General features: G+C 62.0%; 48 protein-coding genes and 1 pseudogene (2 of these 49 only partly in view). 23 read left to right on the top strand and 26 right to left on the bottom strand.

The features are described from left to right. From hemF to rng, 6 genes are all read left to right on the top strand, one after another. Positions 1-103 carry the 3' end of an oxygen-dependent coproporphyrinogen oxidase gene (hemF, locus tag P3T17_RS21525; RefSeq protein WP_429408813.1) on the top strand. It extends 821 nt beyond the left edge of the window, so 103 of the gene's 924 nt are visible here — the last part of the coding sequence; the start codon falls outside the window, past its left edge; it ends in the stop codon at positions 101-103. A gap of 100 nt (positions 104-203) precedes the next feature. After that, entirely contained in the window at positions 204-911 is a 708-nt protein-coding gene (locus tag P3T17_RS21520; RefSeq protein ID WP_254368910.1) for a nicotinate-nucleotide adenylyltransferase, read from the top strand. 4 nt (positions 912-915) lie between these two features. Further along, positions 916-1,365, top strand: a complete 450-nt coding sequence (gene rsfS, locus P3T17_RS21515) for a ribosome silencing factor (protein ID WP_429408812.1) — start codon at positions 916-918, stop codon at positions 1,363-1,365. A 93-nt stretch (positions 1,366-1,458) separates the two neighbouring features. Further along, positions 1,459-1,929: a 23S rRNA (pseudouridine(1915)-N(3))-methyltransferase RlmH gene (gene rlmH / locus P3T17_RS21510; RefSeq protein WP_429286233.1), complete on the top strand. Its 471-nt coding sequence runs from the start codon at positions 1,459-1,461 to the stop codon at positions 1,927-1,929. 213 nt (positions 1,930-2,142) lie between these two features. Next, positions 2,143-2,772 carry a Maf family protein gene (locus P3T17_RS21505; protein WP_429408811.1) on the top strand — a complete coding sequence of 210 codons (630 nt, stop codon included), beginning with the start codon at positions 2,143-2,145 and terminating at the stop codon, positions 2,770-2,772. Positions 2,773-2,781: 9 nt separating this feature from the next. Continuing rightward, complete coding sequence (gene rng / locus P3T17_RS21500; protein WP_074265353.1) at positions 2,782-4,251, top strand: ribonuclease G; 1,470 nt, start codon at positions 2,782-2,784, stop codon at positions 4,249-4,251. A gap of 32 nt (positions 4,252-4,283) precedes the next feature. On the opposite strand, the gene P3T17_RS21495 is transcribed toward rng, so the two are convergent. Together P3T17_RS21495 and P3T17_RS21490 are read right to left on the bottom strand one after the other, a co-directional pair. Further along, the gene (locus tag P3T17_RS21495; protein WP_429408810.1) at positions 4,284-6,092 is read right to left on the bottom strand and encodes a chloride channel protein; all 1,809 of its coding nucleotides are present in this window, start codon (positions 6,090-6,092) and stop codon (positions 4,284-4,286) included. A gap of 2 nt (positions 6,093-6,094) precedes the next feature. Beyond that, complete coding sequence (locus tag P3T17_RS21490; protein WP_074265355.1) at positions 6,095-6,511, bottom strand: MarR family winged helix-turn-helix transcriptional regulator; 417 nt, start codon at positions 6,509-6,511, stop codon at positions 6,095-6,097. Positions 6,512-6,832: 321 nt separating this feature from the next. Here P3T17_RS21490 and P3T17_RS21485 point away from each other — a divergent pair, with 321 nt between their 5' ends. Continuing rightward, positions 6,833-7,567: a response regulator gene (locus tag P3T17_RS21485; RefSeq protein ID WP_429408809.1), complete on the top strand. Its 735-nt coding sequence runs from the start codon at positions 6,833-6,835 to the stop codon at positions 7,565-7,567. 150 nt (positions 7,568-7,717) lie between these two features. Here the strand turns inward: P3T17_RS21485 and P3T17_RS21480 are convergent, their stop codons facing one another. Beyond that, complete coding sequence (locus P3T17_RS21480; RefSeq protein ID WP_429408808.1) at positions 7,718-7,984, bottom strand: hypothetical protein; 267 nt, start codon at positions 7,982-7,984, stop codon at positions 7,718-7,720. A 259-nt stretch (positions 7,985-8,243) separates the two neighbouring features. On the opposite strand from P3T17_RS21480, the gene P3T17_RS21475 reads away from it, so the two are divergent. The 3 genes from P3T17_RS21475 (at position 8,244) to P3T17_RS21465 (ending at position 10,940) form a co-directional block, all read left to right on the top strand. Further along, positions 8,244-8,777, top strand: a complete 534-nt coding sequence (locus tag P3T17_RS21475; protein WP_429408807.1) for an arsenate reductase ArsC — start codon at positions 8,244-8,246, stop codon at positions 8,775-8,777. Between the two features lie 175 nt (positions 8,778-8,952). Then, positions 8,953-9,819 (top strand): AraC family transcriptional regulator, encoded by an 867-nt coding sequence (locus P3T17_RS21470; RefSeq protein WP_429408806.1) that lies wholly within the window; start codon positions 8,953-8,955, stop codon positions 9,817-9,819. Between the two features lie 2 nt (positions 9,820-9,821). Further along, positions 9,822-10,940: an alpha/beta hydrolase family protein gene (locus P3T17_RS21465; RefSeq protein WP_429408805.1), complete on the top strand. Its 1,119-nt coding sequence runs from the start codon at positions 9,822-9,824 to the stop codon at positions 10,938-10,940. A gap of 142 nt (positions 10,941-11,082) precedes the next feature. Here P3T17_RS21465 and aspS read toward each other — a convergent pair whose 3' ends face one another. The 4 genes from aspS to P3T17_RS21445 form a co-directional block, all read right to left on the bottom strand. Then, positions 11,083-12,354, bottom strand: coding sequence for an aspartate--tRNA(Asn) ligase (aspS, locus tag P3T17_RS21460; RefSeq protein WP_429408804.1), 1,272 nt, complete (start codon positions 12,352-12,354; stop codon positions 11,083-11,085). 290 nt (positions 12,355-12,644) lie between these two features. After that, a complete protein-coding gene (locus tag P3T17_RS21455) occupies positions 12,645-13,415 on the bottom strand; it encodes an ATP-binding cassette domain-containing protein (RefSeq protein WP_429286242.1) in 771 nt (256 codons plus the stop codon). A gap of 12 nt (positions 13,416-13,427) precedes the next feature. Beyond that, positions 13,428-14,417, bottom strand: coding sequence for an ABC transporter permease (locus tag P3T17_RS21450; protein WP_429408803.1), 990 nt, complete (start codon positions 14,415-14,417; stop codon positions 13,428-13,430). Continuing rightward, positions 14,417-15,514: a sugar ABC transporter substrate-binding protein gene (locus P3T17_RS21445; protein ID WP_074265363.1), complete on the bottom strand. Its 1,098-nt coding sequence runs from the start codon at positions 15,512-15,514 to the stop codon at positions 14,417-14,419. The genes P3T17_RS21450 and P3T17_RS21445 overlap by 1 nt, the downstream gene beginning before the upstream one ends. Positions 15,515-15,861: 347 nt before the next feature. On the opposite strand from P3T17_RS21445, the gene P3T17_RS21440 reads away from it, so the two are divergent. Further along, positions 15,862-17,604 (top strand): IlvD/Edd family dehydratase, encoded by a 1,743-nt coding sequence (locus P3T17_RS21440; RefSeq protein ID WP_429408802.1) that lies wholly within the window; start codon positions 15,862-15,864, stop codon positions 17,602-17,604. A 101-nt stretch (positions 17,605-17,705) separates the two neighbouring features. On the opposite strand, the gene P3T17_RS21435 is transcribed toward P3T17_RS21440, so the two are convergent. Further along, a complete protein-coding gene (locus tag P3T17_RS21435; protein ID WP_074265365.1) occupies positions 17,706-18,434 on the bottom strand; it encodes a FadR/GntR family transcriptional regulator in 729 nt (242 codons plus the stop codon). A gap of 207 nt (positions 18,435-18,641) precedes the next feature. Further along, complete coding sequence (locus P3T17_RS21430; RefSeq protein WP_429408801.1) at positions 18,642-19,205, bottom strand: GNAT family N-acetyltransferase; 564 nt, start codon at positions 19,203-19,205, stop codon at positions 18,642-18,644. An 84-nt stretch (positions 19,206-19,289) separates the two neighbouring features. Here P3T17_RS21430 and P3T17_RS21425 point away from each other — a divergent pair, with 84 nt between their 5' ends. Beyond that, positions 19,290-19,799 carry a dihydrofolate reductase gene (locus P3T17_RS21425; protein WP_429408800.1) on the top strand — a complete coding sequence of 170 codons (510 nt, stop codon included), beginning with the start codon at positions 19,290-19,292 and terminating at the stop codon, positions 19,797-19,799. Between the two features lie 98 nt (positions 19,800-19,897). Here P3T17_RS21425 and P3T17_RS21420 read toward each other — a convergent pair whose 3' ends face one another. From P3T17_RS21420 to P3T17_RS21410, 3 genes are all read right to left on the bottom strand, one after another. Further along, complete coding sequence (locus tag P3T17_RS21420; RefSeq protein ID WP_074265368.1) at positions 19,898-21,253, bottom strand: MFS transporter; 1,356 nt, start codon at positions 21,251-21,253, stop codon at positions 19,898-19,900. A gap of 258 nt (positions 21,254-21,511) precedes the next feature. Then, positions 21,512-23,191 carry an ATP-binding protein gene (locus tag P3T17_RS21415; protein WP_074265369.1) on the bottom strand — a complete coding sequence of 560 codons (1,680 nt, stop codon included), beginning with the start codon at positions 23,189-23,191 and terminating at the stop codon, positions 21,512-21,514. 7 nt (positions 23,192-23,198) lie between these two features. Next, the gene (locus P3T17_RS21410; RefSeq protein ID WP_074265370.1) at positions 23,199-24,713 is read right to left on the bottom strand and encodes an ATPase domain-containing protein; all 1,515 of its coding nucleotides are present in this window, start codon (positions 24,711-24,713) and stop codon (positions 23,199-23,201) included. A 275-nt stretch (positions 24,714-24,988) separates the two neighbouring features. Here P3T17_RS21410 and P3T17_RS21405 point away from each other — a divergent pair, with 275 nt between their 5' ends. From P3T17_RS21405 to P3T17_RS21395, 3 genes are all read left to right on the top strand, one after another. Continuing rightward, positions 24,989-26,095, top strand: a complete 1,107-nt coding sequence (locus P3T17_RS21405; RefSeq protein ID WP_429408799.1) for an OpgC domain-containing protein — start codon at positions 24,989-24,991, stop codon at positions 26,093-26,095. Further along, on the top strand, positions 26,092-27,813 hold the full coding sequence (locus P3T17_RS21400; protein ID WP_429408798.1) for a tannase/feruloyl esterase family alpha/beta hydrolase: 1,722 nt from the start codon (positions 26,092-26,094) through the stop codon (positions 27,811-27,813). Before P3T17_RS21405 ends, P3T17_RS21400 begins: the two co-directional genes overlap by 4 nt. 136 nt (positions 27,814-27,949) lie before the next feature. Beyond that, positions 27,950-28,294, top strand: coding sequence for a hypothetical protein (locus P3T17_RS21395; RefSeq protein WP_083611450.1), 345 nt, complete (start codon positions 27,950-27,952; stop codon positions 28,292-28,294). 95 nt (positions 28,295-28,389) lie between these two features. On the opposite strand, the gene P3T17_RS21390 is transcribed toward P3T17_RS21395, so the two are convergent. The 3 genes from P3T17_RS21390 to P3T17_RS21380 form a co-directional block, all read right to left on the bottom strand. After that, entirely contained in the window at positions 28,390-29,814 is a 1,425-nt protein-coding gene (locus tag P3T17_RS21390; protein ID WP_429408797.1) for a short-chain fatty acid transporter, read from the bottom strand. A 305-nt stretch (positions 29,815-30,119) separates the two neighbouring features. Continuing rightward, entirely contained in the window at positions 30,120-32,435 is a 2,316-nt protein-coding gene (bamA, locus tag P3T17_RS21385; RefSeq protein WP_083611451.1) for an outer membrane protein assembly factor BamA, read from the bottom strand. A gap of 618 nt (positions 32,436-33,053) precedes the next feature. After that, complete coding sequence (locus P3T17_RS21380; protein WP_429408796.1) at positions 33,054-34,856, bottom strand: EAL domain-containing protein; 1,803 nt, start codon at positions 34,854-34,856, stop codon at positions 33,054-33,056. A 464-nt stretch (positions 34,857-35,320) separates the two neighbouring features. Here P3T17_RS21380 and P3T17_RS21375 point away from each other — a divergent pair, with 464 nt between their 5' ends. Then, positions 35,321-35,785, top strand: coding sequence for a VOC family protein (locus tag P3T17_RS21375; protein WP_074265374.1), 465 nt, complete (start codon positions 35,321-35,323; stop codon positions 35,783-35,785). A gap of 52 nt (positions 35,786-35,837) precedes the next feature. Here the strand turns inward: P3T17_RS21375 and trpS are convergent, their stop codons facing one another. The 8 genes and pseudogenes from trpS to P3T17_RS21335 form a co-directional block, all read right to left on the bottom strand. Then, positions 35,838-36,872: a tryptophan--tRNA ligase gene (trpS, locus tag P3T17_RS21370; protein ID WP_429286249.1), complete on the bottom strand. Its 1,035-nt coding sequence runs from the start codon at positions 36,870-36,872 to the stop codon at positions 35,838-35,840. A 205-nt stretch (positions 36,873-37,077) separates the two neighbouring features. Then, the gene (locus P3T17_RS21365) at positions 37,078-37,479 is read right to left on the bottom strand and encodes a type II toxin-antitoxin system MqsA family antitoxin (protein ID WP_429408795.1); all 402 of its coding nucleotides are present in this window, start codon (positions 37,477-37,479) and stop codon (positions 37,078-37,080) included. A 2-nt stretch (positions 37,480-37,481) separates the two neighbouring features. Further along, positions 37,482-37,583 (bottom strand): annotated as a pseudogene (locus P3T17_RS21360) (type II toxin-antitoxin system MqsR family toxin); the annotation flags it as partial. 256 nt (positions 37,584-37,839) lie between these two features. Next, the gene (locus tag P3T17_RS21355; RefSeq protein ID WP_074265376.1) at positions 37,840-38,670 is read right to left on the bottom strand and encodes a transglutaminase-like domain-containing protein; all 831 of its coding nucleotides are present in this window, start codon (positions 38,668-38,670) and stop codon (positions 37,840-37,842) included. A gap of 28 nt (positions 38,671-38,698) precedes the next feature. Further along, positions 38,699-39,646 (bottom strand): transglutaminase family protein, encoded by a 948-nt coding sequence (locus P3T17_RS21350; protein ID WP_429408794.1) that lies wholly within the window; start codon positions 39,644-39,646, stop codon positions 38,699-38,701. Positions 39,647-40,038: 392 nt separating this feature from the next. Next, positions 40,039-41,451, bottom strand: coding sequence for an HdeD family acid-resistance protein (locus P3T17_RS21345; protein ID WP_429408859.1), 1,413 nt, complete (start codon positions 41,449-41,451; stop codon positions 40,039-40,041). 164 nt (positions 41,452-41,615) lie between these two features. After that, positions 41,616-42,743, bottom strand: coding sequence for an OpgC domain-containing protein (locus P3T17_RS21340; protein WP_429408793.1), 1,128 nt, complete (start codon positions 42,741-42,743; stop codon positions 41,616-41,618). A 537-nt stretch (positions 42,744-43,280) separates the two neighbouring features. Continuing rightward, entirely contained in the window at positions 43,281-44,204 is a 924-nt protein-coding gene (locus P3T17_RS21335; protein ID WP_074266154.1) for a recombination-associated protein RdgC, read from the bottom strand. 384 nt (positions 44,205-44,588) lie between these two features. Between P3T17_RS21335 and P3T17_RS21330 the strand changes: the two genes are divergently transcribed. The 4 genes from P3T17_RS21330 (at position 44,589) to P3T17_RS21315 (ending at position 48,026) form a co-directional block, all read left to right on the top strand. Beyond that, on the top strand, positions 44,589-44,747 hold the full coding sequence (locus tag P3T17_RS21330) for a hypothetical protein (protein ID WP_167379393.1): 159 nt from the start codon (positions 44,589-44,591) through the stop codon (positions 44,745-44,747). Between the two features lie 136 nt (positions 44,748-44,883). Beyond that, the gene (locus P3T17_RS21325; RefSeq protein WP_074265378.1) at positions 44,884-45,177 is read left to right on the top strand and encodes a hypothetical protein; all 294 of its coding nucleotides are present in this window, start codon (positions 44,884-44,886) and stop codon (positions 45,175-45,177) included. A 424-nt stretch (positions 45,178-45,601) separates the two neighbouring features. Next, the gene (locus P3T17_RS21320; RefSeq protein WP_429408792.1) at positions 45,602-46,858 is read left to right on the top strand and encodes an O-antigen ligase family protein; all 1,257 of its coding nucleotides are present in this window, start codon (positions 45,602-45,604) and stop codon (positions 46,856-46,858) included. Between the two features lie 157 nt (positions 46,859-47,015). Beyond that, positions 47,016-48,026: a glycosyltransferase gene (locus P3T17_RS21315; RefSeq protein ID WP_429408791.1), complete on the top strand. Its 1,011-nt coding sequence runs from the start codon at positions 47,016-47,018 to the stop codon at positions 48,024-48,026. A gap of 37 nt (positions 48,027-48,063) precedes the next feature. On the opposite strand, the gene P3T17_RS21310 is transcribed toward P3T17_RS21315, so the two are convergent. Together P3T17_RS21310 and msbA are read right to left on the bottom strand one after the other, a co-directional pair. After that, positions 48,064-49,155 carry a glycosyltransferase family 4 protein gene (locus tag P3T17_RS21310; RefSeq protein WP_429408858.1) on the bottom strand — a complete coding sequence of 364 codons (1,092 nt, stop codon included), beginning with the start codon at positions 49,153-49,155 and terminating at the stop codon, positions 48,064-48,066. Positions 49,156-49,166: 11 nt separating this feature from the next. Beyond that, the gene (msbA, locus tag P3T17_RS21305; RefSeq protein WP_074266156.1) at positions 49,167-50,963 is read right to left on the bottom strand and encodes a lipid A export permease/ATP-binding protein MsbA; all 1,797 of its coding nucleotides are present in this window, start codon (positions 50,961-50,963) and stop codon (positions 49,167-49,169) included. Positions 50,964-51,206: 243 nt separating this feature from the next. On the opposite strand from msbA, the gene P3T17_RS21300 reads away from it, so the two are divergent. After that, entirely contained in the window at positions 51,207-51,965 is a 759-nt protein-coding gene (locus P3T17_RS21300; protein ID WP_429408790.1) for a glycosyltransferase family 2 protein, read from the top strand. Positions 51,966-52,085: 120 nt separating this feature from the next. On the opposite strand, the gene dnaE is transcribed toward P3T17_RS21300, so the two are convergent. Continuing rightward, positions 52,086-55,670 (bottom strand): DNA polymerase III subunit alpha, encoded by a 3,585-nt coding sequence (gene dnaE, locus P3T17_RS21295; RefSeq protein WP_429408857.1) that lies wholly within the window; start codon positions 55,668-55,670, stop codon positions 52,086-52,088. A 349-nt stretch (positions 55,671-56,019) separates the two neighbouring features. On the opposite strand from dnaE, the gene P3T17_RS21290 reads away from it, so the two are divergent. Continuing rightward, positions 56,020-56,883, top strand: coding sequence for a sulfurtransferase (locus P3T17_RS21290; protein WP_074265381.1), 864 nt, complete (start codon positions 56,020-56,022; stop codon positions 56,881-56,883). Positions 56,884-56,919: 36 nt separating this feature from the next. Further along, positions 56,920-57,671, top strand: the 5' portion of a protein-coding gene (gene gluQRS, locus P3T17_RS21285) for a tRNA glutamyl-Q(34) synthetase GluQRS (protein ID WP_429408789.1). The gene runs 190 nt beyond the window's last position; only the first 752 of its 942 coding nucleotides appear in the window; the start codon lies at positions 56,920-56,922; the stop codon falls past the right edge of the window.

Raw genomic sequence — 57,671 nt, 5'->3', positions numbered from 1 at the left:
GATGCCGCCTGTGGTGAACTGGCGCTACAACTGGCAGCCGGAGCCCGGCACGCCCGAAGCACGCCTTTACAGCGATTTCCTCGTGCCGCGCGAGTGGGTCTGAAGAGCGCTGAACGCATCGATGCGCACCAAGGGCCACTGAAGGCCTGGGCTACCCGCCGGCCTCGCCGCCCGCTGGCGCCGTCACGACAAAGGATTCTCACCTGAACGCGAACGCTCACCCTGTTGCCCTGCCCCGCCGGATCGGCCTGCTGGGCGGCACCTTCGACCCGATTCACGACGGCCATCTGGCGCTTGCGCGCCGCTTCGCCGAGGTGCTGCAGCTCACCGAGCTGGTGTTGCTGCCAGCCGGCCAGCCCTGGCAGAAGCCGGACGTCTCGCCGGCCGCCGACCGCCTGGCGATGACCCGAGCCGCAGCCGGCTCGCTGGAGCTGCCGGGCGTAAAGGTGAGCGTCGCCACCGACGAGATCGAACACGACGGCCCCACCTACACGGTGGAGACGCTGCAACGCTGGCGCGAGAAGGAAGGTTCGCAGGCATCGCTGTCGCTGCTGATCGGCGCCGACCAGCTCGTGCGGCTCGATACCTGGCGCGAGTGGCACCGTTTGTTCGAGTTCGCGCATATCTGCGCGTCGACCCGCCCCGGCTTCGAGCTCGCCTCGATCCCGCCGCCGGTCACCGCCGAAATCGCCGCACGCCAGGCTGACGCCAGCGTGCTGCAAGCAACACCCAGTGGTCATCTGCTGATCGATACCACGCTGGCCTTCGACGTTTCGGCCACCGATATCCGCGCGCATCTGCGCGAACGTCTAGCTCAGCATGCCGGCGGCCAGCAACAGAACGAGGCCGCGAGCCATGTCCCCACCGCGGTGTGGGACTATATTCTTCAACACCATCTGTACCACCGGTAACCCCATGGATATTCGCAAACTACAACGCACGATCGTCGACGCCCTTGAAGACGTGAAAGCGCAAGACATCAAGGTGTTCAACACCAGCCATCTGACCGGACTGTTCGACCGCGTGATCGTCGCCTCCGGCACCTCGAACCGTCAGACCAAGGCGCTCGCCTCCAGCGTGCGTGAAAAGGTCAAGGAAAACGGCGGTGAAATCATCAGCACGGAAGGTGAAGACGTGGGCGAATGGGTGCTGGTCGATTGCGGCGACGCGGTCGTGCACATCCTGCAACCGGCGCTGCGCCAGTACTACAACCTCGAAGAAATCTGGGGCGACAAGCCCGTGCGCATCAAGCTGACGAGCGCGAGCCCGTTCGGCGGCGCCAGCGCCAGCGAGCCGCTCGATGAAGACGAAGAGGACGAACCGGCCGCCAAGCCGGCTCGCAAGACGCCGGCGCGCCGTCGATAAGTACGTGGGTGAGCACGCGAGCGGTTTGCTGTACGTAACGTTGACCGTCCGTCAGCGATTACATCCGCGAGTGCGTCCGCAATCACATCCGTAATGAAACTACACATCCTCGCCGTCGGCCACAAGATGCCGGACTGGATCGCCACCGGCTTCGACGAGTACGCGAAGCGCATGCCGCCCGAGCTGCGTATCGAGTTGCGCGAGATCAAGCCCGAACAGCGATCGTCGGGGCGTCCCGCCGAGAGCGTGATGGCGGCGGAGCGGTTGAAGATCGAAGCCGCGTTGCCGAAGAACGCGCGCATTGTCGCGCTCGACGAACGCGGCAAGGACTGGACCACCATGCAGCTCGCCGCCGCGCTGCCCGGCTGGCAGCAGGATGGACGCGACGTGGCGTTCCTGATCGGCGGTGCCGATGGACTCGACCCCGATCTCAAGGCGCGCGCCGACATGCTGTTGCGCGTCTCCAGCCTGACGCTGCCGCACGCCATGGTGCGTGTGCTGCTTGCCGAACAGCTTTACCGCGCGTGGACCATCACGCAAAATCACCCCTATCACCGCGTGTGAGCGGCTGAGGTAAGCGCCTACGGCTGTCCGGACATTCCGGCGCACCTTTTGGTTAGTCGCTTGCGTCTTGCGTATATACCACCTGCGCGCCGCGGTCATACGCGCTTTTCCGAATGTGCCTTTGATGTGCCCGGTGAATGCGCGCCGTTCGCGTATGCCGTACGCTGTTCACGCGCGACCTCAAAACCAACCCATGCCCAACTGAGACCCTTTATGGCAACGCCCGCTGCTGCACTCCATCCGTTTGTCTATCTTGCCTCCCAAAGTCCGCGCCGCCAGGAGCTGCTGCAACAGCTAGGCGTGCGCTACGAGCTGCTGCTGCCCCGCCCCGACGAAGACGCCGAAGCGCTCGAAGCCGAGTTGCCCGGCGAGCTTGCACACGACTACGTAGTGCGCGTGTGCCAGGCGAAAGCGCAGGCGGCACGTGCGCGCCTGGTCGCGGGTGCTCATGTGTCTGCGCCGATCCTCGTTGCGGACACAACCGTCACGATCGATGACGCGATTCTCGGCAAGCCCACCAATGCCGACGACGCGCTCGCCATGCTCACGCGCCTCGCCGGACGCGAACACGAGGTGCTGACGGCGCTGGCCGTCGTCGATGCGAACGGGGCGCTGCTGCCGGCTGCGTTGTCGGTATCGCGCGTGCGTTTTGCTGCAGTGCAGGCGGGCGCCCTGCAACACTATGTGGACAGCGGCGAGCCGTTCGGCAAGGCAGGAGCGTACGGCGTACAGGGGCGCGCCGCGGAGTTTATCGAACGTATCGAAGGGTCCTATTCAGGTATCATGGGTTTGCCTCTTTTTGAAACCGCTGCACTCCTGCGTGCGGCGCGCATCGACTTCTAGAACAACACCATGAATGAAGAAATCCTGATCAATGTCACGCCGCAGGAAACGCGCGTCGCGCTGGTCCAGCAAGGCGCCGTCCAGGAACTTCACGTCGAACGCACACTGTCGCGCGGACGCGTCGGCAACGTCTATCTCGGCAAGGTCGTTCGCGTGTTGCCGGGCATGCAATCCGCTTTTATCGATATAGGCCTCGAGCGCGCAGCGTTCCTGCACGTGGCGGACATCTGGCATCCGCGCCTCGCGGGCGAACCTCAGCATCAGGCGCCGCATCAGCCGATCGAAAAGATCGTCTTCGAAGGTCAGACCTTGATGGTCCAGGTCGTCAAAGATCCGATTGGCACCAAGGGCGCGCGGCTGTCCACGCAGGTCAGTATCGCGGGGCGCACACTCGTTTATCTGCCGCAGGAACCGCATATCGGGATTTCGCAGAAGATCGAAAGCGAAGCAGAACGCGAAGCGATTCGCGCCCGGCTGACTGCCGTGTTGCCCGCTGACGAGAAAGGCGGCTACATCGTGCGCACGATCGCCGAGGACTCCACCAGCGAGGAACTGGCCAGCGACGTGGCATATCTGCGCAAGACGTGGACGACGATTCTCTCGCAGGGGCAGCGCATGCCGCCGACGAGCCTGCTGTATCAGGATCTGAATCTGGCTCAACGCGTGCTGCGCGATTTTGTAAACGACGAGACCTCGCGTATTCAGGTCGATTCGCGCGAGACGTTCCAGATGCTGTCCGATTTCGCGGCGGAATTTACGCCCGCGGTGTCATCGAAGCTGCATCATTACGCGGGCGAACGGCCGCTCTACGATCTCTACAACATCGAGACCGAAATTCAGCGGGCATTGTCGCGGCGCGTGGATCTGAAGTCGGGCGGGTATCTCGTCATCGATCAGACTGAAGCAATGACGACCATCGACGTGAACACCGGTGGCTACGTCGGCGCGCGTAACTTCGACGATACGATTTTCAAAACCAACCTCGAAGCTGCGCATACGATTGCGCGGCAATTGCGCCTGCGCAATCTGGGCGGCGTGATCATCATCGACTTCATCGACATGGAGAACGTCGAGCATCGCGACCAGGTGTTGGGTGAACTGAAGAAGGCGCTGTCGCGCGACCGCACGCGGGTGACGGTCAACGGGTTTTCGCAGCTTGGGCTCGTGGAGATGACGCGTAAGCGGACTCGCGAGTCGCTGGCGCATGTGCTTTGCGAACCGTGTCCGGTGTGTCAAGGTAAGGGGCAGGTCAAGACCGCACGGACTGTTTGCTACGACGTGCTGCGCGAGATTCTGCGTGAGTCGCGGCAGTTCAATCCGCGTGAGTTTCGCGTGGTGGCTTCGCAGCAGGTGATTGATCTATTCCTCGAGGAGGAGTCGCAACATTTGGCGATGCTGATCGATTTCATCGGCAAGCCGGTGTCGTTGCAGGTGGAGTCGAATTTAAGCCAGGAGCAGTACGACATTGTGCTGATGTAGTTCAAAGCAGGTCATATTCCAGAAGTTTCAATTCATCCCGTCCGCCGCACTGGCGGAAAACGCTTCGCACTGCGGTTAAACATCACGCGGCGGAACCGCTCTCTCTTGTGTTCGTCTTCGAAATGCGCGAGAGACGGCTTGATCAGATCGCTTCGCGAGACGATCCCGACCAGACGGAGCGTCTGCCTGTCGGCAACTACGGGCAAACGTTCGAGACCATGGACTGCGAGCCGCGTCGCGACCAGCCTGCAGGTTTCATCGGGCAACGCAACAATCGGCGCGTTTGCGCTCAACAGATCGGCAAGGCGCGCATCGGACGCCTGGGCGGCCCCTGCGGTCCCCTTGTCACGAAACCGCTCTAGCGCCGCGCGATCTACCATGCCGGTCACTACACCGTCCTTGAGCGCCGGATAGGCTCGATGCGTTTGCGTGGTGCCGAAGAATGTCATCAGCGCCTCGCTCACCGACAGGTTGGCGTCGATCGTCTCGACGGACCGGGACATCACCTCGTCGACGTAGTGGCGCTCGAGCGGATCGACACCATACTCCCGGTAGATGTGGTATCCGCGGCGAGCGATCTTCTCCGTCATGATGGAGCGCCGCATGACCACGGTCGCAAAGCCGTGTGCCACGAGCGTAGCGGCCAGGAGCGGCAACAACGCGTTGCTATCGTGCGTCAGGCCAAACGCAAACACGATTGCCGTGAGCGGCGCACCAAGCGTTGCACCGAGCGTCGCTGCCATGCAAACGAGCGGCCACAGCGCTGGTTCGCCGCCTGGCAGCACGTGGCCAAGCACGGTGCCAAGTCCTGCACCCAACATGAGCAGCGGAGCGAGCACCCCGCCCGACGTGCCGGAGCCCAGCGCAACCACCCAGATAATGGCCTTCACAACCAGAATGGCGATAGCGACCTGCAGCACGACATGCTGATGCAGCAGGTCTCCGATCACGTCGTAGCCCACGCCAAGCGCGCGAGGTTCGAGAAATCCGCCGATCCCCACCACAAGGCCGCCGAGCGCGGGCCACCACATCCAGTGAACAGGCAGCTTGCCGAACAGGTCTTCGGTCTTGTACAAAGCCGCGGACAGGCCGGAGGCTAGCGCCCCGCTCAACAGGCCGGCAATCACGCACGACACGAGCGAGAGCGCGCCAGGAGGCGCCGTTTCGAGGGGAAACAGCGGGCCTGTGCCGAAGAATGCCGCACGCGCAAAGCCCGCGACTGCGCACGCCAGTGCAACCGGCAAGAAGCTGCGCGGCCGCCATTCGAACAACAGCAGTTCAACCGCCAGCAGCACGGCGGCCACGGGCGTCCCGAAGACTGCGGTCATACCGGCTGCCGCACCGGCCACCAGCAGCGTTTTGCGTTCCGCCGACGTCACCTTCACGCACTGCGCGATCAGCGAACCGAGTGCACCACCTGTCATGATGATCGGGCCTTCGGCACCAAACGGGCCGCCGCTGCCGATCACGATGCCGGACGACAGCGGCTTGAGAATCGCGACTTTCGGTGACATGCGGCTCTTGCCGAACAGGATGGCTTCGATTGCTTCCGGAATACCGTGGCCGCGGATTTTCTCTGAACCGTAGCGCGCCATGAGACCCACAATCAGGCCACCCACCACCGGTATCACGATCACCCAGCCACCGAGCGTGTTCAGTGCCGGCGATCGATCCGCGAAAGAGAACGCACCGAAGAAAAACAGATTCGTGAACAGGTGAATCAGGCTCAGCAGCACAAACGCCGCGAGCGTACTGAGCGCGCCAATCGCTGCCGCTAGCAAGGAAATTCCAGGAAGCCGCGCGTTGGACGAGAAGTCGCGCTTATGCGTATCGTGGTTCATGGTTACTCAACGTCGATCTGGGGAACCTTGAAGGCACCCTTGAGGGATTTCAATTCGGCACGATGCATTTCCGCCAGACGGGAAAGCACCTGCTCGCCCGCTTTCAGCAGATGAACCTCGACCTGGCGGCGATCGGTGTCGCTGATCTTGCGCCGGACGAGATCAAGCGCCTCGCAACGGGACACGAGGGCGACCACGCCGTGGTGCTGCGACTGGAGCCGCTCCGCGAGTTCGCCGATGGTCGCCCAGTCGCGCTCCGGATAGCCCTTGATATGCAGCAGCAACAGGTACTGCAAAGGGGTAATGCCTTCGCCCTGCGCGGCCTGCTCGGAAAATCGCTCGAAGCGGCGCATCTGGTAGCGGAACTCGGACAGTTGCTCGAAGTTCGTCTTGGTCAAACCGCGCGCGAGTGTTTTCATCGGAGTCCCGAAGGAAAATGCAAAAACCAAATTATATCACTTTGTGATACTTAGGCCGGCAATCGGATCCGCCTCCGTAATCATCCCGGTGAGTCGCTCCTCGACAATGCCCAGCAAGGCACCGAGGCACGATCTCAGGCGCTCCGACCGGGAAGAAAGCTTCTTGTCAGAAAGTGCCGCCTCCTTCGCGATAATCCCCGCCCGTGCGCTGCGCAAAAAAAATCTCCTCGCAGCGACGGATTCCACGCTCCCAGCCGTTTAAGCATCAAAGGCACTCCTGCAAGTCGACGCGCCAGCCCACTCCGTACGAGCTCAAACGCCATGACCATTCGAATTCTTCTCGTTGATGACGATCCAGAACTGCGCACCCTGCTATGCGACTACCTGGGACGCCAGGGCATCGAAATCTCGACGCTGCACGACGCGGGTGCGCTGCAACACTGGCTCGAAAGAGACCGGCCGGACGTGATCGTCCTCGACGTGCTGATGCCGGGCGTGGATGGGCTAACCGCGCTGGGGCGCCTGCGCGCCTCAGGCGACGATATCCCCGTGATCCTGCTGACCGGACGCTCCGATGACATCGACCGGATCGTCGGACTTGAAATGGGCGCGGACGACTACATCGGCAAGCCGTTTAACCCGCGTGAACTGATCGCACGCGTAGAGGCCATCTTGCGGCGGCGTCGCGTGGCGTTGTCACCCACTGCGCTGGAACACCGCGAACCATTCCGCTTTGGGCGCTTCACGCTCGATTTCGAGTCCCGCACCCTGAAAGCCGCAGACCGCTCGCAGATCCTGTCGGCCACCGAATTCGCCATGCTCAAGGTTTTCATCAATCATGCAATGCGCACGCTCACCCGGGAGCGCCTGATCGACCTGCTGTACGGTCCCGAAGACGAACATACCGATCGCGGCGTCGACGTGCAGGTCTGGCGTCTGCGGCAGATTCTCGAAACCAATCCGTCCTCGCCACGCCTGATTCAAACTGTCCGTGGTCGCGGCTACGTGTTCGTTCCCGACGGTGAGCAACATGTGCCGCAACGGGAATACGCGTAGGGTCAAGAGCGTCGTAGCCGTAGTCGTAGGTAGCCGTAGTCCTCCGGATGCTAAACCTTAGTAACCCTTAGGATCGACGCAGTACGACCTCGCCCGTTTTGCTCTTCTCCGCCAGACAACACCCAGAAGCCAGCCAGACCCGCCAGCCGCTCAATGAAGCCGCCCGCCCGACGGATTGCGCTGCGGCACGCCGCGATAGTGATTTTCGAAAGCCTCGTGCATGCGCCTGAGCAGCACGAGATACGGTTTGCCCTGCTCCGTGCAAACGAGTCGCGCGGCAATGGAATTCGCTTCATCCCATAGCCGTTCGAATTTTTCTCGTGCTACGGTAATGGGTAACCTCGAGGCCATGAGGTCCGTGAAATCGTTTTCGATCGCCTCCGGCGGGCGAGCCGGTTTTGCCGGGATGTCAGGCATGGGATGGTTCACCGAACACGTTTTAAGTGCTTTCCGAGCGTTAGCGGGCTGCTGCCCGCGCCCGGAGAAGCGGCTCGAATGAACCACGAGAGCGGAACAGCAGAAAAAATAGCAAAAACAGCAAATCCGGGATGACAGTTGCGATGCAGCGCCAGTCGGAGCGAGCCTGCCTTAGCAGTCATTGTAGTGTCACATAAGTGCAAGACTCGATTGGCAGAATCCCGGTCACAATGAAAATACAGGCAACGGGGCAAAGAGGGTGACCAGAAAATATAAGGTGCTGTTTCTCTGTCGTGAGAACTCAGCACGCAGCATCATTGCAGAGGCTCTGCTGCGCGAGCTGGCGGGCCATCGGTTCGAGGTATTCAGCGCGGGATCCGATCCCGCTGCACGGGTTCATGCGCTGGCGATTGCGCAACTGCGCCCGGGTATCTCCGAGCTCGGCCTGCTCAATCCCAAGAGCTGGCTCGAATTCACCGGCGAATGGGCGCCGCACATGGATCTGATCGTCGCGCTGGACGAGCGGGTCGCCGAATACCATGCGCCGGTGTTTCCGGGCAAACCCCTATTTGTCAGCTGGGAGTTTGCGGATCCTCTGGCGGAAGGGATGACGCCGACGGAGCGCGCCCGGTCGTTCGAAAAGGTCTTCTGGCAGATCGTGCGGCGCGTGACGCTGTTCATGGAGTTGCCCCGGTACGCATTGTCCGACGCTCCGTCCGCGCTGCCCGAGGCGCCCACCGGCATGGTGGACGAAGGGGTCGCGCGCGAGCCGGACATCGTCTGTCCTGGCTGAAGCAACCGGACGCTCAACTGCACACTCCGGTTGCGCGCCGCACAAAGCCTATCGTTTCAGCCACTTGCGCCGCTTGCCCGCGAATTGTCCACAGCCTTATGAACGGTTTGTGTGGACAAAATTCAGCAAGCTCTGCACCGCCATCAGGCAGCGGACGGACTATGCTACGGCCATCATGAAGCCCAGCACCGAACGCGATTACCACCGGCGGATCGCCCGCGTCATCGAGGCGATCCTGGCAGACCCAGGCGCGCCCCACAACGTGGAGAGCCTCGCCGCACTCGCGCATCTGTCGCCGTACCACTTCCACCGGATCTACCGTGCCCTGACCGGCGAAAGCATCGTCGAGACCGTTCAGCGGGTGCGGCTCGCGCGGGCGGCCCACCGCCTGACCGTGGCAGACGATTCGGTGACCACCGTCGCTGGGGCCGTGGGCTACGACAGCCCGCAAGCGTTCGCGAGAGCTTTCCGCGGCTTCACAGGTGTCAGCCCCAGCGCATTCCAGACGCGCCAGCGACGCCTGACTGTATCGCCGGCAGACGACGATGCGTCTGCGACGCATGCCGACGTAACGTTCTACGAGCTCGTCGAACTCGTAGAACTCGCGCCGCTCGATCTGCTTTGTCTGCGGCACGAGGGTCCCGCCACCACCATCAGCCAGACCTTCAGGACGCTATGGCAAATGCTGGGCTGCAGCGCCGACTGGGCGTTGGCTCAAGGCACGATCGGCATGAGTACCGGTGACCCCGAGGAGGATGGCGATTTCCGCTACCTCGCCGGCGTCGTTCCGGCTGCGGCAATGGAGGCGAGCAGCCGGGTCGAAGCCGTGCGGATCGAAGGCGGTCTGTATGCGGCCCACCGGCTCGTGGGTCCTTATGCGCTGATCGCACCGACCTTTCGGGCACTGTTCGGCGGCTGGCTGCCACGCAGCGGCTACGAACCCGACGACCGGCCCGCTCTCGAGTTCTATCGCAGCCGGCCCTCGCCCGACAGGCAGCACGAATACGTCACCGACCTCATGATCCCCATCCGCAAGGAGTGACCATGCTTCGCCTGCTTCTCTGCGCCCTTAAGTTCGTTGTACTCGTCGCTGCATGCGAAAGCGCCGCCGCTCTCGCCGCGGATAGCGGCAACGCTGTGCCCTATCACGTCGGCGCCGCCGTGCGTGTCTTTCACCCTGACGTCGCGCGCAACTGGCGTGGTGCGCACACCGAAGCGCTCGTGACAAGAATCTGGTATCCGGTCGACCCTGCCATCCCTGAAACGCCTCATGCGATGGGTGATTCACCCTTCCAGGCGCACCCTTTTGCGAGCGGCGCGCCGCTGTCGCCGGCTCACGCCCGATACCCGCTTCTGGTGTTGTCGCACGGCACTGGCGGGACCGCCGAAACGCTCGACTGGCTCGCCTCCGCGCTTGCCGCAAACGGCTATATCGTGGCTGGCGTCAATCATCCGGGCAATAACGCACTTGAACCGGTGACCCTGGATGGCTTTCTGCTGTGGTGGGAGCGAGCCACCGACCTGAGCGAAGTGCTCGACGGCATGCTCGACGATCCGGTACTGGGTGCCCGTATCGACACGACCCGCATCGGCGCGGTGGGCTTTTCGCTCGGCGGCTATACCGTGCTCGAACTGGCCGGCGCACGAACGGACCTCAAACGATTCCAGGACTTCTGCGCGTCGCCCGCTGCCGACGCCATCTGCCATCCGCCCGAAATGAAGCGTCTTCCTGACGGCCCGGTGAAACCGGCGAGCTTCTCGCCCGCGACAACTGCGTCCATGGCACGCTCCGGCGACTCCTATCGCGACGCTCGCATCAAGGCGGTGTTTGCGATCGCTCCCGCCCTGGGCGAGGCTTTCGGCACGGACGCCTTCGCAGGCGTCGACATCCCCATCTCGCTGACGGCGGGCACCAATGATCCAATCGCCCCGATTGCGACCAACATTCAGCGTATCGCCAGCCTCATGCCAAATGCGAAAGTCAGCATGGTGCCGGGTGCCTTGCATAACACCTTCCTGGATACCTGCATACCGGCGCTGGCTGATCAGGCCGCTGCAATCTGCAACGACGGGCCGGGGGTAGACCGTGACGCCGTCCATGCACAGACAGTCGAACGGGCGCTTGCGTTTTTCAAGGATGCCTTGCCCGCCAACGCGCAATGACGTGGAACGACTCCGCCAAGGCGTCGTCCGCGCCGTTCGTACAGCCTCTGCGATCCGTTTTATGCGCGGCCGCGCAACATCATCAATCCATTCGCATAACGAAGCATATATCCGAACGGGGAACCTATGCTCCGCACTGCTGTTACGGCACGAGCCGTTCCGGATCTCGCGGCACAAACGCCGCTTCCTTCACGTTCGACAACCCCAGCAATCTGGCGATCACCCGGTCGACGCCCAGGCCAAAGCCACCGTGCGGCGGACAACCGTAGCGAAAGTTGTCGAGATAATGCGTGATGGAAGCCAGTTCGACACCCTTCTCAGTAGCCTGCTCACATAAGACCTCGTACCGATGCTCGCGCACCGCTCCGGTCGTAATCTCAATCCCTTTGAAAATCAGATCAAAGCTCTTCGTGGTGTTTTGCTCGCGGTCCCACGCATGATAGAAAGGGCGCCTGGCGATCGGATAGTCGCTCACGAAGATGAGGTCGCTACCCAGCAGCTTGTGCAGCATGCTCTCGCCTTCATCCGGCAGGTCTTGCGCGGGACCGAGACTCATACCGTGGGCCGAGAGGATCTCCTTGGCTTCGCTCAGCGTGAGATACCTGACGCTCGGCGCAAGCGGCAAGTCGACGCCGAACAGCGCTTTGACGTCTTCAGCAAACGGTTCGAGTTTCGCAAACGCATAACTCAGCATCTGCTCCTCGAACGCCATGACCTGAGCTGTTTCGAAAGCCCACGCGAATTCGACATCGAGGCCGGTGAACTCGGTCATATGGCGGCTGCTGCGGCTCTCCTCCGCGCGGAACACGGGGCCGATCTCGAAGACGCCTTCGAGACCCGACGCAATCCCCATCTGCTTATAGAACTGCGGCGATTGAGCGAGAAACGCCTGCGTCTCGAAGTAGCCAACACGAAACACCTGGGCACCGCTCTCGCTGGCGTTGCCCATCAGCTTCGGCGTGTGCAGCTCGGTAAAGCCGCGGCTCAGGGCGAACTCGCGGCACGCGAATTCGAACGCGCTGCGCAAGCGCAGCATCAGTTGCCACTTCGGCGCCTTCAGGTCCACCACACGATAGTTGAAGCGCAGATCGACACTGCTCGCCTCGGTAACCGGATAAGGCTGCGCCTTGGAAAAAATCTCCACGGACTGCACCTGAATTTCCACGCCGTAAGTCTTGCTCTGCGCGGCAGCCACGATCCGTCCCGTCGTGGCGAAAGTCGAACCCACCAACAACTGCCCCACTTGCGGATGCTCCGCGACAGACGACTTGTCGACGACAAGCTGAATCTTCCCGGTCACATCATGAGCAAGCAGGAACTGCAGGGTTTTCTGGTCCCTCAGCACATCCAGCGTGAGATACAGCGTGACGACTTCACCCACATGGTGCTTCAGGTCTTCAACTAAGGTCCTCATGGTCTTCTGCCTTGATGAAAAGCGCGCGGAAATAAAAAAAGGCACTCAGTTTCGTGAGTGCCTTTGGCTTGACGGTGCTTATTTTTCAACAGACAAATAATCTCCTGTCACTCAAAGGCGACAAATTATTATTCAGGCTGAGACGGCTAAAACGGCACATGGTCTGGAGAAAAATAGTCAACGTGGCGGATCGAATGTCGGCTTGCCTGCGCCAGATTCACGTGCGAAAAACAGGCCGACCGCAGCTAAGGTAACAAAGTTTTTGCAAAAGCGCAAAGCGGCCACGCGGATCACTGCTCGGCCGCACGCATGGCCCGGTACTCCCGCCGCACGATATCCATCAACTCTGCGACCGAGGTGCTGGCCGCTTCCTTCTCGTACGTGACGCGGCCACGCTGCATCAGCATGACGCGGTCTGCGATATCGAGCGTCTGCGCGTAGTTGTGCATGATCATCACGATCGAGAGGCCGCCCTTCTCCTTCAGGCGCAACACGAGATCGATGATCAGGCCGGCCTCGCGCGCGCCCATTGCGGCGAGCGGCTCGTCGAGCAGGAGGATCTTCGCATTGGAGTTCACAGCGCGCGCCACGGCAATCGCCTGCCGCTGTCCGCCGGAAAGCTGCTCGACCGGCAAGTCGACGGAAGGGATCCGCACGCCGATCTCCTCGAGACATTCCGCCGCGCGATTACGCATCGCGCGGTTGTTCAACAGGCGGAATGGACCGGGATAGATGATCTCGCGGTTCAGGAACATGTTGTGGTAGATGCTCAGCGAATTCGCCAGCGCCAGATCCTGATAGACGCATTCGATGCCGAGCGCGCGCGCATGATCCACCGAGCGCAGCAACGTTTCCTCGCCGCCAATAAACAGCTTGCCGGTGGTCTGCTGATGAAAGCCGGTGAGTATCTTGATTAGCGTCGATTTGCCCGCGCCGTTGTCGCCGAGCACGCCGAGAATTTCTCCCTGCTTGAGCGTCAGCGACACACCATCGAGCGCGGTAACCGCACCGAAGCGTTTGACGATCTCTTCGCCGCGCAGCGCATACGCCACTTCGGACATCACGACTCTCCCTTACTTACGCGCGAGACGCACGACGTGGATGTTGAAGATCATCGCGCCGAGAATCGCAGCGCCGAGAATCATGTTGAAGGTGAAGGCGTTGATGCCGATCAGCGTGAAGCCGTCGTTCAGAATGCCCAGCACCGCTGCGCCGATCAGGCCGCCGATGATCGTACCCGACCCACCCGCGAGCGGCGTTCCGCCGATCACCGCTGCAGCCACCGCGAGGAACATGATCTGGTTGCCGCCGGCCTGCGGATCGATCGAGGTGATGCGAAAGCCTTCGAGAATCCCGGTAAAGCCGGCCAGCACCGCCGCGATAATGAAGTTGCCGAGTTTCAGCCGCTTCACGTTGATACCCGCTTCGCTCGAACCTAATGGATTCGCTCCGGACGCAATCGTATGCAAGCCCCAGCGCGTGTTGCGCAAAAGTACATGCATGATCATCGCGATCCCAACAGTCCAGATGATCTCGCTGTACCCCCAGGCGCCCATGAAGGAGGCGAAACTTTCGCCTTCAGGTGTAGACACCGGCGTGCCGCGCGAGATGGTCAGCGTGAGACCGTTGATGAAGAACAGCGTGCCAAGCGTCGTCACGAACGAGGGAATGCGCAGATAGACCGTGACGGCCCCGTTGATAAGCCCTACCACCCCGGCGGCCGCCACGCCCACGATCAACGCGATCCACGTCGGCGCCCCGGCCTCGTGCACAAAGTGCATGATGAACGGCGCAAAGGCGAACACCATGCCGGCAGAGAGATCGATCTCGCCGCCAATCATCAACATGATTTCGCCGCACGCGATAATCGCCACCGGCGCGATGAACTGCGACAGGTTCTCGAGGCTCGCGCTGGTCAGCAGAAAGTCGTGATTCGCGATCTCGAAGTAGGCGGCCAGAATCAGCGCGACCGCCAGAATGCGAATCTCGCTGGAACGTCCGATCGCGCCAGGCCAGCGCCTGGCGCGACCACTGGATTTCGTCGCGTCTGTCACAGATGACATTACGACTTGATCCCACCGCTATGCGGCACGATTTGCGGCTTGGTGCTCTTGCCTTCGTAACGCGTTTCGGTGTTCAGGTACGGATCGACCGTGCCCTTGGTGACGAACTTCAGGCCGGAGTTGACATTGGCCGGTCCGACGAGGCCACCCGAGGCGAGGAACGTAAACGCTTCCACCACGGTATAAAAGCCTTGCACGTAGGGCTGCTGATCAATCGTGAAGTCGAGGAAGCCGTCGTGAATCAGCTGCACCGTGCGCGGCAAAAGATCGAAGCCACCGCCATGCACACCCTTGGCCGGCAGGTTCGATTCCTTCATCACCTCGGCCACACCTTGCGTGCTGCCCGCGTCGACCGCGAACATGCCCTTCACATCCTGGTGTCCAAGATAGAACGACTTGATCTTCGAGAGTTCTTCGTTGACCGTAGCGCCCGTTGCAATCGTCTGCACATCGATCTTCTTGCCGGACTTCTTGATCGCGTCCGACGCACCGTCCAGCCGGGGCTGGATGTTCAGCTGCCCTGGTGTGGCGATAAAGAGTGCGACAGTGCCGCTGTCGACCAGGCTGGCGATGCGCTCGCCCATCTGATAACCCGACAGGTACAGGTCCTGGCCAATGTACGCGAGGCGTGGATTGGTGCTGCCGCGTGGCGCATCCGCGTTGTAGGCGAACACCGGAATGCCGGCATCCAGCGCTTTCTGGATCGGACCATCGAACGCCTTCGGATCGACGATCGGCACCGCGATAGCATCGGCCTTGGCGGCAATCGCTGCGTTCATCGCATTGACCATCTCGCCGACGTCGGCGTTGGCGGAACCTGTCCACTGGTAATCCATTCCCAACAATCCACAGGCGTCCTCAATACCGTACTGGGTCGGCACGAAGAACGGATTGGTTGTGACGTGATTAACGAAGACAATCTTCCACTTCTTGTGCGAAGGGAACGGCGACCCTTCAGCTGCGAATGCCGGCGTCGATACACCGCCAAGCATTGCCATCGCTGCGGCCAGCCCCGCGCCTTGCAGCAAACCACGTCGCGTGGTCTGTATTACTTCGTCCCGTGCTTCACCCTTCTGGTCTTCCCGCTCCTCGGCCATATCAGTCTCCCGTCTCTCAGTTGTTCAACACGCACTGTTCATGACGACGCCGGCCGGGAAAGCGCCTTTGCCGGGCACTACCACGTACAACGAAACCCGCTTGCTCAAGCGCACAAGGTTCCGCATCAAGGTCCACGGAAAATGCTATATCACGTGCCTGCACCCCATAATCGATGTATACCCTTAACTAGTCGGACTATTCCCCGGCATGCGCTGTACTAAACAATGGCCGGCACTTCGTGCTCGCCTTAAACCCAAAGTTTGCGCATCCTGAACGCCAGGTAGACACCGATACTCCATGCGGCGGGAATAGTATTACTATCATCAAAGACTACGGAGACAGCCCCATGACGGAAGCCAAACGCACGCTACGTTCAGCCCAATGGTTCGGCACAGCCGACAAGAACGGCTTCATGTACCGCAGCTGGATGAAAAACCAGGGGATTCCCGATCACGAGTTTCAAGGCAAACCGATCATCGGCATCTGCAATACGTGGTCCGAACTGACGCCGTGCAACGCACACTTCCGCAAGCTTGCAGAACATGTGAAGCGTGGGGTGTTCGAAGCGGGCGGCTTCCCCGTCGAGTTTCCGGTCTTCTCGAACGGCGAGTCGAACCTGCGGCCCACTGCCATGTTTACGCGCAACCTCGCGAGCATGGACGTGGAAGAGTCGATTCGCGGCAATCCGATCGATGCGGTGGTTTTGCTGGTCGGCTGCGACAAGACCACCCCCGCGCTTCTGATGGGCGCCTCGAGTTGCGATGTGCCCGCCATTGCGGTAACCGGTGGGCCGATGCTCAACGGTAAACACCACGGGCGCGATATCGGCTCCGGCACCGTTGTGTGGCAACTGAGCGAGCAGGTCAAGGCGGGCAAGATCTCTCTGCATGAATTCATGTCTGCGGAAGCCGGCATGTCACGCTCGGCGGGCACCTGCAATACGATGGGCACGGCATCGACGATGGCGTGCATGGCCGAAGCGCTTGGTGTGACGTTACCGCACAACGCTGCGATTCCTGCGGTGGATGCACGCCGCTACGTGCTCGCTCATATGTCGGGCATGCGTATCGTGGAGATGGCCCTTGAAGACCTGCGTCTGTCGAAACTGCTAACGCGTGAAGCGTTTGAGAACGCGATTCGAGTGAACGCGGCGATCGGCGGCTCGACCAATGCGGCGATCCATCTGAAGGCGATTGCCGGGCGTATCGGTGTGAACCTCGAACTCGACGACTGGACCCGCATGGGCCGCGGCACGCCGACGCTCGTCGATCTGCAGCCATCGGGTCGCTTCCTGATGGAGGAGTTCTATTACGCAGGCGGTCTGCCCGCGGTCATACGGCGCCTCGGCGAGGCGAACCTGTTGCCGCATCCCACCGCGCTGACCGCCAACGGCAAGACCTTGTGGGACAACTGCAAGGACGCGCCGCTCTATAACGACGAAGTGATCCGTCCTCTGGACAGACCTCTCGTCGCCGACGGCGGACTCTGCGTGCTACGCGGCAATCTCGCGCCGAACGGCGCGGTGCTGAAGCCGTCCGCCGCTACGCCGGCCCTGCTCAAGCACCGCGGCCGCGCCGTTGTGTTCGAAAATTTCGAAGACTACAAGGCACGCATCGGCGACCCCGACCTCGACGTGACCGCAGACTCCGTGCTCGTGATGAAGAATTGCGGGCCGAAGGGTTATCCGGGCATGGCTGAAGTGGGCAACATGGGCTTGCCGCCAAAGCTGCTCGCGCAAGGCGTCACGGACATGGTGCGCCTGTCCGATGCCCGCATGAGCGGGACGGCCTACGGCACGGTGGTGTTGCACGTGGCGCCCGAGGCGCGCGCCGGCGGTCCACTCGCCGTGGTGCGAGACGGCGACTGGATCGAAATGGACTGTCACGGCGGCCGTCTACACCTGGATGTGAGCGACGCAGAACTGGCGACGCGCCTCGACGAATGGAAGCGGGCCAAACAACCGGTCTCCGCCGATGCAAGTGGCTACCGGAACCTGTACGTCGAACACGTATTGCAGGCGGACCAGGGATGCGACTTCGACTTCCTGGTGGGATGCCGGGGTGCGGAGGTGCCGCGGCATTCGCATTGAGCATGCACGCGGGTGGACGCGAAGGTGCGCTGATGCGCGCGGTGCCAGGAGCGGCCGCGTCGCAAGCCTAAAGTGTGTTAGCGGGAAAGCCGTCTGCAGATTCAGGCTGCGTGCCCACGTCCCACTTCGAGGATGCTCTCGGCATCTGCACTCGCATTCTCGAGTTGAACGAGGCTCGCCTGCCGCGCGCCGAGCGGATCACGGCTCTGGATCGCCGTGAGAATCGCCTTATGCCGCGGCAATGACAGCGCATGCGTGTCCGGATGACGGCTTGTCAGCTTGATCGACTCCGAGAGCGCGAGCGACAGCATATTGCCGATATGCGCAAGCAAGTCGTTGTGCGTGGCCGCCATGATGGCGCGATGAAACTCGAGGTCCGGTTCGAGCAACGCGTTGGCGGTTGGCGCGTGCTCCATGCTGTCGTAAGCGGAAGCGATACGGGCCAGATCTTCGCTGGTTGCTGCAGTCGCAGCGAGTGCGGCCGCGGCCGGCTCGATGACGCGGCGCACGGTCAGCAGTGAGCGGAAGAACTCGCCTTCGGGCACGCTGCTCAGTGTCCAGTACAGCACATCGGGGTCGAGCATGTGCCATTCTTCACGTGGCCTCACGACGCTGCCCACGCGCGGCTTCGACACCACCAGTCCCTTGGCCACCAGCACGCGCGTTGCCTCGCGCAGCACCGGGCGGCTCACGCCATAGCGTTCGCACAACTCGGCTTCGGCAGGCAGGCGCTGTCCCGGCTGAACCTTGCCGCTGACGATAAAGATGCCGAGCTCCTGCACGATGCGGCCATGCAGGCTCTTGCGTTGTTGCAGATGACGATAATCCATATGAAGAGAAAGTGGGCCGTGCTTGTTTTGATCGTGGCGCGGCCGATGCAGCGCGTGAGACGACTCCTGCCCCGTAGCCATGGCGCATCGCGCGGGATTGCCGGTAGCGTGTGCGGGGCGCATCCAAGCATAACACGCAGGCAGACCGCATTTACGCCGCAGATCAGGCTTCAGACGACTTCTGGCTGCCGGCCCGGATGCGTGGTCTTACGCCGGCGCGCCTGCGGGGCGCGAAGTCGTGGAGAAGACAAGGCAATCCCTCGCTTCTTCGCCGAACGCGGGGAGCAGCAGCCATTTCTTCAAAGTGCCTTCGCACTGCAAACCAAGTTTTTCGAGCACGCGCCTCGACCCCGTGTTCTCAGGATCGCAAACCGTCCAGATGCGCTGGGTGGCCGGGTTGCGCCAGAGCGCGGACAACGCAGCACGCCCCGCCTCGGCCACCAGTCCCTGCCCCCAGAAACGCTCGCCGATTCCGTAATGGATCTCGGTCTTGTGTCCATGCGGAATGACGACAAAGAGGCCAACCGCCTCTTCCTCTGCGCGTGTGCTGATGACCCATGCGAACGACGCCTCATCGTCCCGCTTCCAGGCCGCATCGCACCAGTTACTCAGCATGGACTGGGTGCGAGCAGCATCGGGGTCGGCGCGGCGTTGCAGGAAGCGCGAACAAGCCTGACTGCCGGTGTAGTTGCGAAACAGCACGGCCGCATCGCCCTTTCTGGCGCGGCGCAGATGCAGACGCTCGGTCAATAGCTCAACGCGGTATTCCATCGGCACTCCCGTATGAATAGTGCTCACAACTTAGCACGACGCGGCCGCTAGAATGAAGCCCTGTCCAGATGACGGAAAATAACCATGCTCAACGGAAAGCGAATTTCGATGGTGGCGGCAATGGCAATGAATCGGGTAATCGGCGCGGCCAACGATATTCCATGGAAGGCGCCCGGAGAACAGCGGCGCTTTCGCGAACTGACCGAAGGACATCTGGTGGTGATGGGCCGGCGCACCTATGAGTCGATTGGCCGGCCGCTTCCGAAGCGCGATGTGCTTGTGATCGGCTCGCAGGTGATCGAGGCAGAGCGCGTGTCGACGTGCCACTCGCTCGATGAAGCAGCCAGGATCATCGCGGACGATGCACGCACGGAAATTTTCATCGCGGGTGGCGAACAGATCTACAAGCTGTTCTTGCCCTATGCGGACACGTTCTACCTGACGGAAGTCGCAGTAGAGCCGGTCGGCGACGCGGTGTTTCCAGAGTTGCCGGCCGACTTCGAATGCATCGAGCGGGTGGAAGTCAGCGCCGAACCGGCGTATACGTTCCTGACCTATCAGCGCACGCGCCGTAACGCGGATCAAAGCACCTGATCAAGGCACTGGATCGAAGCATCGACCCGCCAGTTCAGGTGCCTGCGTCAGGCACCTGAGCCGAGCGAGGTGCCTGCGCAGCTGCTTGCCAAACCCTGCTAGACGTGATGCCCAGCCTCATTCCCCGCAGCCGAAGGTGTGGCTAGCGTTCCCGGCTCGTGCTCCAGCGCCGTGTCGTGATGCAGCAGCAGCACCGCTGCTACGCCCACCAGCCCGGCACCGGACAGACACAGCAGGCCAGCGCCAAAGCCACCCGTACTATCCTTGATCCAGCCCATCGCATACGGTCCGAAGAAACCCGCCAGATTGCCCAGCGAGTTCACCGTAGCAATGCCAGCTGCAGCCGCTGCGCCGGACAGAAACGCCGCCGGCAGCGTCCAGATGATCGGCAGGCAACCAAAAATGCCGAAGCCAGCAATCGACAGCGCGGCCATCTTCAACACCGGGTTATCCAGCCCCGCTGCCGCGCCGATCCCACCCGCGGCCACCAGCAGCGCAATCGCCACGTGCCACTTGCGTTCGAGTTTGCGATCCGAACGCCGCCCCCAGAAGATCATGCTGATCACGCCGACCACATAGGGCAGCGAGGTCACAAAGCCCGTCTGCAGGTTCGTGAGGCCAAACGCCTTGACGATCTGCGGCAAGAAAAAGCTCAGACCGTAATTGGTTGCGTTTGCACCAAAATAGATCAGCGCGATTGCCAGCACGCGCGGGTTGAATAACGCTTCGCGTACGCTGAAACTGCGCACGGCCTCGCGCTTGGAGCGCTCCTGAGCAAGCCGCGTGACGAGCCAGTCGCGCTCCTCGTCTTTGAGCCAGGTAGCCTTGGCGGGCTGGTCGGTCAGATAGAAGAACACCACGATCGACAGCACCAAAGCAGGCGCCGCCTCGAGCAGATACACCCACTGCCACCCTGCCATGCCGCCCATGCCATTGAGACCGAGCAACGCGCCGGAAATCGGCGATCCAATCACCGTGGACAGCGGAATTGCCGCCATGAAATAGCCGACCACGCGGGCGCGATACATGGCGGGAAACCACAGCGTCAGCAAAAAGATGATGCCTGGGAAAAACCCGGCCTCGGCGATGCCAAGCAGAACGCGCAGCGTGTAGAACACGTGAGCGGGAGACATGCCGGTGTATCTGGAAAGGTCCGGTATGAACGCCATCGCGCCGGCAAGGATGCCCCACGTGAACATGATCCGCGCAATCCAGCGCCGCGCACCGAATTTCTCCAGCAACAGGTTCGACGGCACTTCGAAGAAAAAGTAGGCAATGAAAAAGATCCCGGCGCCGAAGCCAAATGCGCTTGAGGACAGGCCCAGATCCTTGTTCATTTGAAGCGCGGCAAAACCGACGTTGACGCGATCCAGATAAGCGACGAAATAACAGACGACCAGAAACGGTACTAGCCGCGCCGTCACGCGCGCCAGAGTACGGGTCTCAATCTCCATGAATGCTCCCCTTCACGAAACTCGATGCGGATCACCGACGCTTGAGCGGCAATCCGCCCAGGTAGCCAAAGGGTAGTCGCCCGATCGGCACCGGCAAAGGGAATTCTGTTTTGCCGAACGCACGTCCCGATGCAACCGGCGTCGACCGCATCGATCGGCGCCACCCAGCACAATCGCACACCGGCACACAATTAAGCAGGCAGAGGAAACCCTAATGCGCTGACCACAAAGGCCGTAACGGTTGCCGCCGGCGCCGCGTTATCCGATCAGACTGAGCCGCACCGTTCGCGCCAGTTCGTCGAGTTGGAACGGTTTGCGCAAAATACTGCAGCGCCTTACCGCCAGACGCGAAATATCGACGTCGGCATATCCTGTCGCGAGAATGACAGGAAGGTCATCTCGCACCTTGCGCGCTGCGGAAATCACATCGATGCCATTCATCCCAGGCATCGCAAAGTCGACCATCAGCAGATCGGGCTTGTCGCTCGCGAGCCGCCCGAGACCCGCCCTGCCGTCCGGCGCCTCGGTGACCACATAGCCGAGCATCTTGAGCGAGTCGACGAGCATGCCTCGGACCTCGTTGTCGTCCTCGACGACCAGAATCCGCTTGATGCCCTCCACTTTCTGCTCGACCGCAGAGACTGCTTCGGACTCCGACACGACACGCTCGCGCAATGGCAGCCATAGCTGCACCGTCGTGCCCCGTCCTGGTTCGCTCTCGATACGCGCCGTGCCGCCGGCCTGGCGAGCAATCCCATACACCTGGCTCAAACCGAGCCCGGTACCTTTGCCGATCGGCTTGGTGGTGAAGAACGGATCGAACACGCGTGAAATGACGTCTACCGGAATGCCCATGCCGGTATCGCGGAACTCGGCGACGACATAGTGCCCGTCCGCAAGCGTGGGATCCGGCGCCGTGCGCAGACCGACCTGCACATCGAGTTTGCCACCGCCCGGCATCGCATCGCGCGCATTGATGGCGAGGTTGAGAATGGCCAGTTCGAGCTGATTGGCATCCGCTTCGGTCCAGAACTCCTCGGCGTCGAAGTGAGTGGTGAACTGGATCGTCGAGCCTAGCGAGACCGTGATGATGTCGCGCATGCCATGCAGCAAGGCCACCACATCCACCGCTTTCAGATCGAAGTTACTCGTGCGCGAGAACGTCAGCAACTGGCCCGTCAGTTTCGCGCCGCGCTCGGTGGCGCGTTTCGCGGTCGCGGCCATGGTGCGTACGCGCTCATCGGCGCTCACGCGCGCGATCAATTCCGCGTTCACCATGATGACGTTGAGCAGGTTATTGAAGTCGTGCGCGATGCCACCGGTCAGTTGACCTAACGCTTCCATCTTCTGCGACTGGACCAGCACCGCCTGCACCTTGGCACGCTCGTGAATCTCCTTCATCAGACGGTTGTTCGCAGACGCAAGCTCGTGCGTGCGTGCCGCAATCCTGCTTTCCAGCGAGTCGTTGAGCTGAACCAGGGCTTCCTGGGCTTCGATGCGTTGTGCAAGATGCTGGCGCGACTCGTCGAGATGCCGGCGCGAATCGTACTGCCGGATACGCGCACGCAACGACGAAGTCACGGCCCGGCGCAGCGTTTCGGAGTTCAGGGGCCGCTCCAGCACGACCACGTTGCCAAGCCGCTCGAGCACCTCGAGGCTTTGCGCCGAACGCCGCGACACACGGTTGCTCGCGAGCAGGATGATGGGGAAGTCGGACCATGCGGGCTGGCTTTCCAGCCAGTCGAACAGCGCGGCGGCCTGCTCACCGCCGAGCGCCTCTTCGGTGATCAGCGCCGTGGCCGCCCCATTGCCCAACTCGGCCGTCAGCGCCTGCGCGTCGGCACACTGGACGCAAGAGCGGCCGTCCCGGGTAAGCAACTCGGAAATCACGTCGGCATCGCGGCCGAACGGGGCCAGAATCAGGACGCGACGCTCCATGGATGGATTAGCCGGCACGAGCGATAACATTTTCCGTAGTGGACAACAAGGCAGTGCCGCCCTTGTAGGAAGGCAAGCCGGTCAGTACGCCGTCGAAGTCGCGCAGTGCCTCGCCTATCTCGACGCCGTCGGCGCCGAGGCGGAACTGGCGGATCGAGCGTTCGTGCGCGTTCGCACGGCTCTTGACCGCGGCGATCGCGGTCAATACCTCGCCACCGTGCTCGAAGTAGCGGAACAACACCACGACATCGCTGAGGTAACTGATGTCGATATCGTTCTGCACCTCGCCGATGATGCCGTGCTGACCCAGCACCAGCAGTGTGATGGCGCCCTTCTGGTTTAGATAACCGAGCAGCTCGTGCATCTGCAGCAGCAGATAGCGCTCGCCCGGCATGGCTTGCAGATAGGCATTGAGACTGTCGATCGCGACGTACTTCATATTGCGGTTCTCGACAGCGTCGCGCACGTCCGCGGCAAATTCGCCTGGAGAGAGTTCCGCCGGATCGATCTGGCGCACGTGCAACAGTCCTGCATCGATATGCGGTTGCAGGTCCATGCCGAGATTCGAGCAGCGTAGCAACAGCGTGCTGAGCGTCTCGTCGAACAGGTAGTAGACACAGCGCTCGCCTCGCTTGAGCGCCGCGATCAGGCACGACACCACCGTCGTGGTCTTGCCGACTCCCGACGGCCCGATCATGAGCGCGCTGGTGCCCGGAATCAGGCCACCGCCGAGCAGCGTGTTCAAGCGCTCGCTGCCGGTGCTGAGCGCATGCGAATCGAACTTCGCATGGTGCTCGGCCGCGACCAGACGCGGATAGACCTTGATGCCGCCGGTATCGAGCGAGAAGTCGTGATAGCCCTCGCGAAACTTGATGCCGCGCATCTTGGCGATCCGCAGACGGCGCCGGTTGCCGCCGTAGTCGTGCGCCATGCTGTCCAGACTGATCACGCCATGCGCGATGCTATGCAATTGCAGATCGCCAGGCTCCGCCGTGTTGTCGTCGAGCAGCAGCACCGTGCATTCGCGGGTGGCCAGATAGCGCTTCAACGCCAGAATCTGACGCCGGTAGCGCAGCGGGTTCTGCGACAGCAGCCGCAATTCCGACAAACTGTCCAGCACGATACGCACGGGCTTGAGTTCATCCACCTGCTGGATGACGTCGCGCACGGTCTCGCCCAGCTCGACTTCAGCGGGCTGCAAGACGGTCTGTTCGTAGCGCGGATCGAGCCCCTCGTCGGAGAGCAGTTCGACGATCTTGAACTGGCTGACATCCCAGCCGTGGCTGGCCGCGACCGAGATCAGTTCGGACTTCGTCTCGGACAGCGTGATGTAGAGACCTCTCTGCCCCTCAGCGGTGCCTTTCAGTAAAAATTGCAACGCCAGGGTGGTTTTGCCCGTCCCCGGCGCGCCCTCCACGAGGTACATCCTATGCGGCGTCAAGCCACCGCCAAGGATGTCGTCGATCCCTTCGATCCCTGAAGATAATCGCGCAGCGCGCTCGTTAGCCTTATTCTGCGTCATGGTTGTGACGTCATGATCTGACGTGATTATTGAACATGTGCCGCCCGGGCGAGCCTCAGCAAAGGCGCTCGTTCCGCCGGCCGGCGCGACAAACCGAGCAAATTGCGGGCCAACCGCGCCGGCCAGCCCTGTAACCCCCGCTCCGCAAAGGCAAATTCAGTGTTGTGAATCCATTAGGCACGGCGCTGCCTGTGACCGGGAACGATCCTTCCTAAGGTGTTTCTTACAAGCGAGAACCCGGCTGTTCCAGCCGGCCTCTCTCCCCAGGGAACTCCATGGAATCAGGAAGCGGACGCTCGATCGAAGTGGACTTTTTCCGCGGGATCGTGCTGATCGTCATCGTGCTGGATCACATTCCCGGCAGCGCGCTGTCGCATCTGATGCTGCACGCCTACGCGTTTTGCGACTCGGCCGAGGTGTTCGTGTTTCTCGGCGGCTATGCGTCGGCCGCAGCCTATACGGCGGTGCTGACACGTCGTGGTCCAGGGGCCGCGCAGATGCGCTTTGTCAAACGCTGCTGGGAGATTTACCGCGCATATCTGCTGACCGCTGTGTTGACGCTGCTGTCCGGCGCGCTGCTGGCGGTGTCTCACCTGAACCCGCCGATGGTCGCGCTGACCGGTTGGCCGCCGTTCGCCAGTCATCCTCTGCGCGAAGCGTTCGATATCCTCGTGTTGCGACGCCAGCCGTACCTATCGAGTGTCTTGCCGATGTACGTGATGTTCGCGTTGTGCGTGCCGCTCATCGTGCCGCTCGCGCGGCGTTCGGCTGTCACGGCATTGCTGCTGAGCGTGGCCGTGTGGGCCGCGGCGCGGCCGCTGGCGGCGTTCTTCAGTATTGACGACGTGAGCGATTGGGCTTTCAATCCGTTTGCATGGCAACTGATGTTCGTACTCGGCATCGTGTGCCGCCTGCATCCGTTGAGCAAAGCCTTCCATGCGTCGAACACGGCGCGCTGGCTGGTACGTGCCGGCCTCGCCGCGGTGCTTGCCTTCGCCGTGGTCAAACTTTTCGTGCTGACGCAGCCGCTGCCCGGCACGTATAAACAGAATCTCTCGGTGGATCGCGTGATCAACTTTCTCGCCATTCTGTGGCTAACTACCCGCCTGGTGCGCCTCGGCAGCATCGCGTGGATTGCGGAACGCTTGCCGGCCGTAGTACGTGTCGGGCGCACCGGTCTCGTCTGTTTCGTGACCGGCACGCTGGTGTCCCTGATCGTCGATACGGCTACGCCGCATGCCTTTCGCGGCCTCACCGGCGAGCTCGTAGCGCTCAGCGGCGACCTCGTTGCGATCACCGCGATGCTCGTCATCGCACGCGGCTGGAGCGGCTGGAAAGGTGATTCGTCGCGCCCCGCCGTGACCGGCGCAGGGTGCAGATGAGCGCGGCGGTGGCAAGGACCGTATGCGTCGCCAGAATCATCCGCGCCGCAATCGTCAAGGCGGCGTCCGCGATGGCCGTGCTGCTCTGTGCGATGCTTCTTCTCTTCAAGCCTCTCGACGCCGCCGCCTTGTCGTCCAGAGGCGCACTCGCCGCACAATGCACAGCGCTCGCCAGCAGCACGCTGCCTGCCCAGGTGATCGCCTTACCCACCCGCGGCGCGCGGATCGACAGCGCCGTCATGATTCCCGCCACCGCCTCGGGCAACCAGAGCGGCGAATTCTGCCGGATCACCGGCAGCATCCTGGCCCTCGACGCAAACACGCCCGATATCCATTTCGACCTGAACCTGCCGGTCAACTGGAACGGCCGCGCACTGCAGATCGGCGGCGGCGGATATGACGGCGTGGTGGTGAGCGGCACCGGCGTGATGCCGTTCTCGCCGGATCATGCGCCGCTCGCGGAAGGCTATGCGACCTTCGGCGACGACTCCGGTCACACCGGCAATTCCGCGCTCGCCAACTTCGGCCTCGTCAACGAAGCCGTGATCAATTTCGGTTACGCGCATCTGAAGAAAACCCACGATGCCGTGCTTGAACTCATCAAGCGTGCGTACGGCCGGCCGCCCGAGAAGATGTACTTTGCGGGCGGCTCGACCGGCGGCCGCGAAGGCTACACGGTCATGCAGCGTTTTGCCGACGACTACGACGGCGTGATCGCCAATTCGCCCGCGCTGAATTTTTCCGGCGTGCGCCTGCTCGGTGTGGTGCTCGGGCACGCCGAGTACGGCACGCCGGGTGGCTATCTGCCACCTGCGATGCTCGAGCGCATCTATCAACGCTCGCTGGAGATCTGCGACAAACTCGACGGCGCCGCCGACGGCATCGTCAGCGACGTGGAGGGATGCCGCCAGCACGAGCCGGAGATCATCGATTCGTTGCGCTGCCCGCCATCCACGCCGTCCATGCCCGTCGCGTCATCGGGCAACAACGACGCGTGTCTGACGGAAGCGCAGATCGCGACGCTGCGCGTGCTCACCGATGGCCTGTCCCTGCCCTACCCGCTCGCATGGAACGCGAATCGCTATGCAGGCTACAACGTGTTCGAGGGCACGCGTTTCACCAGCGCACTCGGTCTTGGACATGACCCCGTGCGCCTGCCGCTGCCCACGTTTGTTGCCAACGGCTATATGTTCACCCAAGGCGACAGTTACGTGCGCTACTTCGTCACTCAGGATGCGAAGTTCAATTCGCTGAACTTCGATCCGCTGCATCCGGGGCGCTACCGGCAGCAGTTGTTCGCGCTTTCGGAAACGATCGGCGCGATGGACACCGACCTGTCGCGCTACATCGCGCACGGCGGCAAACTGATCACGCTGCAGGGCCTCGCGGACGAAGTCATCAGCCCGAACCAGACCATTGCGTACTACGAAGCGCTCAATAGGCGTTTTGGCAACGACAAGGTCGATGCGTTCATGCGCCTCTACATGGTGCCGGGTTATCAGCACGGCAATGGTGTGTTCATTCCGTCGGTCGACCTGCTCGGCGCACTCGACAATTGGGTCACGCATGGTGTGGCGCCGGAGACGCTGACAGCGACGGATATCGCCTTGGCCACTAACGGGCGCACACGTCCGATCTGCCGGTATCCGACCTTTCCGCGCTATGTCGGCAAAGGCAATATCAATCGCGCAAGCAGCTTTGCCTGCGCCGAACCGTGAGCGGACCGGCGACAGGATTCCGTAGGTATCCTTACTCGCTTATCCTTAGCCGGTGTGCCTTGACTTCATTGAATTTGGGCGTACCGTTAACATTACCACCGCACGTTTGGCGAGCCGGGACTCGCAAGGAAAGACCATGGGCAACCGCTATGAGCGCTCACGCCTGTCGCGCTCGTTTACGTATAAAGGCATCCAGTACCATCCCGGCATGCTCATTGTTCTAGCCGCCCAGGTCGTCTGTCTCGCTGCCTTTTCCTTCGCCGCCAATCTGCTGAGTCAGGACAAGTGGCTAGGCATCACACTGGGCTTTAGCCTGCTGTTCGGACTGATTCTCTCGCTGGGTTTTTTCGGCACCTGGAGTCAGTTCCGCGACGATATCGACCTGTGGACGTTCCTCAACACCAACCCGGTCGAATCGGCTGTAGCGATCGCCACGGCCGGCGAAGTCATCGCCATTCTGATGGTGGCGCCGTCCATTTGAGTTTCGCTGGATCTCACCGGAATTTCACCGCGAGCCACGCGCACCGTTGTCGTGCATGCGCGTGGCGTCGGTGAGTCCGTCCGTCATTGCGACGCTTACGGAATCAGCCAGAGCGCAACACCGTAAATCACGAGCGACACCGCAAAGGTGACAGCCGTGTAGCCCATCACGCGCTGAATGCGAATCCCCGCAATCGCGACGACGGGGACTGCCCAGAACGGCTGCAGCATATTGGAGACGTTCTCGGCCATCGCCACGCCCATCGCGGTACGCGGTACGGATGCATGCAGGCTCAGCGCCGCCGGCAGCACGAACGGCCCCTGCACGGCCCAGTGGCCGCCCGCGCTCGGAATCAGCAGCGTAATGATCAGCGAACTCAGATAGCTCAGCACCGGCAGCGTCACCGGCGTGGCAATCGCCACGAAGGTCTTGGCAATCGTCGATGCGAGGCCCGTCCCCGTCATGATGCCCATGATGCCGCCGTACACCGGATACTGCAGCAGCATCGAACCGGTCTGCCGCGCGGCGCGGCGGATCGCATCGGCGTAGGCGATGGGAGTGCGCTGCAGCGCGAGCCCCACCAGCAGGAAGATCAGGATCGTCGTGTTGATGTCGAGCTCGAAGCCCTTCGCAGACCAGGTCATCGCCAGATAACCGATGCCCAGCACGAGCAGGATCAGCGTGCCGAGCATCGAGCGCTCGGCGCGAGCGGCGAACGAAGTCGGCGACGCGCCACGCGCGTGCGGATCGGCGTCCGCCTGGGCTTGCGCGCTGCCATTCGTCGCGGCGCCCGCTTCCGGCGCGGTTTCGCTAAAAGCGACCACGTGTTCAGGCTTCGGGTGCATCCGGATGAAGATCGCCGTCATGACCACCACCACCAGCACAGTCGGAATGAAGACGAATGGGGCGAACACCGTCTGGCTCAGCGGAATCACCTGTCCGGTGGCTTTCTCCACCAGGTTCAAAGCATTGCCATGCGAAGCCTGCGACAACGCGATCGAACTCGACAGCCCGCTGTTACAGACCGACCAGGCCGAATAGCTGCCCGCAACGAGCCACGCAAAGTCCACTTTCACGCGCTTCGCGATTTCGCGCGACAGCAACGCGCCGACGATCAGACCAAGCCCCCAGTTCAACCATGCGGCCACCGCGACGATCGGAAAGACCAGCAGCGCGGCGCGTGCTGGTGTGCTCACGCCGGCTGCAATCGCCCGCAGACCGCGTTGTACGAGCGGCGCCTCGGCGATGGCGTAACCCGTCGCCAGAATCAGGATCATCTGCAGCGCGAAGCCCAGGATGTTGAAGGTACCGCCATACCAGGACGTCAGGATCACGGGGACAGTGGCGTGCGGCGCAAAGGCGAACGCCAGCAGAATGACGACCACGGTCAGACCGATTGATAGGACGAACGGGTCCGGCATAACCTGCTCGAACACGTAGACGAGCCCGGCTACGATACCGCGCCGGCGTTCGCTGGGATGGGAGTGTGGGTGGGTTGGTCCAGTTCCGTTGTTATCCATGATGTCTCTTCCTCTCGCCACGTCTCGCCGGAGCGGCATCTCTCAAGAACCGAGCCTCGAACGAAGAACGCCGAGGGCCGGCAAATGCAGCATACGCGCACGACTGTGCGCTGTAATCGCGGCAAGAACCCTACCTGATTTTCATATTTGCTGCTCTGAGGACGGCAGCACGCGCCGCGGCGCTCGCGGCGGCGGCGTGTCGTGCAGGCAGAAGGCCCGCAAGGTGCGCAGAGAGGTGCAGCGAGGGACAGTAAACGACTGAGGGCAGCCACCGGCTGCCCTCGTTTTGCGACTTGATGCGAGACTTAGAACGCTGTCCCGATCTGGAACTGGAATTTCTGGTACTGGTCGCCGGAGTGCTTGACGAGCGGGAAGCCAAGGCTGAGCTTGAGCGGCCCGATCGGCGAGATCCACGCGAGACCCGCACCATACGCATAGCGCAGGCCATTCGCGCCGATACTGCTGCCTTCGTCGCCCCAGACGTTACCGCCGTCGAAGAACGTGAAGACGCGCAGCGTGCGGTCGTAGCCTGTGCCCGGCAGCGGGAACGTCAGTTCGATGTTACCCACCAGCATCTTCGAACCACCGATCGGATCGCCCGTGGTCGCATCGCGCGGACCCAGCGAGCTCGGCTCGTAGCCGCGCACCGAACCGATACCGCCGGCGTAGTAGTTCTTGAAAATCGGGAACGGCTTGCCATCGAGACCGTTACCGTAACCACCCTGGAAGTTCAGGCCCAGCACGAAGCCGCGCGCGAACGAGTAGTAATACTGTGCCTGCAGGTCGGCCTTATAGTAAGGCGTACTGCCGATCGGCGAGCCCCATTCGGCGTTCGCCTGCGTGAAGTAACCGCGGCTCGGCACCAGTGCGCTGTCACGATTGTCGCGCGACCAGCCGATCGTCAGCGGCACGTTGTTCGACACGCGGCCGAAGTCGTTCACGTAGTCGATATAGCTTTGCGGCGTAGTGGCGTCGACGTCGAGACGGTTCTGTTCGAAGCCGAGACCGAAGTACACCATGTCCGATTCGGAGAACGGAATGCCGAACTTCATATCCGCGCCTGCGGTGATGATCCGGAAGCTCGTGTCGGTCGTGTTCGAGTAGTACAGCGGCTCGCTGGTACGGTAGTAGACGTCGGTAATACGCTTGATGCCGTCCACCGTGAAGTACGGGTCGACCTGCGTGACCGTCAGCGTACGGAACGTCGTTGCGGTATTCACGTTCACCGCGAGACTGGTGCCCGAACCGAACACGTTGTCCTGCGACACGCCTGCCGAAATGATCGGGCCTTCGCCGGAACCATAGCCAAGACCGAGAGTAACGGAGCCAGTCGGCTTTTCCGTGACCTTCACGTCGACGTCCACCTGGTCCGCCGTGCCTTCGACCGGTATCGTCGTCACATCGACATCGGTGAAGTAGCCAAGACGGTTGATCCGGTCTTTCGACAGCGCCAGACGGCTCGAATCGAACCACGAGCTTTCGAGCTGGCGCATTTCGCGGCGCACGACTTCGTCGCGCGTGCGGGTGTTGCCGATAATGTTGATGCGGCGCACGTAGACGCGGCGGCTCGGATCCACCTGCAGCGTCAGGTCGACGGTATGGTGCAGCTGGTCGATCTGCGGTTGCGCATTCACCGTGGCGAACGCGTAACCGTACTCACCGAGCTTGTCGACCACGGCCTTGGTGGCAGCCTTCAGCTTGGCAGCCGAGAAACGGTCGCCCGCCTTGATCTTGACCAGCTTCGAAAGCTCCGCCTCGCGGTCCAGCAGATTGCCGGCCAGATGGATGCCCGAAATCGTGTACGGCTCGCCCTCATGCAGGGTGAGCGTGAGGTACATGTCCTTCTTGTCCGGCGACAGCGAGACCTGAGTCGAGTCAATGTTGAACTCGAGGTAGCCGCGATCCAGATAGTACGAGCGGATGTTCTCGAGGTCGGTGGTCAGCTTGTCTTTCGAGTACAGGTCGTTCTTCGTGTACCACGAGAACCAGTTAGGCGTGGACTGCTGCATTTCATCGCGCAGCGTGCCGTCGCTAAACACCTTGTTACCGATGAAGTTGACCTGGCGGATCTTCGCGCTCGGACCTTCGATCACCGAGAACAGCAGACCGACGCGGTCGCGGTCGATCGGCGTGACCGTGGTCGTGACTTCGGCTGCGTAGTAGCCGTGCGTCAGGTACTGGCGTTTCAGTTCCTGCTGGGCGCGGTCGACGAGCGACTTGTCGTAATAGCGGCCCAGCGACAAACCGACCGAGTTCAGCGCCTTGTTCAGGTTGTCCTTGTCGAATTCGTGCAGGCCCGAGAAATCGATGGTGCCGATTGCCGGACGTTCCTGCACCTGCACGACGACGACGTTACCTTCGGTCGAAATCTTGACGTCGTTGAAGAAGCCCGTCGCGTACAGCGCACGGATGGCCTGCGAGGCCTTGTCGTCAGTGAAAGTGTCGCCCTGCTTGATGGGCAGGTACGCGAAGACGGTATTCGGTTCGACGCGTTGCAAGCCTTCGAGCCGGATGTCGCGAACCACAAAAGAGTCGGTGGCAAAGGCCGAGGCTGCTGTGACGCTCAGGCCGATAAATGTCAGCGCCCTGGCGCTGCGGGCCGATAGTGTTTGAACCTTCATGCAGGATAAGCGACAAGATTTCAATGCAACATGGGAACCGCCGCCGCTTGTTTTTCCAATCTCTGGCCCACGGCGCGGATGGGTGATGTCTCTTGGGTCTACCGCAGTCTGATGCCGGAGGTATCACCTTCGCACGGCATCGCACACTTCACGCTCTGTTTCTCGTGCCGAGCAGGTCAGGAGTATAGAACGGTTTTGTGGCTGCGGGACTTACTTCGATTACATGCGGACTACTTCCAACTTATTACAGATTCATACATTCCCTGCGGTCATACTTACGCTCTGCCGCCAATTTTCGAGAAGTTGCATACCATAACACGAAAAATATGCGACGCAACATCTGCCAGGTGGTAGCCCCCGACCGAACGGTTCTTAACGCAAGAATTCGCCCTGAAGGAGAGGATTACCCAACATGAGCGAATGTTTCGGACCGCAAATTTTGCCAGAAGACGCCGCCGGAGAACACCCCCGGCAGAAGGCAAAACGTAATATTCAGGCAGCCCCGATCGTAAACCAATTTGCGCGCCATTTTGGCACAAGGCTGTCGATTGATTCGAAAAATTTCTCGAACCGGCCGTCCGATGGTTGCGAGAAAAAGACGAAACCGCGTCCCAAAACTCACGCCCCCAGCGGCGCAAGCAGGTTGCGCAGTGCCGACAGACTGAGAGGACGCGCGAACCAGTACCCCTGCACCTCGTCACAACCCAGTTCGCGCAGGCGCTCGGCCTGCTCCTCGGTCTCCACGCCTTCCGCCGTGACGCGGAGCTTTAACGCGTGGGCCATCGCGATGATGGCGCCGACGAGCGCCGCGCATTGCGGGTCGCACATCATCCGGATGACGAACGAGCGGTCCACCTTGAGCCGGTTCAGGGGAAAGCGCGTCAGATAGGCCAGACTCGAATAGCCCGTACCGAAATCGTCCACCGCCACTTCGACGCCGAGCTTGCGCAGCGCATGCAGCGTGCGCAACGCTTCCTCGGTGTCGCCGAGCAGGACGCCTTCGGTGATTTCCACTTCGAGGTAGGACGGATCGAGCGCCGCGTCGTGCAGCGCGCTTTCGATGGTCGCCAGCAGATTCTGCCGCTGGAACTGCTGGGGCGACACATTCACTGCCACCCGGGGCAGGCTGCCGGTGAGCCGCAACAGCTTGCCAGCGTCGCGGCAGGCGGTCCGAATCACCCATTCGCCGATCCGTTCGATCAGACCCGCCTCCTCCGCGACCGGGATGAACTCGACCGGGCTGATCGGGCCGCGTTGCGGATGATTCCAGCGCAACAGGGTCTCGACCTGGGCGATGCGCCCGGTCGCGAGCGTGATCTGCGGCTGGTAGACCAGATGCAGTTGCTGCCGGTCAAGCGCATCGCGCAGCATGGTTTCGAGTTCGAAGCGGCGCGCGGCCTGTCCTTCTAGCGCCGCTGAAAAACGCCGCATCACGTTGCCGCCCGCGCCGCTCGCCGCGGACAACGCGACGTTGGCGCGCCGCATCAGCGTCGGCACATCGTCGCCGTGTTCCGCGCTGTGTTCCGGATACGCCGCGCAGCCGATGCTTGCCGTCACCGTGATCGTCGTGCCCGAGCAGTCGATCGGCTCGGCAACGCGTGCCAGCGCTGCAGCGGCCAGGGCGTCGACCGCCGCGCCCGTCTCGTTGACCAGTAGCGCGAATTGCGTGCCGCTGACCGAGGCAATCGTGCCCTCGTTGGCGATCAGGCCGCGCAGGCGCTCGCCGACAATTTGCAGGACGAGCTCAGCCGCGTAGGAGCCAAGCGCATCGCGCAGCTTGCGCAGGGAGTTCAGTTCGACGAGCAGCACGGTGAAGCCCGTGCCGTCGCGGCGGCAACGCGCCAGCGTCAGATCGAGCCGCTCGGTGAAGAGGGTCTGGTTCGGCAGGCGCGTCACGCCGTCGTGGTGCGAGACGTACCAGAGGCGGGCTTCGGACTGGGCGTAGCGCGTCATCTCGACGGCCATGCCTACGTAGCTTGCGCAATCGTCCTTCGCGCGGCTATCGAAGGCAAGCGGTTCGTCCGCGGATTGGAGCCGTTGTGGCACCGTTTCGCCGGCCGGCAAGGGCGACACGGCCAGCATGACCGACATCCGCGTGTTGTTGCGGCGGATGTAGGTCCATTCGCTTTCGTAGCGGGTCGGGGCCATCAACGAGCCGGGAGACACGGAACCCGGCGTGCCCACGCCCCAATTCCCAACGCCGGGCAATTCGCTGCGGCGCCGCGCGAGTTCCGCCGGGTCGTGCAACGAATCGAAGCTGCGGCGGCCGATCAGCTCCTCCGCCCGATACCCGGTCAGTTGCTCGAAGGCGGCGTTGACATAGCGGAAGGTGCCGTCCGCGGTGTAGATGAACGCGCCGTAGGGTGCGGCGTCGAGTGCGCTGCTCTGCACAGGCGCCGCGGCTTTGCGATCGTGGTGCATAGCCGCCCCTTCAGCACGTAGGCCTGTCCGAACCAGGCCAGGCGTGCGCACCTGGGACAAAACTCGGATGTAAGCGCCCGTTCATAGCTCTTCCGCCCTCTCTCTCAATATTTATTTGAATCATGACACCTGCGACCGGAAGGCAGGCTCAGTTCAGCCTCTAGCCGACCGGTGGCCGCGAGCATTCATTTATCACGGCTCGCGGCACGTGGCGTCGCTCGAAATTCAACCTCGAGATTCGCAGCATGATGCTCTGCACAAATCTCATCATAACGGCTTCTGTTTAGCCATCCGCATTTACGCCGTTACAACACAACACGACACAACACAACGCACACCGGCGCGCAAAATTTCCCGGCGGCCGTGTCGATTGTCCGTCTGTTCGCTCGTCGTGTTGATGAAGCCCTGCTGAAAACGGCTGGGCCTTCTGACTCGTCAACCCGCCCATTCGAGGAGCGACCACCATGTCTGCAGCCGCTGTGAAACCGATTCCGGAAGGAATGCATTCGCTCACCCCGCATCTGATTTGCGCCGGCGCCGCCGACGCGATCAGGTTTTACACGGAGGCCTTCGGCGCTGTCGAGCAGTTCCGCTTGCCTGGTCCGGAAGGCAAATTGATGCACGCATGCGTGAAGATCGGCGACTCGATGCTCATGCTGGTCGACGAAATGGCCGGCTGCTCGATGCTCGGACCGAAGTCGCTGAAAGGCTCGCCGGTCGCGATTCACCTGTACGTCACGAACGTCGACGCCACCGTCGAGCAAGCGGCCGCGGCCGGCGCCCGTGTCACGATGCCGCCCACCGATATGTTCTGGGGCGACCGCTTCGCCCAGCTCGAAGATCCGTTCGGGCACCGCTGGTCGGTGGCGACGCACACGCGCGATGTGTCGATGGAAGAAATGCAGGAAGCCGTCCGCGCGATGCAGTAGCTTTCAGCGCGCTGTTTAAAGCGCGATTTAAAGTGCTGTTTGGCGCGCTTTTTTAACGCACCACCGCATCGAACGAAAACGTGCCGAGCGCCGCGCGCACTTCATCCAGCGTGGCCTGGGTCACGTCTTTCGCTCGCTGCGTGCCTTCGCGCAGCATATCGAAAACGTGGCCCGGATCGCGCGCGAGCTGTTCACGCCGCTCCCGAATCGGCGCGATCAAAGCCTGCAGCTGCTCCTCGAGACGGCGCTTGACCACCATGTCGCCGAGGCCGCCCGCGCGGTACTCGGCCTTCAGGCGCTCGACAGTAGCGCGATCCTCATCGAAGGCGTCGAGATACGTGAAGACCACGTTGCCCTCCACGGTGCCGGGATCCGAGGCGCGCAGATGGTTCGGATCGGTGTACATGCTTTTGACCGAATCGCGGATCGCGTCGGCTGAGGACGAGAGCGGAATCGAGTTGCCCTGCGACTTGCTCATCTTCGCCTTGCCGTCGACGCCGGGCAGGCGGCCCATGGCCGGAATCAACGCCTCTGCTTCGGGCAGCACGTCCCTGCCGACCTGACGGTTGATACGGCGCACGATCTCGTTGGTCTGTTCGATCAGCGGCGCCTGGTCTTCGCCAACTGGCACGACATGCGCCCTGAAACCGGTGATGTCGGCAGCCTGAGCGACCGGATAGCAAAGAAAGCCCGCCGGAATATCGCGGCCGAAACCGCGCGCCTGAATCTCCTCCTTGATGGTCGGGTTGCGCTCGAGGCGCGCGACGGTCACGAAGTTCAGATACAGCAGGGTCAACTCGGCGAGCGCGGGGAGAGCCGACTGGACGGCGATCGTGGTCTTGCGAGGATCGATGCCGACCGCCAGATAGTCGAGCGCGACTTCCAGCACGTTGCGGCGCACCTTGTCGGGATCGTGCGCGTTATCGGTCATGGCTTGCGTGTCCGCGAGCAGCACGAACTGCTGATGCGTCTCCTGCAACGCAAGACGGGTTTTCAGCGAGCCGACATAGTGGCCAAGATGGAGCGCACCGGTGGGACGGTCGCCAGTGAGGACGGTACGGCGCGGGGAGGTGGTGCTGTCTTGCATAAACGGGCTCTCTTGAAACGCCGCCGCAGGACAGGCCAACCGGGGATACAGCACCATGTCAGCCAGACTGCGGCGGCCATGGTCGTAGTAAAGACGTGACGATGCCGCTCCTTCAGGAGCGCCACCAGGCGTGAAGCAGGGAAAGGTTCATTGGCTGCATGGCGTAAGGATGCCATATCTGGATAGGGGTTGCCAACGGACCCGTTTATGCCGCCTTTACTTCGGCCAATAGTTCTGGATGACGATCCAGCACCTTGAGCAGTTTCACTAGCGCCAACGGTGGCTTGGTTTTCCCGTTTTCATAGCGCGAAAAGGCATTGATGCCGCCACCGAAAATCTCCGCTGCTTCTCGCTGGTCCAGCGCGAGTTTCTTGCGAACGCTGGCAATGAACACGGGGTCGACGATCGACGCATTGACCTGCTTGTTGAACTCAAGCATGGCCGCGCTGGTACGCGCCGACTCGGCCACATCCAGCACGGCTTCGCCACAGGCTGGGCAAAAGTCGCCGGTCACTGCAGGGATGACCGTCGACTCTCCTTTGTACATGTACGGCAGATCCCGCGTGTCACGCACCAGTTTCGCCGCCGCGCAAAATGGGCATTTCATGTTCACAATTCCTTGAATGAGATGATGAGGACGTCGTCGACCACGGTGAGTTTCAGATAGACCTCACCTGCCGGCGTGGTCGGACGGTACACGTCTTGCCAGACTCAAGTTAGTCTTGGTGATTACATTCACTCGCAACCCCGACAGAGCCCTCCGTTCGCTTTTGCATCTCGCACCTTACATCGAGCACTGCTGTGCATACTCATTGCGCGAAACGCATTAGCCACACCACGACAATCGACCACCCGACTTCAACGGGTGGAGCGGCCAAATTGCAAAGGAGAACATATCAAACTTCCGGGTCGATCGAATGTCTCGAAATTCGATCTGACGAGATAAAACAACATCCTCGCGCGCGCCTCAAGCCGAGGGCGCAACCGCCGTCTCCGATTCCGGCGCGCAATGCACATTGAAGCTGACCAGCTTGGTCGGCCCAAACGTATTGCTCAATGCCACGTCCGCTGCATCGCGCCCGTGCGCCATCAACACCCTGCCCGTGCGCTGCACGTTATTGCGCGGATCGAAGGTCTGCCAGGTACCGCCCAGATAAGCCTCGAACCATGCAGCGAAGTCCATTGCGGAATACGGCGGCGGCACCCCGATGTCGCTGATATAGCCCGTGCAATAACGCGCCGGAATATTCATCGCGCGACACAGCGCGACACCCAGATGCGCGAAGTCGCGGCACACGCCGGTCCGCTCATTCCATGCCTGCCAGGCGGTTTTCGTCGGCCGCGCGTGATGGTAGCCAAACACGATATGACGATGCACGTAATCGCAGATCGCCTGCACACGCGGACGTCCGAGTGGCGTCTTGCCGAACAGACGCCACGCGAGATCGCTTAGCAGATCGGTCTCGCAATAGCGGCTGCCAAGCAGATACACGAGCGTCTCACTGGGCAGCTCTTCGACCGGATGCTGATAGCCATTCGGCTCGATCGTTTCCGGCTCGGCGGAAATCTCGAGCACGGCCGTGGTCGACAGTGCAATCTGTCCCGCCGGCGCGACGATGCGGCTGCACAGATTGCCGAAGCCGTCGCGATACTGCGTAATCGGAACCGGTGGATCGACCTTCAGCACATCGGCGCTCAAGACATCCTGCACACGCGAGTAGTGGGTGTTCAACATCAGCAGCATCGGAGTGGCTTGCTCACACTCGTAGACCAGTTCGTAACCAACGCGCAATTTCATCGCCCCATCCTCGCCTCAAATAAAACCGTCAGACATCTTCAGTCACGCACACGTCGACCTGCAGGCCACGGAATGAATGCGCTGCGCCGTGCCAGGTGCCCCACAACGGGAGCGCCTGATAGTAGTTCCAGGCTACCGCCACGCGAATCAGATGGCGATTGCCGATGATGCTGTTGGTCGGATCGAAATCGACCCAGCCCGCACCCGGCAGGTAAATCTGCAGCCACGCATGCGTCGCGCCGCCGCCCAGCGTTGTGTCGAATTCGGGTACGAAGATGTAGCCGCTCACAAAGCGCGCGGCGAGCCCCAGCGAGCGCACCGCGTCCATCATCAGCACCGCAAAGTCGCGGCAACTGCCGCTGCGGTGGCGCAACGTATCGGCGGGACGGTACACGCCCTTTTCCGCACGCCGTACGTAGCGAAAACCGCTCTTGATCTCCTGCGTCATGGCCCGCAGCATCGTCATCGTGGAGGTGGGTCCACGTTTGGCCAGAAAGCGGCGCGCCCAGACATTCACTTCGTCGTCCGGATATTGCCGGCTGCGCGCATTCACGAGATCCGACGCTTCCTCATTCGTGTACGCAAAGGGCCACGTAGCAGCGTACGGTTCAAGCGCGTAATCGGGAAGCGGCGACTCGTAGTGTTCGAGCGTGACCTGGCTATCGAATTGCAGCTCGGACGCCTCGCCGGAAAAATTGGCGATCGCCACAGAATTGTCGAATACATCGTGAAGCCAGTGCAGTCGCGAGGGCGTCGGGGTGATGACAAGCTGGGTGGCGACGACGCGCACATCGTGACCCGAGCGTGGCCGGAACATCATCCGGTGTTCGCCGAAGCGCACCGGTTCGGAGTAACGGTAGACGCTCACGTGCCGCACGCTCAGACGTTGCGGCTCGGTCGTCTTGCCGACCTCCTTTATCAACTCGGTAGTCACATGACCGCCCTTGAAAACCTGCTGCTGCAGGATCGGCAGCATTTGCCACCGCCGTTATGTAGCCGCGTCTAACGTTCAGGGTGGTGCACTGATTGCGCAGAAAACATGCTCCGGCCCAGCATACACCTGCCAGATTAGTTGAAAGCATTCATTTGGATGCGATTGGCCGAATCAGCTTGTGCACAGGCGCGGAGCGTCTACCTGGCAGACCTGACACCGTCGGTGAATCGCGCCGCCAATGCGGCTCGCATCGTTATGGGGCGGCGCGTCCCGTGTGGAAGACCCAGGAGTTATCAACAGAAAACGTTTATAAATCTGTTGATAACTCGCCAGGGAAATCGGTAAGTCTTTGATGTGTTTCGACTTTACCGGGTAACACTGAATCCGGTCAGAATACCTGCGCTGTCAGGGCGTGTTTGCGCCCCGCTGGACGCCTACACACCCCGTCCTGCGGTGTCTGTACGCTCGCCCTCGTGCATGCTCGACGCCGCTTTCTGCTCCTGCGCCCATTGCCGCCGCGAGCGGTACATCTTGCCCAGCGCGAGACGCGCCATCTTGACCCAGCCGGATGGCCGCGGGTCTGCCAGCATACTGAGGGCGCGCGCGTAGTCGAGCGTGAGACCGGGGGTCCATGCCATCGTCGCGGCCCGTTTGCGCACCTGCGCAGCGACCCACAATTCGGGCGTGCTGATCACCCTCAGAAACGGCTTCCATCCGTCGTGACGTCCCCAGACACGCGCGGACGCGCCTTCGATCGCCGCTTCCAGAGCACGCGAAACCGTGCTGGAGCAATTGCGGTACGTGAGGTTGTAGGTCGTATCCTGCCGGTAGGTTTCCCAGAAGCGCCGCAGCCGCTCAGGATCGTAGTTGCGGATGCGCACCTGGGTGGTCGATTCGCACCATGCCTTCGATTCAGTCCCGTAGTCCGGCTGGAACAGACCCGGTACGTCGTTCTCGCGGGTGGCGCGCAAGAGCCGCGAGAACTCGTCCGGCGAGCGGTCGATCTCTACGCCAGGATAGAGGCTGATATAGATCCCTTCGGGCGACTCGAGCGCCGCGTGGCCGGTCGAGATGACGCCGTTGCGGTCCACCGCGGCGATGTAGCGGTCGATGATTGGCTGGCGACGCGCCTCGCCCTTCGATGACCCCACCGGCGTCCACACATGCACGGTCAGCGCGGGTTCATCTGCAGCCGGGGGGCCGTCCCATTCCACCGCCGCCGGGGCCGCCTGCTGCGACGCGGCGGTCGCGCTGGCGGCTTGCGCAGCGTCATCGGCTGCGACGGCAGGATTCGTCGACAGCCGCCGCACGCGCGAGGCCAGCAGGATCATGTTCCAGCCGCCGAACATCAGCCCAAGGCCGAGGCAGTACGGCACGGTGCCCACGTAGTGCGTCGGGAACGGCTGATAGAAGAAAACGGCGAGCGCGATTTCGATCGCCCCACCTGCCACTGCCAGCCGCCAGGTTCGATAACGCACGACGCGTGCGGAGATGATCTGCAACAGGCCATCGGTCAGAAACAGCGTGCCGAAGATCATCGACAGGATGAAATTACCGTGGTGATGGCCGGCGAGAATCAGAAGCGCGGCCACGCAAAACGTAAGGCCCTTCACGTAACGCAGCGTGCGCTGGCCGCCCATGCCGGTCCATGCGACCGCGAGCGTGGCGAGACCCTCGAGCAGGAACAGGCAGGCGAACGGCGTGATCGGGAAGTAGAGCGCACTGTCGAGCGCATCGACGAAGACCGCGATGCCGATTGCGACGCTGATCCAGCCTGCCGTCGTCAGAGCGCGCCAGCGGGTGCGCAGATAATCGACCCCTAGCAGGATCATCACCAGCCGAACCATCGTCAGTCTCCGCGTGCCAGCGCCGTGATCGAGCGTTGTCACGCGGGAAGCTGCGCGGCAACGTGCCTTTCAGCGTTATATATCACGCTTGCGGCATGCCGCAATGGGATTGCGCCGGAGTACGAAGAAGTTGCGGGTGGCCTGCCCGCTTGTGAGAGGCCAGGTTAGCCGTCGCGCCGGCCTGCCTGGACCGGCACTGCCCTGCCGCGGATCGGCGCGGGACGCGCGCGCAGCGCCTTCCATTTTTTCGCCGCGGCCGCAAGCACTAGCAGCACACCGATCGCGACCACATCGCCTGCGAGTCCGTTCAGCCAGGCGGGGCCACGCGCCATCCGCACGGCCGTATCCACGACGATCGAGACCACCGTGCCGCCGACAAAACACACGAGCCCCTGCTTGCCCACCGTGACGACCGCCGGCAGCCGCTCGGCGATCCGGCGTATCACCTGCATGCGGACCGCCTGCGCCATCAGCCATGCAATGACGACAAAGCTCACCACGCGCACCGCGGCGAGATTCTGCTTCATGTAACCGGGCGTGGCCTGAGTCTCGAGGCACACCTTGACGAACGCAAAGGTCAGCGCGACGGCAAGTGCCGCATAGGTCAGCCAGCGCCCCGCCTTCGAAACCTGAAATTCATTCGACACCGGATGCAGACGGCACAGTATTCCGAGCATGAACATCAGTTGCCATGCAAACGGATTGAACGCCCATCCCCCCGGATCGCTGCTTGGCAAAGCGCGCGCCAGCCATGTGGACGCGAGCCACACTGCGAGACTCATGCCCAGCGCCGCAGCGGGCCGACGATTCGCCAACGGCACCGAGAGTGGCACACACAGTGCAAACAGCGTGTACATCGGCAAGACCGAAGACAGGAACGGCTGGTGACGTAAGGTGACGACACCGAGCAACGTGCCGACCGGGTGATGCAGCACATCGCTCCATCCCGTCTCCTGCACCACTGGCGAATCGATGCGCCACAACATGAGCGCGGCGCCCGCCAGCAGCATCAGCGCCGCCGTGAATAGATAAGCGCGATAAATCTCCCACGCCCGCACGACAAAGCGCCGCTGCGCAGCGTGTTCGCTACGGTACGTGGCGACGTTCGTATAAGCGGCCGCTGACGCATAGCCGCCAAGAAACACGAAGACTTCGGCCGCATCGCAGTACGCATAGTTGTGCAGCATGAAACGTGAGAGAACGCTGCCCTGAATATGATCGAGAGCGATGACGATCAAAACGACTCCGCGCAGGAAGTCGATTTCGAGCGATCGCCGGACGGGCGAATTCATCAACGACAACTCCGTTTTCGGTTCGGCCGCAATCTGCAAGACTTGCCGGCGCGAATGGGTGAGAGACTGGCCGTTACTGCGGATACCGTCTGGTACGACTCAACGCTATGCCACGCACTCCCGTAATTCAATTACGGCTTCCCACAGCGATTTTTCTGCGCGTTACGCTGCGGATGCCGTTAGCGTCAAAAGGCCGTCAAAAGCCGCATCGTCCCAGTGCGACATGAGGGTGTCTGGGCAGTTCCCCTGGAGATTGCGTCGGGATATTTCATGCAGTCTGCATGCGGACGTGGCGATGCATCGCGCGACACGGGCGCGATGCATCGTCAGATTTCGGGAGGGCCTGGAGACAGGCTAGAACAGCCTGTCTATCGAAGTGTGTGAGGCAGACAGAGCGAATTGGCGGCGCGGAAGAAATTCTGTATTTCCCGCTCCGCCGCCGCGCGAGTGACACCTGGTTACAAAATAAAATCGGCGAAATTCACGAGACTTTCGACCGGCTTGCGCTGTACTTTCATCTTGCAGCACACGCCGGTTTCAAGCCGCTGCGGCCTGCAAGATGGCATCACCCTGCTCGCCGCCCAACACTTCGACGATGTCGGCAAACATGCGCGCGAGTTCGCCTGTCATCAGCGTCATATCCGAGTCGAATTGCTCGTCGTCATTCTGCGCGGTGGGGTCGCTTGCGTCCTTGATCACGTCGAGCGGCGTGATGCGCTTGATGGTCAGCGACGGTGTGAGGACAAATGAAACGCGGTCGTCCCATGTCATGGCAAGACGCATGCATTGCTTGCCCGCTTCGATATGACGACGCATGTCCTCGACATCCAGCGCATGCCCAACGTAGCGCACGGTTGCATTGCCTTGCGCGGCGGACCGCAACTCCGTGTCCTGATCGAGCGTGAAACCGGCCGGCGCATCGCCGGACAACAGCCATTCCGTCATCGCCGCCACCGGCGACTGTGCAACACGCACGCTCGAGAGCGGCAGCTGATCGATTGACTTGACCAGCAGGCCGAGCACATCGTCGGCGACAGCTTGCGAAGCGGCGTCGATCACGAGCCAGCCGTGCACCGTGTCGATCCAGACGCGCGTATCGCGTCGGATGCTGAACGCCCGCGGCAGGAGTTCATCCGTGACCTGCTCCTTCAGTTCGCGCATCTGCTTGCGGCCGAGCTTGAAGCCCTGCTGCTCTTCGACTTCAAGCGCGCGAGCCTTGGTCACCTGGTTGACCACCGACGCGGGAAGCAATTTCTTTTCGGTGCGAAACACCAGCAGCATTTGCCGATTGATCGAGTAGACGAGCGAGTCGTTATCGCGCGGCGAGGCCCATCCCTGCGTTTGCATTTCGACGCTACTGCCCGGCTGGAACGCATGCGGCGCGAGCCACTTTTCCATCTGCTCGGGATTGACGGACCACGGAACGGGAAGGCGATGAAGCTGAAGGTTTTTGAACCACATGGGCGTACAGGCAAAGCGCACCATTCTATACGACACTGCTCCAGTGAGGGACCACAATGCGTGTGCAAACGATGCATGGGATGCCGGGGTAAAGATTTCAGATTCACATTGATTCGGATAACTATGTACTTTCCGGTTGCAGAACATCGAGGCTCTGGTCAGGCGATAGATTTGCTGGAATTCCATCTCCACCTCGTCAAGGACGGCTGCGTCGTCGAAAACTAATGTCTGAAGCGCTACCTCCTGGCGCAGTTCAGACGACAGATCAGACACCTGGGCGCTGTCGAACAGTAAAAAGTCCTGCAACGCCGGGCCACGGTCCCTTCGGTTTTCGCCCAAATAACCTAGACTTTTAAGATGCAGTGGAACTGGATGGAGGCTGCCATGGCGGAATCGATGGTCAGCATCGTAGTGGGACTGGTTGTCATCATCACGGGGATCGTGATCCTGAGTTCGCATCACCGGCGCGAGTTGCACAAAACGCGTCCGCCGACGCGGCTCGACGGCCAGCGGCTCTGGGACCGGATGCGGCACCGGCACTGACCCCGGTCGCCGCCATCCCAAACGACGCGGCAGCGGCCGCGCCCCAGCAGCGGCCGGCGTGGCGGCTTTCAAGCCGCCAATCGCAACCGCACGCGCCGACATGCTCCCTGCGCGCGCGGCCAGAACGGAGGCAACCATGTCTGAAGAAATCCACGGCTGGCAAATGCTCGAATACGAGGGCTTCGAAATCCACCTGTCACCGCGCCCCAAACAGTCCGGCGAGAGCCGTTTTACCTACATGGGCTACGTTTGCCATCCTGGCGCGGATCCGGCCATCCCCGGTCATGTAGTGCCGTTCCATGCGGACGGCGAAGAGTGGTTCGCCAGCATGGAAGAAGCGCGCTACGAGGCCGTGCATACGGGACGCAGCATCGTCGACGGGACGCATCCGGACCTGTCGGTACTGTCGTTGGTGACGGGCGGCGTCTAGCGCGGCGGGGCCACAAGCACGGCAAAGATTCCCCGCGCCGTAAGAAATCGAAATGAATAGCGATCAGGCCCTCGGGAACCCACCAACCACCACCTCATGCGCGACCAGGCCGCCATGCTCAGAAAGCCCCGGCATGCGCAGCCGATCTGCTGTGATGGCCGGGAACTCGCGCCAGCCTTGGCTCTGCGCCGGTTGGGCCCGGCCATTCGAAGTGTTTCCGGCCCGATCGGGACCATTTCGCACCCTGCGAACGCCTCCATGCCTATTCCGCCGCGAGGCCGTACGCCCCCGGCCACAAGGCGCAGTCGAGTTCCCCGCGCGGTTATAATCGCCATCGCCCTGCCGTCTTGAAAAGGAGTGCTCCGAGCCTCCGGCCATGCATTCGGCGAACTGGAACGGTAGCGTTCATAAGAATTCACAGCCTATGATTTTTGCTCCCAGTCTGATCTGGCTCAGCACAGCCTTGCTATTTTTTGCCCCCGCCGTGAACCTCGTATGGCGCGGCGGCACCGGCTACGGTTTCTTCGGACTCGTCGCGCTGTCGCTGGGAGCCGCCGTCGCCAACAAACGCACTCCGGATTATTTCAAGGGATTACGCACCTATAACTGGTACACCTTGGGCATGCTCGCGTTTCTGGTCGCGATCATGTTCCAGCAACTGGTGATGCACTACTGGTTGCCACGCCAGTTCGACGCACTGTCGCGCTTCACGTTCGCACTACCGCTATTTTTGCTGCTGCGCCAGTTTCCGTCGCGCAACCTGCGGGCCATCGGCTGGGGTTGCGCAGCGGGCGCCATCGCCGTGGGCGCCTGGGCTCTGATCGCGCAGCCGCAGGGCGGCTGGACCGATGCGAGCCGCGCCAGCAATGCCTACACGAACGCGATCCCGTTCGGCGACACCGCCTTGCTGCTCGCTTTCCTGTCCGTCTTTACGCTGGGTTGGGACGGCCCGCGCGACTGGCGGATGCTCGCGGTCAAGCTCCTTGCGCTGGTCGGCGGCGGCTATGCCTCTTACCTGTCCGGCTCGCGCGGCGGCTGGATTACGATTCCCATTTTTGCGATCCTGCTCGGCTGCCAGTTCCACTGGTTCGTGCACAAGAAGCGCCTGTGGGTTGCGGCGCTCGCCATCGTGGTATGCACCGCTGCGCTGCTTTCGACTGAACGCGTCGAGCGGCGGCTCGAAGATGCCACCACCGATTTCTCCGCGCTGCATCATGGCGACGAAAACACCTCCGTCGGCTTGCGCCTGCAGTTGTGGCAGGCCTCGTTCCGACTGTTCACAGAGCATCCTGTGTACGGCGTCGGCAAGGGCAAACTGGAGCGGGCGCTCGGCGACCTCGCCGCGCACGGTCAGGCCAGAACCGAGATCGTCAACGAGCGCGCCCACAGCGATTTCTTCTCGACCATCGCCGAAACAGGCGCTATCGGCGCGGTCTGCCTGCTGATTTTCTATTTCGGCCTGACCGTCCATTTCTGGCGCGAGCGGCGCAACCAGGATTCTACGATTCGGGCTGCTGCCTATTCCGGACTAGCGGTGTCGTTCAGTACGATCGTGTTCGGCCTGACGATCGACGTGCTGGTGCCCGTCATGGTCACGTCGCTGCTCGCGCTGCTAAGTGCTGCGTTTCTGGCCGTCATCGACGCGCGCAAACGCGAGCTGTCGCATCCTGCAGTCCGGTAGGTAGGTGAGTAGTTAAAACGAGATGCTTTTTCAAGATAAAGCATCTCGTTTATAGTGCTGTGCACGCCAGAATGGCGAACTGGGGCAGCGGCAATCAGAATGCCTGGCCAGAGTCCAACAACGATTAGAATCTAGCCGAGCCAACTCAGCCCGCGCCATGAACAACAGCGTCCAGCCCTCCCCGTCTGCCGTAGCGGCCAAACCGCTAGCTTCAGTGCTACTGATCGCTTACAACCAGGAAACACTGGTTGGCGACGCAGTGCGCAGCGTGCTTGCGCAGACTTACGAACCGCTGGAACTCATCATCTCCGACGACGCTTCGAGCGACGGCACCTTCGCCGCGATCGAGGCTGCCGTACGCGGCTATAACGGACCGCACAAGGTCATCACGCGCCGTAACACGAGCAACGAAGGCATCAGTGCGCACCTGTCGCGGCTCGCCGGGATGGCCCATGGTGAATTGCTGTTCGTTGCCGCAGGTGATGATATGTCCGCCCCGAACCGCTGCGAACGGGTGGTCGAGTACTGGCTTGCACAGGATCGCCGCCCGGACCTGATCGCCACCGATCTCGCCGACATGGACGAAACCGGCGCCGTCCACGAGCGGATGGAGCCGACCGATCTCGGCACGTATCGGAGCTTCGACGACTGGGCTGCCGAACGGCCCTGGCTGGTGGGTGCAGCGCATACATGGACGCGCCGGCTGTTCGAGCGTTTCGGACCGATGATGCCCGGCACGGCTGCCGAAGATCAGGTGATGACCTTTCGTGCCATCGTCTCCGGTGGAGCGCTAAGCCTGCGTGAACCGCTGGTGTGGTACCGGCGCGGCGGCCTGTCGGGCAAGCGGCGGTATCGGACGGTGGCAGAACTGGTGGGACGATTGCGCCAGGGCAACGGCTTCGCACTAGTTGAAGTGAAGCAGCTGCAGCACGACGCTGAAATTGCCGGACTCGGCGACAGAATGCGCGCCGTTCTAGCGCCGAAACTCGCGCGCGAACAGTTCATTCATTCGATGTTCAGCGCTCGCGGGATCGGCGAGCGCCTCACGCTGATCGCCGCCAGCCACAACGTCAAACTGGGGCTGCGGATCCGGATGCTGCTCTACAGTACCTTTCCGGGTGTCTACGCGCCGACGCTCTGGATCAAGCGGCTCAGGCGAGCACGCTAAGGCGGCAGGCTTGCCGCCTGTGTCCGCGTTCTCTCGCTCAGCGACGCTCGACTATCTGTGTGGCTAGCCCCAGCAGCGCGTCGACGTGACTCGCAACGCTTGCGTCGTAGAGCACCGCTTCACGTGCGACATCCGCCGGAGCTGCGGCCGCCGTGGGCGACGTTGCGCCGCTGGAGAGCCGAGGCCCAATAGCACGTTCGAGGGTGGCGCGCAGATCGGCGAGATCATCCGGCGCGAAGACGAATTTCGCATGCGACGCGATCGCATCGCAGCAGCCGATACTCGACGGAAAGATCACCGGCGTGCCGCACATCGCCGATTCGACTCCCACCAGTCCGAACGGCTCGTACTTCGACGCGAGGATTGTAAAGTCGGCGGCCCGATAACCGTCCTCGATTTCCTTCACATAGCCGATGTAGCGCACCCGCTCCGAGGTGCGCGCGGGCGGCCGGCCTGCGACGGCAAGAACCACCGGCAGCGTCGTCCCTTCCAGCGCCGCTTCGATAAGCGGCAAGCCCTTGCGCTCGTGACTGCTCGACGGGAATAGCAACACGATCTCGTGATCCGCGAAGCCGAACTTGCGCCGTAGCGCGCCGCGCTGCTCACTATCTACCGGCTTGAAGCGAGCGCCGTCGACCGGCGGGTAAAGCACGCGAACCTTCGCCTCCGCGACGCCATACAGCTCGCGCAGTTCGTCGCGCATCAGATTCGAGTGAGCGACAACGAAGCTCGCCTGTTCGTACTGCTTGCGCTCGAGTGCGATCTGCCAGGTATCGGAGCGTTTTTGCACGCGACCAGTCGCACGCAAAAACCCGAGATGAGTGCCGCCGCAGATCGCAATTTCCGAAGAGTCGACCCGGTTGCAGCCGATCAGCACGTCGACTTTGGCCGCGCGCCGCGCCCGGCGCAAACGCCATGAAAACCAGTAATCGCGCAGCTTGCCGGGGAGCAAGGACACCTTGATGCGATGCGTCTCGACCATGCGGCTTTCCGGCACCGACATATCGAAGCGCCGAGCAAAAAACGCCGGCGTCATGCCTCGCGCGGCAAAGCCGCGCACCAGATCCATCGCATAACGCTCGAGCCCGCCGCTGTGTTTCAGCGCATTGCTGGAAAGTCCGATTTTCATCATTCAGCGCATCAGGCCGCGTTCTGCTGAAACTGGATGCGGTGCAGATGCGCGTACAGCCCGTCTTGCTCGAGCAGTTCGCGATGACTGCCGCGCTCGACGATGCGTCCGGCTTCCAGCACCAGAATCCGGTCGGCACGCTCGATGGTGGACAGACGGTGTGCGATGACGAGCGTGGTGCGCCCCTTCATTAGCGTTTCCAGCGCGGCCTGCACATGGCGTTCCGATTCCGAATCGAGCGCCGAGGTGGCTTCGTCGAGGATCAGGATCGGAGCGTCCTTGTAGATGGCGCGTGCGATCGCCAGACGCTGACGCTGACCGCCCGAGAGCATCAGGCCGTTGTCGCCGACCAGCGTCTCGGTGCCCTTCGGCATGGATTGGACGGTATCCCACAGGTTCGCCGCCTGCAGCGCCGCTTTCACCTTCTCGGGATCTGCCGTCTGGCCGTAAGCGACGTTGTGCGCGATCGTGTCGTTGAACAGCACGACATCCTGGCTAACCATGGCAATCTGGCTGCGCAGCGCGTGAATGCCGTACTCCGGCAAAGCGACACCGTCGACCAGAATCTCGCCGTCCGTCGGATCGAAGAAACGCGGCAGCAGGTTGACGAGCGTGGTCTTGCCGCTGCCCGAGGGGCCCGCCAATGCCACCATCTCGCCCGGCGCGACCTTGAACGACACACGGTCGAGGGTCTGTCGTTCGTGCGTACTGGTGGCGCCATAGTTGAACGAGACGTCGCGGAACTCGACTTCGCCCGATGCGTGATCAAGCGGCTTGCCGCCGCCCTGCGGCTCGGACGGTTCGTCGATCAGACCGAAGATCAGTTCGGCAGCGGTCATGCCGCGTTGCAGCGGCTGATTGACGTCCATCAGATGCTTGAGCGGCGAGACAATCAGGAGCATCGCCGTAATAAAACCAACGAAGCCACCCACCGTGGTTCCGCCATGCGCCGATTGCACGACCGCAATCGTGACTACCACCGCCAGCGCAATCGACACCAAAAACTGGGTAAGCGGCTGGGCGAGTCCACCCGACGCAATCATGCGCAGCGAGTAACCTCGCAGGCGACGACTCATTTGGGCAAAGCGATCCATCTCGTACTGCTCGCCATTGTGCACCTTGACCACCTTGTAGCCGCCCACCGTCTCCTCGACGATGTACGACAACTCATTGGTGAACATCTGGTTTTCGCGATTGAGCCGGCGCAGCTTCCGGTTGATCTTGCCGATCACCCAGCCGATTACCGGCAGCATCACCGCGACAATCAACGTCAGTTTCCAGTCGAGCCAGAACAGATAGCCGAGCAGGTACAGGACCGTCAGCGAATCGCGCACCAGCGTAATCAGCACGCCCAACAGCACGTTGAGAATCTGGTTGACCTCAAACACGATTGCGTTGATGACGGTACTTGCCGTCTCGCGTTGAAAGAACCCGACGCTCGTGTGAACCAGCCGCTCGAACATTTCCAGGCGCAAGCGTAGCAGGACCGTATTCGAGATGTACGCGATCAGGTACCCCGACGCGTATTGGGAAACGCCCCGCACCACCGCGAGCACGAGAATACCAAGCGGCACCATCCATACCAGGCCATGCACGGCATTCGGGCCGAAGCCCTTGTCCAGCAGCGGCTTGAGCATCATGGGAATCAGCGCGTCAGTGCCGGCGCTGACAGCCATGGCGACAATCGCACCAATCAGGGTCCAAAGGACCGGCTTGATATACGGCCAAAGCCGGCTCAGTAAGGCGGCAGGCGATGTGACATCTCCTGATCCACCGATGACTTTGCTTAACGTGGGCTTCGCGCTCAAGGAATCCTCTGAAAAGGCGAACAAGGCATCCGCCCGGTGGGCGAATCCTGAATACCGCATTGTAAACGGTTGGGCGAACTGGATACCTGGGGCCGTTGTGCCCCGGTGACACCAGACCGGTAGTGGTTCTTACGGTTTGTTCCGTGCGGGCTCAAGGTGAGTGCCAAGGGCGTGAGACGTCGGTGCGCTGTGTATACTTCCCCGACGCATTTTGCCCATCCGCCCCCTCTCTGCTAATCAGGCATGAAAGAAACCACCCTCGGCGTCGCCATCATCACCAAAAACGCGGCGGCGCGCCTGGCCGAGTGCCTCGCCGCCGTGGCGTTCGCCGACGCGATCGTCGTGATCGACGGCGGCAGCACCGACGGCACCGTCGAGATTGCCCGCGCACACGGCGCCCGCGTACTGCAGGAACCCGACTGGCCGGGCTTCGGGCCGCAGAAGAACCGCGCGCTGGATGCGCTCGACACCGGCTGGATCCTCTCCATCGACGCCGACGAAATCGTCACGCCCGAGCTCGCTGCGGCGATCCGCGCCGCAATCGACGCGCCGTCCGCGCAGGTTTACGCGGTGGACCGCCTCTCGAGCTTCTGCGGACACTGGATCAGGCATAGCGGCTGGTATCCGGACTGGATCCCGCGCCTCTTCAGACGCGGCGCCGCGCGCTTCTCCGACGACCTCGTGCATGAACGGCTAGTGTTCGATACGCCGGCACAACGCCTGACCGGCAAGTTGATGCACTACTCGTACGAAGACTTCGAAACCGTGCTGCGCAAGCTCGATACCTATTCGACAGCGGGCGCGCAACAACGCCACGCCGCAGGCAAAGGCGGCAGCTTTGGCAAGGCGCTTGCGCGCGGTGCGTGGGCATTCGTGCGCACCTACGTGCTGCGGCGCGGCTTTCTGGACGGACGTGCCGGCTTCATGATCGCGATGTTCAACGCGGAAACGGTGTACTACCGGTTTCTGAAGCTCGCACGCCTGGGCGCGCGGGAGCGGTAGGCGTACGTCATGGCTTTCACGCGAGTGCCTGGCGCTACCGGTGTTTCTCGCGGGTTTTGATGCGCCCGGCGCGCGCCAGGTGCCGCTAGCGAGCCCGCGCGGAAGCGCGAGCCGCGTCGGTCAGTAGACGATCTCGATCGAACTTCCAGCGAACTCGCCACGCAGCGCCGCGAGCAGTTCGTCCGTGGGCTTGACGCGCCACGCGTCGCCGAGGCGTACTTCGCCCTCGGCATTCTCGCTGCGATAGACGATCTGCACCGCTAATCCGTTCGGGATGTGTACCGGCTGACGTTGGCGGCCGCCATCACCGCCGTAGCCGCCACCGTTGCGGCCGCCACCACCACCGAAACCGCCGCCGCGCGATGGCGTCGCGGGTGCCTGCGCGGTCTGCGGCTCATCAGCCCCCGCGCTGTGTGCTTCCAGCACGCGACGCAGCGCGAGCGCATCGGCGTTGCCGTTCATCTGCACCTTGACCGCCTCTGCATAGCGGCAACGCGCACGGCCGAGGTCCATCACGGTTTCAACGGTGAAGCGGATGCCGCCGGTGAATGCGTCGTTGCGCGCCTGGCCTTGCACCACCAGCAATTCGTCTTCCTTGAACAGCTGCTTGTGCGCTTCGAAGGTCTCGTTGAAGACCGTCACTTCGCATTGACCGGTGCCGTCATCGAGCAGTGCAATCAGCATCTTGCCGCGCTGGGTCATCTGCGTGCGCAGCGACGCAATCACGCCGGCGATCAGCTTGTCGCGCCCTTCCTTCAGCTCGCCGATTTTCTGGCGCGCGAAGCGGCGCACTTCGTCCTTGTAGGCGTCGAAAAGGTGGCCCGACAGATAGAAACCGAGCGCACCCTTCTCTTCCTGCAGTTTCTTCTTTTCCGCCCATTCGGGCTCGTCGACAAGCTCATGACCTTGCGACGGCGCGTCGCCCATGTCGAACAGGCCTGCCTGCATCGCATTAGCGCTGGCTTGATCGGCGGCTTCCATGGCCAGCGACACCGATGCGATCAACTGCGCGCGATTCGCATGCAGCGCGTCGAACGCCCCGGCGCGGATCAGCGCTTCCACCGTCCGACGGTTGACGATACGACGGTCGATGCGGTTGCAAAAATCGAACAGGTCGATGAACGGCCCTTCTTCGCGCGCCCGCAGAATTTCTTCAATCGCGTTCTGACCGCTGCCCTTGATAGCGCCCAGACCATAACGGATCGTCTTCGAACGCTTGCCGTCTGCTTCCGCAACCGGCTCGAAGCGATACGCCGACAGATTGATGTCCGGCGGCAAAACGGCCATCTTGTTCGTGATGCAGTCTTCGAACAGTATCTTGACCTTGTCGGTATCGTCCATGGCGAGCGACATATTCGCTGCCATGAATTCGGCCGGATGGTGCGCCTTGAGCCACGCGGTGTGATACGCGAGCAGTGCATAGGCCGCCGCGTGCGACTTGTTGAAGCCGTAGCCGGCGAACTTCTCCATCAAGTCGAAGATTTCGTCGGCTTTCTCGCCCGTCAGGCCGTTCTTCGCTGCACCTTCGCGGAACAACGCGCGGTGCTCGGCCATTTCCTCGGCCTTCTTCTTACCCATCGCGCGACGCAGCAAGTCAGCGCCACCGAGCGAATAGCCGCCGATGATCTGCGCCATCTGCATCACCTGCTCCTGATAGACCATGATGCCGTAGGTCTCTTTCAGAACAGGTTCGACGCGCGGGTCCGGATACTCCACCACTTCACGGCCGTGCTTGCGCGCGCAAAAGCTAGGGATCAGGTCCATCGGGCCCGGACGGTAGAGCGCCACCAGCGCGATGATGTCCTCGAAGCGGTCAGGTTGCGCGTCTTTCAGCATGCCTTGCATGCCGCGGCTTTCCAGCTGGAACACGGCGACCGTGTTGGCCTTCTTGAGGATCGAGAACGACGCCGGATCGTCGAGCGGCACCTGCGCGAGCGACCAGTCCTGCTTCGACGGATCGAGCCTGCGGATATAGCGCTCGGCCCAGTCGAGGATCGTCAGCGTGGTGAGACCCAAAAAGTCGAACTTGACGAGGCCGACCGCTTCCACGTCGTCCTTGTCGTACTGGCTCACGACACCGCTCTCGTCGCCCTGCGTGTAGAGCGGGCAGAAGTCAGTGAGCTTGCCGGGCGCGATCAGCACCCCGCCCGCGTGCATGCCGACGTTACGCGTCAAGCCTTCCACGCGCTGCGCGAGTTCGATCAGCTGATGCACTTCGTCTTCGTTGTCGAAGCGCTCCTGCAGCAGCGGCTCTTCCTTCATCGCGTCGGCAATCGTGACGTGCTTGCCGGGTTTGAACGGAATCAGCTTGGCGATACCGTCGGTGAACATGTAGCCGAGATCGAGCACCCGGCCGATGTCGCGCACGGCTGCCTTCGCCGCCATCGTGCCGAAGGTGGCGATCTGCGACACCGCGTCCGCGCCGTACTTTTCCTTCACGTACTGGATGACGCGATCGCGCCCGTGCTGACAGAAGTCAATGTCGAAGTCAGGCATCGACACCCGTTCCGGATTCAGGAAACGTTCGAACAGCAGGTTGTAGCGCAGCGGATCGAGGTCGGTCACGCCGAGCGCATAGGCGACCAGCGAGCCCGCGCCCGAACCCCGGCCCGGCCCAACCGGCACGCCATTGTTCTTGGCCCAGTTAATGAAGTCCGCCACGATCAGGAAGTAGCCTGGGAAGCCCATCTTGATGATCGTGCCGCACTCGAATTCGAGGCGGTTGTAGTACGTCTCGCGCTGTGCCTCGCGATCCGCCTCGTTCGGATACAACTGCTCGAGGCGCTTTTCCAGCCCTTCCTTCGAGAGGTGCACAAGGTAGTCGTCGAGCGACATGCCGTCCGGCGTCGGGAACAGCGGCAGCTTCGGCTTGCCGAGTTCGAGCGTCAGGTTGCAGCGGCGCGCAATCTCAACGGTGTTGGCAAGCGCCGACGGAATATCCGCGAACAACGCTGCCATTTCCTCTTGCGTGCGGAAATACTGCTCGGTCGTGAAGCGCTTCTGGCGACGCGGATTCGCAAGCATGTCGCCTTCCGAAATACACACGCGCGCTTCGTGCGCGGTGAAGTCGTCGGGCGTCATGAACTGCAGCGGGTGAGTGGCGACTACCGGCAGCTTGAGCGACGCCGCTAGCGTCACTGCCTGCTGCACGTAGGCGTCGCCGCCAGGCTGACCGCAGCGTTGCAACTCGATATAGAAACCGTTCGGAAAAACCTTGGCCCAGTGTTGCGCGTTGCGCCGCGCCGCATCTTCGTTACCGGCCGCGAGCGCCATACCGATATCGCCCTGCTGCGCGCCGGACAGCGCCAGCAGCCCTTCACCGAGCCCGGTTTCGAGCCAGCCGGCCTCGACCTCGGCGCGACCGCGATACTGATTGGTGAGCCACGCCTTGGTGAGCAACTCGCACAGGTTCAGATAGCCGCGCTTGTCTTTAACCAGAAGCAGCAGGCGCGAGGGCTTGTCGCGATCATCCGGATTGGTTATCCAGACATCACAGCCGGCAATGGGTTTGACCCCTTTGCCGCGCGCTTCCTTGTAGAAACGGACGAGGCCAAAGGCGTTGCCGAGGTCGGTGAGCGCGAGCGCCCCCTGACCGTCTTTGGCCGCGGCCGCGACGATGTCGTCAAGGCGCACGATGCCGTCGGCAATCGAGAATTCGGAGTGAACGCGGAGATGAACGAAGCGAGGATCTGACATGGGCGTTATTGTAACTCCACCCTCCCGAAGATTTGAGAGCAAACAGACGCGTTAGCCATCCGGCCAGGGGAGACCACTGCGCGACCCGCGATCACGGTAGCGCCAGCCGTTGACCGGCTCCGCGAGCCACCGGCGCGACGCCATTTGCAAGGCGTAAAACGCGATCTACCCGGCACAATTCAACCGTGCCTTGCGCTGCCGCAACCGGATAGCCATTCGGCCGACTCGGGCAACCCGGCCGCTTGAGGGATAATACGGGTTTCGCCCAATTTGCCGTGGCCGCGCCACGCACGCAGCCTTCCACGGCCGCACGTGCGTTTGCAGCGCCGCCGGGCCACTTTTTTACCGCTGGACCATCATGAGCATCGTCAATCTCGCCGCCTACCAGTTTGAGACCCTCGAAGCGACTGCCGAGTGGCGCCCGCTCGTCACTGAGCGGTGCAACGCACTGGGCCTGCGCGGCACCATCCTGCTCGCACCCGAGGGCATCAACCTGTTCGTCGCAGGCACACCGGAAGCCGCGCAGGGGTTTATCGACTACATCCGCCACGATCCGCTATTCGAGGGCAAGTTCGCGAAGCTGCAGTTCAAGGAGAGCCTGTCCGAGAAGCAGCCGTTCCGCCGCATGCTGGTGAAACTGAAGCGCGAGATCATCACCATGAAGAAACCAGCAATCCGGCCGGAACTGGGCCGCGCGCCGTCCGTGGACGCACCCACGCTGAAGGCCTGGCTCGACCGTGGCCATGACGACGAAGGCCGGCCAGTAGTAATGCTGGACACTCGCAACGCGTTCGAAGTGGATGTCGGCACATTCGATGACGCGCTCGACTACCGCATCCACAAATTCAGCGAGTTTCCGGCGGTGATCGAACAGAACCGCGCCGACCTGGAAGGCAAGACGGTAGTGTCCTTCTGCACCGGCGGGATTCGTTGCGAGAAGGCGGCGATCCACATGAAGGAAGTGGGCATCGAAAACGTGTACCAACTCGAGGGCGGCATCCTCAAGTATTTCGAGGAAGTGGGCGGTGCGCATTACCACGGCGAGTGTTTCGTGTTCGACTACCGCACCGCTCTCGATCCCGAGCTGAAGCCGACAGCGACGGCGCAATGCTTTGGCTGCCGCGCAGTGGTGAGTCCAGAGGCTCAACAATCGCCGCTGTACGTCCCGGGCAAGACGTGTCCCGAATGCCATCCGGATCGGAACGCTGTGCGCGCAGCCTGACAGGCACGAAAACGGCACCGGACCGAGAACCCGAACATGAGTTACCGCGGCCGTTTTGCCCCCTCCCCCACTGGACCACTGCATTTTGGCTCGCTCGTAAGCGCTCTTGCGAGCTGGCTGGATGCACGCGCGCACAATGGCGTATGGCTGGTGAGAATCGAGGACATCGACGGACCGCGCACGGTACCCGGCGCAGCCGAGGACATCCTGAAGACTCTCGACCAGTTCGGCCTGCATGCGGACGAACCGCCCATCTGGCAAAGCGAGCGCACGGAACGCTACCAGCAGGCGCTGGACCAACTGCGGGCCGCCGGCCTTGTGTATCCATGCGGCTGCACACGCAAAGAGATCAGCGATTCGCTGCTGAACGCCCACGCCCGCAACACCACACTTGCCTACCCTGGCACATGCCGCAACGGCCTGCACGGCAAACCCGCGCGTGCGTGGCGGTTGCGCGTGCCGGATGGGGATGATGAGACGCATGCGGGAGAGGACGCGGCGGGGAACCCCGCAAGACGTACTGAAAGAGGCTCCGCGACGATCATATTCGACGACCGCTGGCAGGATTGTCAGACGCAGAATCTGGCGACTGAGGTAGGCGACTTCGTGTTGCGACGCGCGGATGACCAGTGGGCATATCAACTGGCGGTGGTAGTGGATGACGCGGACGCGGGCATTACGCACATCGTGCGAGGCGCAGACTTGTTAGACTCGACGGCACGTCAGATCTACCTGCAACGTTGCCTGGGTGTGCCGACACCGTCCTACCTGCACGTCCCTGTGGTAAC

Source organism: Paraburkholderia sp. GAS82, assembly GCF_050436285.1.
GTDB lineage: Bacteria > Pseudomonadota > Gammaproteobacteria > Burkholderiales > Burkholderiaceae > Paraburkholderia > Paraburkholderia phenazinium_B.
Note: the sequence above shows the minus strand (reverse complement) of the source record. Positions and strands in the feature narration are given on the sequence as shown.

Coding starts and splice junctions, on each gene's coding strand:
- rsfS (WP_429408812.1), top strand. CDS start 916: ATGGATATTCGCAAACTACAACGCACGATCGTCGACGCCCTTGAAGAC.
- rlmH (WP_429286233.1), top strand. CDS start 1,459: ATGAAACTACACATCCTCGCCGTCGGCCACAAGATGCCGGACTGGATC.
- P3T17_RS21505 (WP_429408811.1), top strand. CDS start 2,143: ATGGCAACGCCCGCTGCTGCACTCCATCCGTTTGTCTATCTTGCCTCC.
- rng (WP_074265353.1), top strand. CDS start 2,782: ATGAATGAAGAAATCCTGATCAATGTCACGCCGCAGGAAACGCGCGTC.
- P3T17_RS21495 (WP_429408810.1), bottom strand. CDS start 6,092: ATGAACCACGATACGCATAAGCGCGACTTCTCGTCCAACGCGCGGCTT.
- P3T17_RS21490 (WP_074265355.1), bottom strand. CDS start 6,511: ATGAAAACACTCGCGCGCGGTTTGACCAAGACGAACTTCGAGCAACTG.
- P3T17_RS21485 (WP_429408809.1), top strand. CDS start 6,833: ATGACCATTCGAATTCTTCTCGTTGATGACGATCCAGAACTGCGCACC.
- P3T17_RS21480 (WP_429408808.1), bottom strand. CDS start 7,984: ATGCCTGACATCCCGGCAAAACCGGCTCGCCCGCCGGAGGCGATCGAA.
- P3T17_RS21470 (WP_429408806.1), top strand. CDS start 8,953: ATGAAGCCCAGCACCGAACGCGATTACCACCGGCGGATCGCCCGCGTC.
- P3T17_RS21465 (WP_429408805.1), top strand. CDS start 9,822: ATGCTTCGCCTGCTTCTCTGCGCCCTTAAGTTCGTTGTACTCGTCGCT.
- aspS (WP_429408804.1), bottom strand. CDS start 12,354: ATGAGGACCTTAGTTGAAGACCTGAAGCACCATGTGGGTGAAGTCGTC.
- P3T17_RS21455 (WP_429286242.1), bottom strand. CDS start 13,415: ATGTCCGAAGTGGCGTATGCGCTGCGCGGCGAAGAGATCGTCAAACGC.
- P3T17_RS21450 (WP_429408803.1), bottom strand. CDS start 14,417: ATGTCATCTGTGACAGACGCGACGAAATCCAGTGGTCGCGCCAGGCGC.
- P3T17_RS21445 (WP_074265363.1), bottom strand. CDS start 15,514: ATGGCCGAGGAGCGGGAAGACCAGAAGGGTGAAGCACGGGACGAAGTA.
- P3T17_RS21440 (WP_429408802.1), top strand. CDS start 15,862: ATGACGGAAGCCAAACGCACGCTACGTTCAGCCCAATGGTTCGGCACA.
- P3T17_RS21435 (WP_074265365.1), bottom strand. CDS start 18,434: ATGGATTATCGTCATCTGCAACAACGCAAGAGCCTGCATGGCCGCATC.
- P3T17_RS21430 (WP_429408801.1), bottom strand. CDS start 19,205: ATGGAATACCGCGTTGAGCTATTGACCGAGCGTCTGCATCTGCGCCGC.
- P3T17_RS21425 (WP_429408800.1), top strand. CDS start 19,290: ATGCTCAACGGAAAGCGAATTTCGATGGTGGCGGCAATGGCAATGAAT.
- P3T17_RS21420 (WP_074265368.1), bottom strand. CDS start 21,253: ATGGAGATTGAGACCCGTACTCTGGCGCGCGTGACGGCGCGGCTAGTA.
- P3T17_RS21415 (WP_074265369.1), bottom strand. CDS start 23,191: ATGGAGCGTCGCGTCCTGATTCTGGCCCCGTTCGGCCGCGATGCCGAC.
- P3T17_RS21410 (WP_074265370.1), bottom strand. CDS start 24,713: ATGACGCAGAATAAGGCTAACGAGCGCGCTGCGCGATTATCTTCAGGG.
- P3T17_RS21405 (WP_429408799.1), top strand. CDS start 24,989: ATGGAATCAGGAAGCGGACGCTCGATCGAAGTGGACTTTTTCCGCGGG.
- P3T17_RS21400 (WP_429408798.1), top strand. CDS start 26,092: ATGAGCGCGGCGGTGGCAAGGACCGTATGCGTCGCCAGAATCATCCGC.
- P3T17_RS21395 (WP_083611450.1), top strand. CDS start 27,950: ATGGGCAACCGCTATGAGCGCTCACGCCTGTCGCGCTCGTTTACGTAT.
- P3T17_RS21390 (WP_429408797.1), bottom strand. CDS start 29,814: ATGGATAACAACGGAACTGGACCAACCCACCCACACTCCCATCCCAGC.
- bamA (WP_083611451.1), bottom strand. CDS start 32,435: ATGAAGGTTCAAACACTATCGGCCCGCAGCGCCAGGGCGCTGACATTT.
- P3T17_RS21380 (WP_429408796.1), bottom strand. CDS start 34,856: ATGCACCACGATCGCAAAGCCGCGGCGCCTGTGCAGAGCAGCGCACTC.
- P3T17_RS21375 (WP_074265374.1), top strand. CDS start 35,321: ATGTCTGCAGCCGCTGTGAAACCGATTCCGGAAGGAATGCATTCGCTC.
- trpS (WP_429286249.1), bottom strand. CDS start 36,872: ATGCAAGACAGCACCACCTCCCCGCGCCGTACCGTCCTCACTGGCGAC.
- P3T17_RS21365 (WP_429408795.1), bottom strand. CDS start 37,479: ATGAAATGCCCATTTTGCGCGGCGGCGAAACTGGTGCGTGACACGCGG.
- P3T17_RS21355 (WP_074265376.1), bottom strand. CDS start 38,670: ATGAAATTGCGCGTTGGTTACGAACTGGTCTACGAGTGTGAGCAAGCC.
- P3T17_RS21350 (WP_429408794.1), bottom strand. CDS start 39,646: ATGCTGCCGATCCTGCAGCAGCAGGTTTTCAAGGGCGGTCATGTGACT.
- P3T17_RS21345 (WP_429408859.1), bottom strand. CDS start 41,451: ATGGTTCGGCTGGTGATGATCCTGCTAGGGGTCGATTATCTGCGCACC.
- P3T17_RS21340 (WP_429408793.1), bottom strand. CDS start 42,743: ATGAATTCGCCCGTCCGGCGATCGCTCGAAATCGACTTCCTGCGCGGA.
- P3T17_RS21335 (WP_074266154.1), bottom strand. CDS start 44,204: ATGTGGTTCAAAAACCTTCAGCTTCATCGCCTTCCCGTTCCGTGGTCC.
- P3T17_RS21330 (WP_167379393.1), top strand. CDS start 44,589: ATGGCGGAATCGATGGTCAGCATCGTAGTGGGACTGGTTGTCATCATC.
- P3T17_RS21325 (WP_074265378.1), top strand. CDS start 44,884: ATGTCTGAAGAAATCCACGGCTGGCAAATGCTCGAATACGAGGGCTTC.
- P3T17_RS21320 (WP_429408792.1), top strand. CDS start 45,602: ATGATTTTTGCTCCCAGTCTGATCTGGCTCAGCACAGCCTTGCTATTT.
- P3T17_RS21315 (WP_429408791.1), top strand. CDS start 47,016: ATGAACAACAGCGTCCAGCCCTCCCCGTCTGCCGTAGCGGCCAAACCG.
- P3T17_RS21310 (WP_429408858.1), bottom strand. CDS start 49,155: ATGAAAATCGGACTTTCCAGCAATGCGCTGAAACACAGCGGCGGGCTC.
- P3T17_RS21300 (WP_429408790.1), top strand. CDS start 51,207: ATGAAAGAAACCACCCTCGGCGTCGCCATCATCACCAAAAACGCGGCG.
- P3T17_RS21290 (WP_074265381.1), top strand. CDS start 56,020: ATGAGCATCGTCAATCTCGCCGCCTACCAGTTTGAGACCCTCGAAGCG.